Genomic DNA, 52,713 nt, shown 5'->3' with positions numbered 1-52,713 from the left:
GTGATGCAGCAAAACTTCAGCCGTGTGGCCGCCATGGCGGCAGGCAAGGCACCGTTTGATGCCAAAGTGGCCGCCGATAGTGCCGCCGTCGCTGAATTCACCTCCAAATTGCCCTGGGCCGGCTTTGGTGATGGGACCGACAAAGGCCGTGAAAACCGGGCCAAACCCGAAATCTGGACCGACAAGGCCAAGTTCAACGAATACGCCGACAAGATGCAGGCCGAAATGACCAAATTCGCTGCAGCAGCCAAGACGGGCAGCCTGGACAACATCAAAGCCACCGTGGGCGGTGTCGGCGGCACCTGCAAGACCTGCCACGACGCCTTCCGCAAAGACTGATACCGGAGAACCCGCCCGCTATGGACCGCCGACAATTTACCGCCCATTCCGCGTCTTGGATCGCGTTACTCAGCGCCAGCGCCTGGCAGCAGGCCTATGCGCTGAGTCTGGCCGACCTGAGCAACACCGATGCCACCAAGGGCTTGAAAGAGGCATTGGAAAAAGGCGCGCTATCGGCCATTGGCATCCTGGGGGTGGAAAACGGCTTCCTGGGCAATGAGCGCGTGCGCATCAACCTGCCCGGCGCCCTGAACGACGCCGCCAACCTGCTGCGCCGCTTTGGCCAGGGTGGCCGGGTTGACGAGCTGGTCACGGCGATGAACCGTGGCGCAGAGGCCGCTGTGCCCCAGGCCAAGGGTCTGCTCAGCCATGCGGTGCAGACCATGAGCGTTAACGACGCCAAGGGCATCCTGACCGGTGGCGACACGGCCGTCACCGACTTCTTTGCATCCAAGACGCGCCCGGGGCTGACCCAGACCTTTTTGCCGGTGGTGACCAAGGCGACCGAGAAGGTGGGCCTGGCCGACAAATACAACGAGGTGGCCGGCAAGGCGGCAGACTTTGGGCTGGTGAAGAAGGAAGACGCCAACATCCAGCAATACGTCACCCATAAAACCTTGGATGGCCTGTTCCTGATGATCTCCGAAGAGGAAAAGAAAATCCGCCAGAACCCGGTGGGCTATGGCAGCGCCATCCTGACCAAGGTCTTTGGCGCGCTGAAGTGACGGTGCGCAGCAGTGGGCGCCTGCCCACGCTTGGCGTGCTGGCTGCGACCGCGTGGCTGGCCGTCGCCTGCAGCCCCGCTCTGAATTGGCGCGAGGTGCCGGTGGAGGACCTCGTCGCCATGCTCCCCTGCAAGCCCGACCATGCCGAGCGTCCGGTGCAACTGGGCCCGGTCAGAGCGTCCATGCAAATGTCGGGCTGCGAGGCTGATGGCGCGCTGTACGCGGTCAGCCATGTGCGGGTGCAAGAGGCCGCACAGGTGGGGCTGATCCAAGTAGCCTGGCGCCAAGCCACGCTGGCCGCGGTGCAGGCAGGCGCAATACAAAGCAGCCAGTCCCTGCCACTGGCCAAACCGCTACCGGGCCAAGCCCGTGCCGGCACGTCGCCCGCGGATGGCGGCGGCGCTGCGCCGCTGCAGGTCTTCACCGTCGAGGCGCTGGAGGGCAAACGCCCCGATGGCAGTGCGGTGCAGGCCCAACTGGCCTGGCTGACCCGCGGGCCAGACATCTACCATGTAGCCGTCTATGGGGCCCGCCTGGACAAAGAGAAAACCGAACTGTTGTTTTCTGAGCTACGCCTACCCTAGGGGCACTGCGGCGCAAGCGGGGCGTGCGTTGGCAAAGCGGCCATAATCGACTCCAATACCCGTCTATGAACACCGGAATCCTCATCATTGCCCACGCACCGCTGGCCAGTGCCTTGCGCGAATGCGTGTTGCATGTCTACCCGGAAACCGCAGACGGCGTGCTGGCGCTGGATGTACTGCCCAACGCGCCCACCGAGACCACGCTCGCCGCCGCGCAAGACCTGCTGCAGCAACTGGGCGCGCCCAACACCCTGGTGCTGACCGATGTGTTTGGCGCCACCCCGTGCAATGTGGCGCAAAAGGTGGTCGATGGCGTGCACGCCAAACTGGTGGCCGGTGTCAACCTGCCCATGCTATTGCGCACCGTCAACTACCGCCATGAGCCGCTGGACATTCTGGTGGCCCGCGCCCTGTCGGGCGGCGCCCAATGCATCATGCAAGTCGCGGTGACCGCACCCCAAAACCAAACCCGTAAACCGCATGATAAAAGCCACCACGACCATCAGCAATAAACTGGGTTTGCACGCCCGCGCATCGGCCAAATTGACCAAGCTGGCCGGCAGCTTCCCTTGCGAAGTGTGGATCGCCAAAGGCGAACGCCGCGTCAATGCCAAGAGCATCATGGGTGTCATGATGCTGGCCGCGGGCCTGGGCTCTGAAGTGGTCATCGATACCGAAGGCGACCGCGAGCAAGAGGCGATGGATGCCCTACTAGCCATAATTGCCGACAAGTTCGGAGAGGGCGAGTAGGGTTCTCAGATGACATTCGCGATCCACGGCCTCAACGTATCCCGCGGCGTGGCCATTGGCCGCGCGGTGCTGGTGGCGTCCAGCCGCGTGGACGTGGCCCACTATTTTGTCGAGGCCCATGAGGTTGAAGCCGAGATCGACCGGGTGCGCATGGGGCGCAATGCCGTCATTGACGAAATCCACCGCCTGCAGGAAAGCATTGCCCAGATGGGCCCCAAGGAGGCGCCGCACGAGTTGGGCGCGCTGCTCGACGTGCACCTGATGCTGCTGCAGGACGATGACCTGGTGGGCGGCGTCAAGCACTGGATCACCGAGCGGCTGTACAACGCCGAATGGGCGCTGACCACGCAGCTCGAAATCATCGCCCGCCAGTTCGACGAGATGGAGGACGAGTACCTGCGCGAGCGCAAGGCCGACCTGGAGCAGATCGTCGAGCGCGTGCTGCGTGCCATGAAGGGCAACACCTCGCCGGTGGTGGCCCAGCAGCACCAGCGTGCCGGCCGCAAGGCCTCGCAGCAAGACCTGCTGCTGGACGACACGGTCGATGTGCCGCTGATCCTGATCGCGCACGACCTGTCGCCGGCCGACATGCTGCAGTTCAAGCAAAGCGTGTTCGCCGGCTTCATCACCGATGTAGGTGGCAAGACCTCGCACACCGCCATCGTGGCGCGCAGCATGGACATCCCCGCCGTCGTTGGCGCGCGCCTGGCCAGCCAGTTGGTGCGCCAGGACGACTGGGTCATCATCGATGGCGACGCGGGTGTCGTCATCGTCGACCCGTCACCCATCATCCTGGCCGAATACGGCTTCAAGCAGCGCCAGCGCGAGCTGGAGCGCGGCCGCCTGCAGCGCCTGCTGCACACCCCCTCGGTCACGATGGATGGCGAGAAGGTGGAGCTACTGGCCAATATCGAAATGCCGGAGGATGCGCCCGTGGCGCTGAAGGCCGGTGCCGTGGGTGTGGGCCTGTTCCGCAGCGAGTTTTTGTTCATGGGCCGCCAGGGCCGCCTGCCCGGTGAAGAAGAGCAGTACCAGGCCTACAAGCGCGCCGTCGAAGGCATGCAGGGCCTGCCGGTGACGATACGCACCGTGGACGTGGGGGCCGACAAGCCGCTGGACGACTCCGTGCGCGACGACGCCCACCTGAACCCCGCCCTGGGCCTGCGTGCTATCCGCTGGAGCCTGTCCGAGCCGGCCATGTTCCTGACGCAGCTGCGCGCCATCCTGCGCGCCGCGGCGCACGGCAAGGTGCACCTGCTGGTACCCATGCTGGCCCACGCGCGCGAGATCCGCCAGACCCTGGCCCACCTGGACCATGCCCGCGCCATGCTGGACAACCGTGGTGTGGCCTATGGCCCGGTCAAGCTCGGTGCGATGATCGAGATACCGGCCGCTGCGCTGAGCCTGCGCCTGTTCCTGAAGTATTTTGATTTCCTGTCCATCGGCACCAACGATTTGATCCAGTACACGCTGGCCATCGACCGGGCCGATGAGTCTGTGGCCCACCTGTATGACCCGCTGCACCCTGCCGTGCTGCGCCTGGTGGCCGACACCATTGCCGAATGCCGCGCCCAGGGCAAGAGCGTCAGCGTGTGTGGCGAGATGGCGGGCGATGTGGGCCTGACCCGGCTGCTGCTGGGCCTGGGCCTGCGCAGCTTCTCCATGCACCCGGCGCAAATTTTGGCTGTCAAGCAGGAGATCTTGCGCTCCGACACCAGCAAGCTCGCGCCCTGGGCGCTGCGCGTGCGCGATGCCGAAGACCCGGCGCAGGTGCTGGCGGACGGTTAAGCTTGCTGCGCTATTTGTAGCGCTGTCTGTAAATCCGACGAGGGCTACGGGGCTTTTATTCAAAGCCGCTTGGTGTCGTGGCGCCATGCAGTGCGCCCGCGGCCATGGCGGTCGGGTAGCATCCACGCTCCCCAGGCGCAATCGTTGCCTGGCCTTCTTTTGCAACCCAATGCCCTTGCCGTGACCGATACCGATACAGAAGAATCCTCCAAAATCCAAGAGCCCCGCCTGTGGCGCGACGCCGGCTGGACCGCCAGCGTCATCAAGAACGAAGACGACGACGGCTGGGCTGTGGCCATGACCAAGGACGGCGCGGCCGAGCCTGCACTGGTCGGCCCCTGGACCATGGGCCGCGACAAGAAGAACCCCAAGCCGCTGGACGGCCCCGCCTTCAGCACCCTGGTCAAGACCGCCAGCGAATTCGTGCGCCGCAGCGAGCAGCAACTGCACGCGTCGCTGCACCAGAGCATTGCCATCACCGTGGGCGAGGCCCGCATCACCGTGCACCTGGATATCGAACCCGATGAGGAAAACCCCTCCGCGGTCTTGAGCGCCCGGGACGATGGTGACGCGGTCTTGGCTGAGGTGCGCGTGGCACCCAACTTCAAGCTCAACCGCAGTAGCGCCGTGGCCTGGGCCGAGGGCGGCTTCGCCAAGCCTGCAGCCCGCTAGAGTCGCCGAGGGCCCGTGGAGGCTAATTTATACCCATATTGGGTTTTTTGAGGCAGCCAACTGAGCATTGACAATAAAAAGTGCCACTATCCCTCGTCAAATGGACTTGTGTAGCTATCAAAACAGGAGTGGTCGCGGGTTCATGCTTCGCGCCTAGGCGGACGCCACCGGCCCAAAGCGCTCCCGGTACAGCCCCGGCGTGACCCCCACGCGCTTGTGGAAGGCGCGGTGCAACGCGTCCATGCTGCCAAAGCCGGCGCGCGATGCCACCCGCTCCAGTGGCCAGTGCGAAGTTTCCAGCAAGGCCTTGGCGCGGTCCACGCGTGCGGCCTCCACGAAATGCGCCGGTGTCAGACCGGTCTCCTTGCGGAACACGCGCTGGAAGGTGCGTTCGCTCATGCCCACCCGGTCGGCCAGCGCCGGCGCGCGCAGGTCGCCGCGCGGGTCTTCCACGATGGCGGTCACTAGCTTGCGCAGGCTGGGTGTGGCGGCGGCTTGCAACTGCAGGCCCGCGCTGTACTGCGATTGGCCGCCCGGCCGGCGCATGAACAGCACCAGGTTGCGCGCCACGGCCAGGGCCACGGCCGAGCCGCAGTCGGCCTCCACCAGCGACAGGCTCAAGTCAATGCCTGCCGTGACGCCGGCCGACGTGTAGAAGGGCGCGTCAGCCACAAAAATGGCATCGGGCTCCACCTGCACGGTGGGGAACATCTCTTGCATCAGGCCGCAGTATTCCCAGTGCGTGGTGGCGCGCCGGCCGTCGAGCAGACCCGACGCAGCCAGCACGATGGCCCCCACGCAGACGCTGGTCATGCGCCGCGTGTGCGGGGCGCGCGCGGTCAGACTGCCCATCAGTACGGGGTCGGCAATGGCCGCACGCAACGCCACCTCGCTGCCGCCGGCAATGACCAGCGTGTCCAGCTTCTGGGGCAGGTCCACCAACGCAGTAGACCCGGCCAACTGCAGCCCGGCATGGGTGTGGATGGCCCCGCCGGTGGGCGAGGCCAGTACCACGCGGTAGGGCGCCGGGCTGGCTTTGGCATAGCGGTTGGCCAGCGCAAAGACCTCCATGGGGCCCACCACGTCCAGCGTCTGCACGCCGTCAAAACCCAGCACGGCAATGTCGCGGGTGGTGGCGCTGGGGGCATTGGACAGGGGCGGCATGGGAGCAAACTCCGGGTTGGCAAAAAATGCGGTTAGATTGTCCATTCTGCCACTGGGGTGCGGGATATCGTCCATGCCATGCTCCAGCACACCGTAACCGTACGCCATTGCCGCATCCACGTGGTGGAGCAGGGCCGTGGCGTTCCCACGCTGTTTCTGCACGGCAACCCGGATTCGTCCGACGTGTGGCGCGGTGTCATGGAGGGGCTCCGCCACCAGGTGCGCTGCATTGCGCCGGACCTGCCGGGCTTTGGCGCGTCCACGGTGGCGGCGGACTTTGATTTCTCGCTGGATGGGGTGGCTGGTTTTGTCGATGATCTGCTGCAGGTCTTGGGTATTACCGAGCCCATCCACCTGGTGGTGCATGACATTGGCGGCCCCTATGGTCTGGCCTGGGCGGTGAAGCATCCGCACCAACTGCGCTCCATGGTCATTTTGAACACCGTCTTTTCGGCCGACTACCGCTGGCATTGGGTGGCCCGAGCGTGGCGCACGCCGCTCTTGGGCGAGCTGGTGCAGTGGCTGACCAACCGCTGGGCCTTTGCGTGGGAGTTGCGCCGCGGCTCCCGCGCGCTCAGCGACGCGCAGATCGAGGCCACCTACGCCCGTATCACGCCGGCCATGCAGCGCATGGTGCTGCGCCTGTACCGCGCGCTGGACCCGCGCGACTTTGCCGGCTGGGACGACCGCCTGCGTGCGCTGGCCGCGTCCCGCCCCTCGCTGGTGCTGTGGGGCGACCACGATCCCTATGTCGACAAGGCCTTTGCCGAGCGCTTTTGCGCGCAGCAGGTCGTGCACCTACCGGACTGCGGGCACTGGGTGCCGCTGGAGGCGGTGCCGCAGGTGGTAGCCCGGCTGTCGCTGTTCTTTGTGCGGCAGGCTGCCGCAGTTTCTGATGGGCCTGTGCAAGCCGCACCGCAGTGCGTGGCTTTGCCGGCCTAGGCACCGCAACACGGCACAGGGTCTGAACCGTGGAGTACGGCGTGGGGGTGTTGTTGTCGCTGGTCTGCGTGGGCCTGGGCCATGCGGTGGGCCTGGGGCGGCAGCGCGCGTTCTATCCACTGCTGGCGGTGGCGGTTGCCAGCTACTACGTGCTGTTTGCGGCCATGGGCTTATCGGCGGATGTGCCGGCGAGTGGATCGGCGCGCACGCTGTGGCAAGAGTCCTTGGTGGCGGTTGCCTTTGCCGTGTTGGCGGTCATGGGTTTTCGCACCAGCCTGTGGTGGGCGGTGGTGGCGCTGCTGGGGCATGGCGTGCTGGACAGCGTGCACCACCACGCCATCGCCAACCCGGTGGTGCCAATGTGGTGGCCGGGCTTTTGTCTGGCCTTTGACGGTATTGCGGGTGCTTGCCTGGCGCTGTTGCTGCTGGTGCGGCGCCCCATCTTTTTTCTGAGGAGTTGAATACCTATGTTGTTGTACCGAAACCTGGCGCGCGCGGCCGGTCTTGCCACCCTGGTGGTGGGCCTGGCTGCCTGCTCCACGCCCCCTGCGGACCTGGATGTGTCGCTGACCCACGCCAGCGCCGACAAGCGATTCGTGGTGTCGCTGGAACCCCCGGCCACGCCGCCCGCCATCAACCAGATCCACAGCTGGAAGATCAAGCTCACGTCGCCCACAGGCCTGCCAGTGGCCCATGCCCGCATCGGTGTGGACGGTGGCATGCCCGAGCACGGCCACGGCCTGCCCACACAGCCCCAGGTGACACAAGAGCTGGGGGACGGCCTGTATCTGATGGAAGGCATGAAGTTCAGCATGACGGGCTGGTGGGAGATCAAGCTCGCCATCCAGACGCCTGAGGCCTCGGACAAGGTGACCTTCAACACCGTGGTCGCCGCGCCCGCTGCGGCGCGTTGAGCTGCATGCCCTCAGACCGCGCCATGCGATTCGCGCTACAGGGGGTGGGGAGGCTGGGTGTAGCCCTGGCGCTGGTCCTTCCTTTGGTGGCCGGCTCTGCCGCCGGCACGCGCCAAGCCGCGCCGACCCATGCAGACAACTGGAGTGCCGCAGACATCCGCGTGTTGGCGTCCTTGCGGTTGAGCCAGCTGCCGCCACTGCCCCGCGATCCGTCCAACGCGTTCGCCGATCTGCCAGCCGCCGCTGCGCTGGGCAAGCGCCTGTTCAGCGACGTGCGCTTCAGCGGCAACGGCGCCGTGTCCTGCGCCACCTGCCATGACCCGCAGAAGCGGTTCCAGGATGGGCTGCCCATGGCCCGTGGCGTGGGCCAGGGCAGCCGACGGTCCATGCCACTGGCGGGTGCCGCCTACAGCCCCTGGCTGTTTTGGGATGGCCGCAAGGACAGCCTGTGGTCTCAAGCATTAGGCCCGCTGGAGGATGCCGTGGAGCATGGCGGCAACCGCACCCGCTATGCCCACCTGGTGCGCGCGCACTACCGCGCGGAGTACGAGGCCGTGTTCCAGGCCCTGCCCGATCTGTCCCGCGTGCCGCCGGACGCCGGGCCCACGGGCACGCCTGCACAGCAGTTGGCGTGGAAGAACCTGGACGCCACAGCCCAGTCCGGCATCAACCGCGTGTTTGCCAACATCGGCAAGGCCATCGCCGCCTTCGAGACCACGCTGGCGCCCCCCGCATCACGGCTGGACCGGTATGTGGAGGCCTTGCTCCAGGGCGATGGCGCGGCACAGGCGGCGGCACTGACGCCGTCGGAAGTCAACGGCCTGCGCACCTTCATCGGCAAGGGCCAGTGCGTGACCTGCCACAACGGGCCCTTGCTGACGGACCAGCACTTCCACAACACCGGCGTGCCACCCCGCGGTGCGGCGCAACTGGACCGTGGCCGTGCAGCAGCGACGGCCACCGTGCGGGACGATGTTTTCAACTGCCTGGGCCCCTACAGCGACGCCAAGCCCGCGCAGTGCCAGGAGCTGCGCTTCATGGCCACCAGCGACCCGGCGCTGGAGGGCGCGTTCAAGACGCCAGGCCTGCGTGGCGTGACACTGCGCCCGCCGTACATGCATGCCGGGCAGCTCGCGTCGCTGGCCGATGTGGTGCAGCACTATGTGCGGGCGCCGGTCGCCGCCGTGGGCCACACCGAACGCACGGCCCTGCGCTTGACGGAGCAGGAAGCCCGCGACCTGGTGGCGCTGCTGGGGGCGCTGTAGCCGGAGGGGGTTTTAGAAAAACTGGCCGCTAGCCCTTGTCGAATATGCACATATTGCTACCAAATAAGTAGCAAGCCGCTCCGTGGCCTGTGAAGCGGCTGCCGCAAAGGGCCGGAGTGCACGTGGCCTGCTCCCAAGATTGAACCAAACCCGCAGGCGGTTCGACTCAGCACCGGAACCCGCCAGCGGTTTGGCGGAAATACGGAGCACACCCATGACCACCCAGACACCTCTCGCCGCTGCAATAGCTATTGCCATGACCACTGCGCTGATCGCAAGCCCCGCGATCGCAGATCCGCTGCCCCCGGGCTATTCCCCCGGCTTCGTCGCCGCCAAACTGTCCACCCACACCATAGGCGTCAACAAGGATGTGACGCTGACGGTGACCGGCATGGGCGTTTGCAAAAACTTCAAGATCAACTGGGGCGACACCAGTGAAATGGTGGCCGAATTTGACTTCGGCTACGGCGCATCGTCCATGCCCTTGCAAAAGACCCACAAGTACGCCAAGGGCGGCAAATACTTCCCCTCCGTTGCCGAGGTGATGGGCCCGTCGTTGGCCGAACGCTGCGGCTCGCGCACGGACGTGCCCGACAGCTCCCTGACCGTCACGGAGCCCGGCAAGGTGACCGGCATCACGGCCACACCCACCAAGACCCAGGTCGGTCAGACCGTTGCTGTGGTGGTGGAAGGAAGCGGCCAATGCGAACACCCCCGGCGCATCGTGACCGAGTACCGCGAGGTGATGAACGTGTCCCAAAACGCGGTCATCAGCACGGTCAAGACCTTTGCGCCCGCCGATGCCTGGCCACGCACCGCCAGCTTTGTGGCCGCCAAAGAGGGCTACTACGTGGTGTACTGGCTGGGGACGGATTCGCTGTCCAGCCCCTCGGGGGACTGCGTCTCGTACAGCGCGCCCATCTTCGTAGAGGTGAAGAAGCAGACGCTGGCCTTGCCCATCGTTGCCACACCCATCAGGACGACGCCTCAGCCCATAGGTCCTGCGGGCAATCTGCCCAATGGCAAACCCCTGAAATAAGGTGGGTGCCAAACCGGCCTTCACCATGGCAACAGCTACCGCCATCATCATCAGCCTGGACCGCGAGGCGCACTCCTTCGTGCGCTGCCGCAAGCTGTGGGACACCCTCTGCACACGCATGCTGGATGCCGGCTTCACCCGCAAGGGGGACCGGTTTGTCAGCGCCCTGGATGTGGACAGCGCCAGCCGTCTGGCGCGCCAGGTGCTGGACGGCATAGACAGTGAGCTCTGCGCCCGCAACCAGAGTGCCTGGGGCACTATCCGCGACTTCTATGCCGTGCCGGAGCACGCCATCGTCGATCTGGCCGCCCCCAGCGCCCATGCCATCGAGGTGGATGTGATGGCCACGGGCGCCTTCCAGACCTTCTTCCGCTGAGCGGTGGTGTGTTGTCGGCTTTGACGGACAGCGTAAGTGCCCACAGGCAATGGGTTTATGGCCGCGTGCCACCGTGCCTGTCGGTCAAACCCGACAGAGGCGTGCGCCAGAAAATTCGTAACTATTTGATTTTGTTGACTATTTGTATTGGCATGCGTCTTGTGTATCCGAGCCCACTGCCCATGGGGCTTGTGCCGGGCGAGGGCCTTGGAATTCCGCTGAATCCCATTGAACCCCGCCGCCTCACACACCGACTCATGGATGGAATGGGACGCCAGCAAGTGCGAGTGCCCCAGACGATCGATTACCTATTTGGAGAAAAACATGAACACCGCTTTTCGCAACACGCTATTGACTCTGGGCCTGCTGGCCGTGGGCTATGCCCAGGCCGCGTCCAATGGCAACATCACCTCGCTGACCGCCAGCAACCTGAAGCCCAAGGTCGGCGAGCCCATCACCATCACGGTGAACGGCAGTCTGCAACCCGGCAAGAGCTGCCACATTGCCGGTGGCACGGTGTCTCCGTACAAGGATCTGGGTTTGATCAGCTCCCTGCCCGTGACGCTGCCCACTACGTTCTCGTTTGACACCCCCGGCACGCACTACATCCACGTCTACCCCGGCACAACCGACCCAGACAACCTGTGCACGCAAAGCGGTACTGGCTCCGTCAAGGTGGACGTGGGTGCCCCCGGCGGCAATATCAGCGGAATTACCCCCAGCACCATGACACCCAAGGTCGGCGAGCCAGTCACGATCAAGCTGGACGGCACGCTGGACCCCGGCAAGAAATGCCATGTCTACGGCGGCATCAAGTCGCCCTACATGGATCTGGGATTGGTCAGTTCCTTCCCCATGACGCTGCCGACCAGCTTCACGTTTGACACCGTGGGGCCGCACTTCATCCACGTATACGTGGGCACCGAGGACAAGGTCAACGTTTGCACGGTCACAGCGGCCAGCCCCGTCAAGGTCGACGTCGCACCCGCGCCGGTTCGCATGAACCCGGCCACGCCCCCGATGCTGTCTCCGTCCATGCCACGCATGCCCGTGGGCACAATGGGCACCCCCAAAGTCCCCAAGTAAGTCAGCCGACGTCTTGTTTTTTCACCCACCCCAAGGAGATTTTCAAATGTCTGTACTACTACGCAAATGCTTGCCTCTGGTGATGGTGGCTGCCGCTGGCGCGTGCGCCAGCACGGCCTGGGCTTCCGGCCTGCCTATGCCCCACGCCGCCCACAAGAAGTTGGCCTGCCCCACGGCGGTTGAACGAGGCGCCGACAAAAACAAACTGGTGAACGCGGGCCTGGGCGACAACAAGGGCGAAGGCCAGGACATGCGCAAGGCCGGCGGTGACGGCACGGCGGCCAAGAGCGGTGCGGCTGGCAAAGCCCAGGAGGGCATGTTGTTGCCAGCCGTCAAACCGGGTGGCGATGGGAGCGTCGCCCACGGTAGTGGCGGTGGCGGTGGGGCCGGCAAGGGCCTGAACGCCGGTGGAGCCGCGGCAGGCCTGCAGGGCGGAAAGGCCCAGTAGCTGGATGTTGCCTTAATGGCCATTCAGCGATAGCCCTCGTGAAATAAGCACGAGACGCTATAAAAATAGCAGCAAATCAATGACGGCCATTAGCCGGCGGGTGTAGCCAGCGCGTGCCCCGCCTGCTGGTCCGCGTGGTAGCTGGAGCGCACCATGGCACCCACGGCGGCGTGCTTGAAGCCCATTTCATACGCTTTGGCCTCGAACATCTTGAAGGTGTCGGGGTGCACATAGCGTTTCACGGTCAGGTGCGACGTGGAGGGCGCCAGGTACTGGCCTATGGTCAGCATGTCGATGTCGTGGTCGCGCATGTCCTGCATGACCTGCAGTACCTCTTCGTCGGTCTCGCCCAGGCCGACCATGATGCCGCTCTTGGTGGGCACGCCGGGGTGCAGGGCCTTGAATTTCTTCAGCAGGTTCAGGCTGAACTGGTAGTCGGAGCCGGGGCGTGCTTCCTTGTACAGGCGCGGTGCGGTTTCCAAGTTGTGGTTCATGACGTCGGGCGGCGCGGCATTCAAGATGCCCAGCGCGCGGTCGTCGCGGCCGCGGAAGTCAGGCACCAGCACCTCGATCTGGGTGCCGGGCGAGAGTTCGCGGATGCGGGTGATGCAGTCGGCGAAATGCTGGGCGCCGCCGTCGCGCAGGTCGTCGCGGTCCACGCTGGTGATGACCACGTATTTGAGCTTGAGCGCGGCAATGGTCTTGGCCAGGTTCTCGGGCTCGTTCACATCCAGCGGATCGGGGCGGCCGTGGCCCACGTCGCAGAAGGGGCAGCGCCGCGTGCACTTGTCACCCATGATCATGAAGGTGGCCGTGCCCTTGCCAAAGCATTCGCCGATGTTGGGGCAGGAGGCTTCTTCACACACCGTCACCAGCTTGTTCTGGCGCAGGATGTCCTTGATTTCGTAGAAGCGGGTGGTGGGTGAGCCGGCCCGCACGCGGATCCAGTCCGGCTTCTTCAGCACCTCGCCCTGCACCACTTTGACCGGAATACGCGACAGTTTGGCGGCCGCTTTTTGCTTGGCGCTAGGGTCGTAATCCTGTTGCGACTGCGCTTCACGCACGGTGGTGTTGCTGGGGCCGGGTGTGGTGGCAGTGGTGGGCGTGTTCATAGTGCTCTTGGTGTGCTCTGCGCAGTGCGGTGGCGGTCAGGGCGCCAGGTAGGTTGCAAGCTTTTGGCTCAGGACGTCGGCGGCTTCGGCCCAGCCAACGGATACCCCGATTGTAGAAAGGTCCACCGTTTGCAGCCCGGAATACCCACACGGGTTGATGCGGGAGAAGGGTTCCAGGTCCATGTCCACGTTCAACGACACGCCGTGGTAGGTGCAGTTGCGGCTGACCTTGATGCCCAGGGCGCCGATCTTGCCCAAGCCGGTGAAGTTGGGTTGATTCTGTGCCGATGGCAGCGGTCCGGAGGAATGGGGGTCGGATCCGGCAGCGAAGCGGATCGGCTCTGACCCCAATTCCGCAGCGCGCTCTACTTTCTTCGGCCGCTGCTCCAGGGGAGTGTGACCAAAGGGATCATCCAGCCGCACATAAATCCCCGGCGCCCCGGCCACGCGGTGCCCGGTGACGCCAAAGTACAGCAGCGTGCGGATCAGCGCTTCTTCAATCCGGTAGACATATTCCTTGACGAAATAACCCGCGCGCTTGAGGTCGATCAGCGGATAGCCCACCACCTGACCCGGCCCGTGGAAGGTCACCTGGCCGCCGCGGTTGGTCTGCACCACGGGAATATCGCCGGGCATGAAGATGTGCTCCGCCTTGCCCGCCAATCCCTGCGTGAAAACCGGAGGGTGCTCACAAATCCATAGCTGATCGCCTATATCCGACGAGGGATGGATGCTTCTTTTGCTGGTGAAGGCCTGCATGGCGGCGTACGTGGGTTCGTAGTCCACGCGGCCGAGGTGGCGGATGTCTATGGTCACAACACCACTTTGACCATGGGGTGCGTCGACAGCGTGCGGTACAGCTCGTCCAGTTGCTCGCGGCTGGTGGCGGTCACGGTGATGGTCACACCCAGGTAGTTGCCGCCCTTGCTCTCGCGCAGCTCAATGGTGCTGGCGTCAAAGCTGGGGTCAAACTGGTGGGCCACATGGGTGATGGCCTGGACCAGGCCGTCCGTCTTCACGCCCATGACCTTGATGGGGAACAGCGAGGGGTATTCGATCAGCGAATCCTTGCGTGAAGCAGGGGCGTCCTCGGGCGAGGCGGATGGAGGGGTGGCAGAAGATGTCATGGCAATGTTCGGATGAAAGGGAGCGGCCGGTGGTTCAGATGGAGGCTCAGGCAGCGGCTTGCAAGGTGGCCGCGCTGGCCGGGTCGCCGTGGGTGCTTGGCGCTTGCTTGGCGGCCTGGTAGCCGGCATACAGCGCGCCATAGACCGGGCCGGGCATGCCCTTGCCGACGGGGCGGCCGTCCAGGCGGGTCACGGGCAGCACCTCCTTGGTGGCGCTGGACAGCAGCAGCTCGTCGGCGGCCAGCACCTCGTCGCGGTGGATGCGGCGCAGCTCAAAGCGCAGGCCAACGTCGCGGCACAATTTTTCGATCAGGCTGTAGCGGATGCCCTCCAGCACCAGGTTGTCGCGGGGCGGGCCCAGGACCGTGCCGTCCTTGACGACCCAGACATTGCTGGATGAGGCTTCGCTCAGGTAGTCGTCGCGGAACATCACCGTCTCCACAGCACCGGCGTCTAGACTGATCTGACGGGCGAACACTGCGCCCAGCAGGCTGGTGCTCTTGATATGGGCTTTTTCCCAACGGAAGTCGTCGGCGCTCACGCAGTCCACGCCCTGGGCGCGCTGCGCGGACGATGGCAGCACCATGCGGTTGGTCATCGCAAAGACGGTGGGCGTGATGGACTCGGGCATGGCGTGGTCGCGCATCGCCACGCCGCGGGTGATCTGGATGTAGACGAGCTGGTCGCTGCCTTCGACGCCAGTCCCCGTGGAATCTGCGTAGCGCGCTATCAAATTGGATACGACGTCCAGCCACTGCGTCTCGGTCAACGGATTCGGCAGGCGCAATTCGCGCAGGCTGCGCGCCAGCCGGGCCATGTGCTGTGCAAAGCGGAAGGGCCGTCCGGCGTAGACGGGTACGACTTCATAAACACCATCGCCAAAAATGAATCCCCTGTCCATGACGCTGATCTTGGCGTCGGGCAGCAGCGTGAATTCGCCATTCAAATAGCAGGGCAGAGGGGGCAGTTGGTGCATGGGCGAATTATCGTTGTGCGCCAGTCGGTCTGCACCAAAAGGGGCAAGCATGGCCGGCCCGGCAGTACCCAAGATGGGGCCGAACGCCCATCGCCGCTAAAATTTTTGGGGTCCGTTGCGGGTTTCTACGTATAATCAGAGGCTTTGCCGCGGTTGCAAGATGTAACCGGTGTGTAAACTGGCTGTAAACAGAGATGGCGAAAATGGCGCTTGGGCACCGTGGTAACAAGCTTGGTAACACGGGCTTTGACGACGCAGATGGGCCTGAGGATCAGGATTTCAAGTCCCTGACGGCGCAAGAAGCGCAGGCCCTGCGCGAGCGGGCCCCTGCGTTGTCGCCCTGGTGGATTGTCGGTTTGCAGTGCGTGGCGGGTTTGTCGGTGGCTTTGGTGGCCTGGGGTGTCTCAGGTGCTGTGGCTGCTTGGTCGGCGGCCTATGGGGCGTTGGCGGCGATAATCCCGGCGGCATTGTTTGCCCGCGGGTTGATGAGCCGGTTTTCGTCGCTGCACGCAGCCACGGCAAGTTTTGGTTTCTTTTTGTGGGAAGCGGTCAAGTTGGTGGTCAGCATTGCGATGCTCGCCGCTGCGCCGCGACTGATTGAAAATTTGAACTGGTTGGCCTTGTTGGCCGGCCTGGTTGTGACTTTGAAGATGTATTGGTTGGCGCTGCTGAAGCGCCCCAAGCCTAAACAGATTTAAGAGCTTTAAAGAGTTGAGAATATGTCCGAAGTAGCGCACGAAGCACCCACAGCCAGTGAATACATTGTTCACCACCTGACGCATTGGCAAAACAAGCCCCAGACCGAGATCGTTGATTTTTCGGTCTTCAACATTGATTCCCTGTTTTTCTCCATCACCCTGGGTCTGCTGGGCTGCTTCTTCCTGTGGAAGGCTGCCCGCAAGGCAACATCCGGCGTGCCCGGCCGTTTCCAGGCTGCGGTCGAAATCCTGATCGAGATGGTGGATGGCCAAGCCAAGTCCATCGTCCACAACGCCAACAGCCGCAAGTTGGTGTCGCCGCTGGCGCTGACTGTGTTTGTGTGGATTTTCCTGCTCAACGCCATGGACTTGCTGCCCTTGGATTTGCTGCCCTTGGTCTGGCAGACGGCATCCGGCCATGAGCATGCCTTCTTGCGCATAGTGCCCAGCGCTGACTTGTCGATCACCATGGGTATGTCGGTGTCGGTCTTGCTGATCTGCCTGTTCTACAACATGAAGATCAAGGGACTGGGCGGCTGGGCCCATGAGCTGGTTTCTGCGCCGTTCGGCACCAGCAAGAACCCTTTGTTTGCGGTGATTCTGGCGGTGGTGAACGTCGCCGAGCAACTGATTTCCTTTACTGCCAAGACGGTTTCGCACGGTATGCGACTGTTTGGCAATATGTACGCCGGTGAGCTGGTGTTCATGCTGATTGCACTGCTGGGAGGCTCTTGGGCCTTCGCTGAAGACCCCTCCGGGTCGCTGATGTTGATGGCGTTGCACGTGCTCGCCGGATGGGTGTGGGCCGTGTTCCACATCATCATCATTCTGCTGCAGGCATTCGTGTTCATGATGTTGACCTTGGTCTACATCGGGCAGGCGCATGACGCGCATTAATTTTCCGTTTGTTTTTGTTATTTTCTTTAGTTCTTTAGGAGTAAATCATGGAAGTTATTAGTTTTGCAGCTCTGGCCGCTGGTTTGATCATTGGTCTGGGCGCTTTGGGTGCTTGTATCGGTATCGGCATCATGGGTAGCAAGTACCTCGAAGCTGCTGCTCGCCAGCCTGAACTGATGGGCGAACTGCAAACCAAGATGTTCGTGTTGGCTGGTCTGATTGACGCGGCTTTCATTATCGGTACCGGTATTGCTCTGTGGTTTGCTACTGCCAACCCGTTCATCGCTCAAATCGTTCGCGCCCTGGCTGCTGCCGCTGCTAAGTAATTCCTGGTCGACAAACTCGCACTAGGAGACTTATTGTGAACATTAATGGAACGCTGATAGCGCAAGCCATCGTCTTCGCATTGTTGGTGCTGTTCACGATGAAATTCGTGTGGCCGCCCATCGCTGCCGCATTGGACGAACGTGTGGGCAAAATCGCCGACGGCCTGGCGGCCGCCGACCGGGCCAAGAAAGACTTGACCGACGCCAACAAGCGCGTCGAAGACGAGTTGGCCAAGTCGCGTACCGAATCCGCAGCCCGCTTGGCCGACGCCGAGCGCCGCGGCCAGGCTCTGGTGGAAGAGGCGAAAGCCAAAGCCACCGAAGAGGCTAACAAGATCATCGCCGCTGCCAAAGCGGAAGCAGATCAGCAGACGATCAAGGCCCGTGAAGTCCTGCGTGAGCAGGTCGCCGCCTTGGCCGTCAAGGGTGCCGAGCAGATTCTCCGCAAGGAAGTCAATGCTGGCGTGCACGCCGATCTGCTTGGTCGTCTGAAGACTGAGCTGTAAGAGGTCACCATGGCTGAACTTGCCACCATTGCCCGGCCGTATGCGGAAGCGCTGTTCAAGGCGTCCGCATCCGACCTTTCGACCGCAGCCCAATGGGTGGATGAACTCGGTGTGATTGCGCAAAACGCGCAATTGCAGCAGTTTGCCGACAGCCCCAAGGTCACTGTGAACCAGGTTTTTGATCTGGTTGCCTCGGTGGCCAAGACGGCCCTGCCCGACCAGGCGAAGAACTTCCTGCGCACCGTCATTGAAAACGGTCGCCTGGGTGCCTTGCCGGAAATCGCCCACCAGTTTCGCGCGCTGAAAAACGCACAAAGTGGTTCCAGCGATGCGGTGGTCTACAGCGCCTTCCCCATTGAAGGAAGCGCATTGGCTGAGGTAGCCCAGATGCTGGAGAAGCGTTTTGGTCGCAAGCTCAACACCTCTGTTGTGCTGCAACCCGAGCTCATCGGCGGCATTCGCGTGGTGGTCGGCGACGAGGTGCTCGACACTTCCGTCAAAGCCCGTTTGGAACAAATGAAAGTAGCTCTTACTGCTTGAGGCGCAAGCCCTGGCAGTTGGCCTAATTTAACGAAAGAAGGAAAGAGTCATGCAACTCAATCCAGCAGAAATTTCTGAACTGATCAAGAGCCGCATCGAAGGCTTGGCCGCGTCCAGCGACATTCGCAACCAAGGCACCGTGGTGTCCGTGACCGACGGTATCGTCCGTATCCACGGCCTGTCCGACGTGATGCAGGGCGAAATGTTGGAATTCCCGGCCGGTAGCGATGGTCTGCCCACCTACGGTCTGGCCCTGAATCTGGAGCGCGACTCGGTCGGTTCCGTGATCTTGGGTGAGTACGAGCACATCTCCGAAGGCGACACTGTCAAGTGCACCGGCCGTATTCTGGAAGTGCCCGTGGGCCCCGAGCTCAAAGGCCGCGTGGTCAACGCCCTGGGTCAGCCCATCGACGGCAAAGGCCCTATCAACGCCAAGATGACCGACGTGATCGAAAAGGTTGCGCCCGGCGTTATCGCCCGTAAGTCTGTGGACCAACCCATGCAAACGGGTCTGAAGTCCATCGACTCCATGGTGCCCGTGGGCCGTGGCCAGCGCGAGTTGATCATTGGTGACCGCCAGACCGGCAAGACTGCCGTGGCGATCGACACCATCATCAACCAAAAGGGTCAGGACATGACCTGTATCTACGTTGCGATCGGCCAAAAGGCTTCTTCGATCAAGAACGTGGTGCGTGCCCTGGAACAAGCCGGCGCGATGGAATACACCATCGTCGTGGCAGCCTCCGCTTCCGAATCCGCAGCGATGCAATACGTGTCGGCCTACTCCGGCTGCACGATGGGCGAATACTTCCGCGACCGCGGCGAAGACGCGCTGATCGTGTACGACGACCTGTCCAAGCAAGCCGTGGCTTACCGCCAAGTGTCCCTGCTGCTGCGCCGCCCACCAGGCCGCGAAGCCTACCCTGGTGACGTGTTCTACCTCCACAGCCGTCTGCTGGAGCGTGCCGCCCGCGTGAGCGCCGAGTACGTCGAAGCCTTCACCAAGGGTGAAGTCAAGGGCAAGACCGGTTCTTTGACCGCACTGCCTATCATCGAAACGCAAGCTGGCGACGTGTCCGCCTTCGTGCCGACCAACGTGATCTCCATTACCGATGGCCAGATCTTCCTGGAAACCTCGTTGTTCAACGCCGGTATCCGTCCCGCGATCAACGCCGGTATCTCGGTGTCCCGCGTGGGTTCTGCCGCGCAGACCAAGGTTGTCAAGGGTCAGTCCGGCGGTATCCGTAACGACTTGGCCCAGTACCGTGAATTGGCTGCGTTCGCGCAGTTCGCCTCCGACCTGGACGAAGCCACCCGCAAGCAGCTGGACCGCGGTGCCCGCGTGACCGAACTGCTGAAGCAAAAGCAATACAGCCCGCTGTCCATCAGCATGATGAGCGCCTCGCTGTTTGCCGTGAACAAGGGTTTCATGGACGACGTCGAAGTCAAGAAGATTCTGGACTTCGAACACGGTCTGCACGCTTACCTGAAGGACAAGCACGCTGCCCTGTTGGCCAAGGTCGAGACATCCAAGGCGCTGGACAAAGACGCGGAAGCGGAATTGCTGGCTGCCGTCGGTGCCTTCAAGAAGTCGTTTGCTTGATTCGCAACTGTAAGACTCAACTGTCTACTTCACGTTACGAATCCGTCTAAGCAAAAGAGGCAACTATGGCATCAGGCAAGGAACTACGCACCAAGATCAAATCGGTGGAAAACACCAAGAAGATCACCAAGGCCATGGAAATGATTTCCGTGTCCAAGATGCGCAAGGCGCAGGAGCGCATGCGCGCCGCCCGTCCTTACAGCGAAAAGGTCCGCAACATTGCCGCCAACCTGGGCAAGGCGAACCCTGAGTATGTGCACGCCTTCATGAAGACCAACGACGCCAAGTCGGTGGGCTTCATCGTGGTGTCCACGGACAAGGGTTTGTGCGGTGGGTTGAACACCAATCTGTTCCGCGCTGTGACCGGCAAGCTGCGTGATATCCAGTCGGCAAGCAAATCGCCGATGACCGTGGGTATCGGCAGCAAGGGCGTGGGTTTTCTCAGCCGTATTGGCGCCAAGCTCGTGTCGCAAGTAACCCATCTGGGTGACAAGCCGCACCTGGACAAGCTGATCGGACCGGTCAAGACCTTGTTGGATGCCTACGCCAAGGGCGAAGTCAGTGCTGTCTATCTGTGCTACAACAAGTTTGTCAGCACCATGAAGCAAGACCCTGTGGTGGAGCAGCTGTTGCCGCTGTCGGCCGAGAAGATGGCCAGCGAGACCAAGGCCAGTGGCGGCCAGTCCAACTGGGACTACATCTACGAACCCGACGCACAGACGGTTATCGACGAATTGCTGGTGCGCTACGCAGAAGCCATGGTGTTCCAGGCGGTTGCCGAAAACATGGCCTCTGAACATGCTGCACGCATGGTCGCCATGAAGGCGGCTACCGACAATGCGGGCAACGTGATCGCCGAACTCAAACTGGTCTACAACAAAACGCGGCAGGCGGCAATTACGAAAGAACTTTCGGAAATTGTGGCCGGCGCAGCGGCAGTGTGACCTCACGGTCACGTGCAGCGGTTTAACGAATTTATTTTTGGAGCAAACAAAATGGCTCAAGCAAGTGTGAACGCAGGCGTTCAGGGAAAGATTGTTCAGTGTATTGGCGCTGTGGTTGACGTGGAATTCCCACGCGACAAGATGCCCAAGGTGTACGACGCGCTCAAGATGGACGGCTCTGCCCTGACATTGGAAGTGCAACAGCAGCTGGGCGACGGCATTGTCCGTACCATTGCGCTGGGATCCTCCGACGGTCTGCGCCGCGGCATGATCGTCAAGAACACCGCCAACCCCATCATGGTGCCCGTGGGCAAGGCCACGCTGGGCCGCATCATGGACGTGCTGGGCACGCCCATCGACGAGCGCGGTCCCGTTGACCAGACCCTGACCGCTTCCATCCACCGCAAGGCCCCCGCTTATGACGAGCTGAGCCCTTCGCAAGAACTGCTGGAAACCGGTATCAAGGTGATTGACTTGGTCTGCCCGTTCGCCAAGGGCGGTAAGGTCGGTCTGTTCGGTGGTGCCGGCGTGGGCAAGACCGTGAACATGATGGAGTTGATCAATAACATCGCCAAGGCACACAGCGGTCTGTCCGTGTTTGCCGGTGTGGGTGAACGTACCCGTGAAGGTAACGACTTCTACCACGAAATGTCTGACTCCAAGGTTGTGGTTCAAGAGAACCTGTCCGAGTCCAAAGTGGCCATGGTGTACGGTCAGATGAATGAGCCCCCAGGCAACCGTCTGCGTGTGGCCTTGACTGGTCTGACCATCGCCGAATCCTTCCGTGACGAAGGCCGTGACGTTCTGTTCTTCGTGGACAACATCTACCGCTATACACTGGCCGGTACCGAAGTGTCCGCACTCTTGGGCCGTATGCCTTCCGCCGTGGGTTACCAGCCTACACTGGCCGAAGAAATGGGCCGTCTGCAAGAGCGTATTACCTCCACCAAGGTGGGCTCCATCACTTCCATCCAGGCCGTTTATGTGCCAGCGGATGACTTGACCGACCCGTCTCCTGCTACGACGTTCGCTCACTTGGACTCCACCGTCGTGTTGTCCCGTGACATCGCTTCGCTGGGTATCTACCCTGCTGTGGATCCGCTGGACTCCACCAGCCGTCAGCTGGACCCCCATGTGGTGGGTGAAGACCACTACAACACGGCCCGTGCCGTGCAGGGTACGCTGCAGCGCTACCGCGAACTGCGCGACATCATCGCCATCATGGGTATGGACGACTTGGCTCCCGAAGACAAGCTGGCTGTGGCCCGTGCCCGCAAGATCCAGCGTTTCCTGAGCCAGCCTTTCCACGTGGCTGAAGTGTTTACCGGCTCTCCCGGCAAGTACGTTCCTCTGTCCGAAACCATCCGTGGTTTCAAGATGATCGTGAACGGCGAGTGCGATCACCTGCCCGAGCAGGCGTTCTACATGGTCGGCACCATCGACGAAGCGTTCGAGAAAGCCAAGAAGATCTAAAGACCTGGTGGGGCAGACGCCGGCCATACGGCAGGCGCTGCCCTCAACTGATTAGGAACACCATGAACACCATCCATGTTGACGTGGTCTGTGCTGAAGAGTCCATCTACTCCGGTGATGCCAAATTTGTGGCACTGCCCGGTGAAGCCGGCGAACTCGGCATCTATCCCCGCCACACGCCCCTGATCACCCGCATCAAGGCTGGTTCGGTGCGCATCGAGAAGGCTGACGGCAGCGAAGAATTTGTCTTCGTCGCTGGTGGTATTCTGGAAGTGCAGCCGAACTGCGTAACGGTTCTGTCTGACACGGCTATCCGTGGCAAGGACCTGGACGAAGAAAAGGCCAACGAGGCCAAGGCAGCGGCCGAAGAAGCCCTGAAGAATGCGAAGAGCGAGATTGACCAAGCCAAGATTGCATCCGAGCTGTACGTGATTGCAGCTGAGATCGCGGCCTTGCGTAAATACCGCCTCAAAAAGTAAACGCTTTGCACTAGCGCGCAAAACCACCTTCGGGTGGTTTTGTTTTTTTGTAGGGTCAGCAGAAAAGTCGGCACAAGGTCTGCGCCGCCGGGGCCTATACCAAGGCAGGCGAATCGGGCAACTCATTGGGCCTGGATTGCCCGGGCGACAATGGAAAATGCGCAACCAGCACGGCTGACACATCGGCCAGGGCCAGCGACAGGCCTTCTTCAAAACCACCCTTGCGCAAGGCCTCTGCCAAGCGTCGCAGCATGTCTTGCCAAACCTCGGGGCTGACGTAGGAATTCAGCCCACGGTCCGCAACGAATTCGATATGGCGTTCGGCCAGCAGCAAATAGATCAGCACACCATTGTTGTGCTCGGTATCCCAGACGCGCAGCTTGCCGAATTGGGCCAGCGCGCGCTGGCGGGTGATGGCTGGCAGCGTGTCTGGCCGCAACAGGTAGCTATTGGGCAAACCGGCCTCTATGCAAATGCGGATCTCGCCCGTATGTTGGCGCTCGCTACCGGTGACCTGCTGCGCCAGGCGTTGCAACATGGCTGGGGGCAAGACGCGGTGGGCCTCGTCCATCCAGCGGTGGCGTACCAGCCGGGTGATGCGTTGCCAGAGTGAAGTACCCGCCATCACCAGTCTCCCGAGGCGCCGCCGCCACCAAAGTCGCCACCACCGCCGGAGCTAAATCCCCCGCCGCCGCCACTGCTGCCAGACCCTGAACTCCACCCACCACCACCTGTGGAATGGGAGCCCGTCCAACCCGTGCTGCTGCCACCGCCGCCACTACGGCGGCCGCCCAAACCGGACAGCAGGGTCATCAGCATCGCAAACAGGCCCGCCAGACCGGCAATGAGCAGGCTGGCGGTGATGCCATGGACGATGAAACCCACGGCTCCCGCTGTGACCAGGGCGCCCAGCTTGGTGCCGAGCAGGCGGCGCGCCACGGCCCCTCCAAAGATCACGCCAATGAACAGAAAGACCGACAGGTCCTGCCACTGGAAGCCCGGTTCGGGGCCGCTACCAGTGGCGCTGTGGGCGTTGCCGGCGGAAGCGGGGGCTGGCAATGCCTCGCCCTTGACCAGGGCCATGATGCGGTCCACGCCGGCATCCAGACCGCCGGCATAGTCATTCTGTTTGAAGCGGGGCGCGATGGCGCCGTCGATGATTTGCTTGGCCGCCAGGTCGGGTATGGCACCTTCCAGCGATTTGGCTACCTCGATACGCAGCTTGTGGTCATCCTTGGCGACGACCACCAACAGGCCGTCGCCTATGCCCTTGCGTCCGATCTTCCAGGCATTGCCCACGCGGTTGGCATAGCTGGCTATGTCTTCCGGCTGGGTTGTTGGGACCAGCAGCACGGTGATTTGCGCACCATTGCTGGCCTCGAACGCGGCCAGCTTGCTATCCAGCGCTTGCCGTTGTGCAGCATCCAATGCGCCCGCTGTGTCCACCACATGGCTGCTCAGCGCCGGCACAGGCTGCAGGTCCTGGGCCTGCAAACCCCAGGAGCACAAGACCAGCAGCAGCGCGGATAGCCAGCGGGTCAGCATGGTGGATGCAGCTTACTTCTTGCCGAAGTCCACGACCGGTGGCGCCGTGATGGCGGCTTCGTTCTGCACGGCAAAGGCGGGTTTGGGCTGGTAGCTGAAGGCCATGGCCGTCAGGTTGCTAGGGAAGCTGCGCGCCAGCACGTTGTAGTCTTGCACGGCCTGGATGTACCGGTTGCGGGCCACGGTGATGCGGTTCTCCGTGCCTTCCAACTGCACGCGCAGGTCGCTGAAACCCTTGTTGGCCTTCAAATCGGGGTAGCGTTCGCTGACAGCCATCAGGCGGCTCAGGGCGCCACTGAGTTCGCCTTGTACGGCTTGGAATTTTTTGAAGGCTTCGGGGTTGTTCAGGGTTTCGGGGGACACCTGGATGGCGGTGGCCTTGGCGCGGGCCTCCACGACTTTGGTCAACGTCTCCTGCTCGAAATTAGCCTCACCTTTGACGGTGGCCACGATATTGGGTACCAAGTCAGCGCGGCGCTGGTATTGGTTCAGCACTTCGCTCCAGGCCGACTTGGTTTGTTCGTCCAGGCGCTGAAAGTCGTTGTAGCCGCAGCCGGTCAGGGACATTGCGGCCAGCAGGGCCAAAATCCAAATCTTCATCGGGACATCTCCAAGGGATTGAGGGGCAGAGCATACATGGGGATACGGCGGAAGGGAATCAAGTGCGCCAAAGAAGCCCCATAAATGAAGCCCCAATAAACGGGGCAAAATGGAACACCGGCCCTTACACCCCCAACGCCCATGCCCAAAGCCCGCCAACGCGCCGCCGCCCTCAGCGGCTCCCCCGAAGAGGTGGAGGCCAGCTTCTACGAAGCCCTGCAGTCGGCGGACATTGAAAAGCTGATGGCCTGCTGGGCCGATGACGAAGACATCCTGTGCATACACCCCGGCGGGCCCCGCGTGGTGGGCGCGTTGGCCATACGGGCGGCGTTTGAGGCCATCTTCGGCCATGAAGGTTCCATCCAGGTCCAAGCCGAATCCGTGCGCCGCGTGGGCTCCATGGGCAGCGCGGTGCACAATGTGCTGGAGCGCATCGAGGTGATGACTAGCGAGGGCCCGGCCCATGCCTTTGTGCTGGCCACCAACGTCTACCACCAAACGCCGCGCGGCTGGCGGCTGGTCTTGCACCACGCCAGCCCCGGCACCCAGGACGAAGTGCAAGAGATCAACCAGGCTCCGCAGATACTGCATTGAAGGAAACAGGGCGCTAACCCTCGAATCAACTGCACATACAGCTATGAATTATGTAGCACCCGCCTGGCTGCCGGGTGGCAACTTACAAACCATCTGGCCGGCCCTGTACGCACGCCGGGTGGTGCAGGGTGGCTTGCCGCAGTACCGGCGTGAGCGCTGGAGCACGCCGGATGGGGATTTCATCGATGTGGATCACCTTGAGGTCGCAGACACGTTCGCACCCGTCGGCAGCCCTGTAGCACCCGCAGCACAACCCCTGTTGGTGCTGTTCCACGGCCTGGAGGGTTCATCGGCCAGCCACTATGCCCATGCTTTTGCCGACTTTGCCCGCATGCACGGCATGGCCTATGCCGTGCCGCACTTCCGCGGCTGCAGCGGCGAGCTGAACCTGGGGCCGCGGGCCTACCACTCGGGCGACCATGCCGAGATCGGCTGGGTGCTGCAGCGCTTTCGCCAGCGGCACAGCGGCCCTATCGTCGCCGTGGGCGTCTCGCTGGGGGGTAATGCCTTGCTGCGCTGGGCGCAGGAGATGGGTGCCTCAGCCAGTGCCGTGGCCTCGGCCGTGGCGGCCGTCAGCTCGCCGATTGACTTGGCGGCCGGTGGCCATGCCATTGGCAAGGGATTCAACCGCCTGGTCTACACCCGCATGTTTCTGAAGACAATGAAGCCCAAGGCCCTGCGCAAGCTGGCCCAGCACCCGGGCCTGTTCGACCGCGACGCCATGCTGCAGGCGCAAGACCTCTACGCCTTCGACAACGTGTTCACCGCGCCGGTGCACGGCTTCAAGAACACCGAAGACTACTGGCTGCGGGCTTCGGCCAAGCCCCACCTGCGACAGATCAAGATTCCGGCCCTGGTGGTCAATGCCTTGAACGACCCGTTTGTGCCGGCGTCCAGCCTGCCGGCGCAAAAAGAGGTGGGCTCCCATGTCACGCTGTGGCAGCCCGCGCACGGCGGCCATGTGGGCTTCCCGCAGGGGCGCCCGCCCGCCCATGTGCGGGCCATGCCCGAGGCCGTGGGCGGTTGGCTGCTGCGCCACGCGGCCAGATAGCCGAGAATCACGCCTTATGGATGACATCGTCAAACAGGCCATGGCCAAGTGGCCCAATGTGCCGGACTGCTATGGCTGGTTGGGCCTGGATGCCCGTGGCAACTGGTATATGCGCGACGACCGGACCCAGTCGCTGGGCCCCTTTGCCGATGGCCCGCCCGCCGCCAAGGGCTCACTGCTACTGCACGACAAGCTGATCGCCTTCATCAACCGCAACTACATGGCCGACGAACAAGGCCGCTGGTTTTTCCAGAATGGCCCCCAGCGCGTCTATGTGGAGTTGGCCGCCACCCCGTGGATTTGGCGGGTGCAGGCCGACCACTCCGTGCAAACCCATACCGGCGAACCCACGGTCTGCACGGCCTGCCTGACGGACGAGCAGGGTTGGCTGTACCTGGAAACCCCGCTGGGCTTTGGTCTGGTCCACACCCAGGATGTGGCGCTGGCCGCCCAAGCGGTGGAAACCGGGCTGTGGAAGGTGCAGAGTGTGGAGCGCCATGCGCTGGCCGCGCGCTACGGCTATGTGGTCAGCCCAGCGCTGGCGCATAAGCCACTACAAAAAAAGTAGCGTTACATCCAAATCTGACGAGGGCTAGAGCCCAGTTGACCAAAAACGCCTTGGCCTAAATGGCACCCCCAATAAAAAAGCCGGCCACAAGGGCCGGCTAATTGGACTTGGCCAAAGGAAATCAGGGTTTTGCGGCGGAGGCAGCGGGTGCAGCAGCCTTCACGGGCTCGGCGAACTTGGCGCCGCCAGCATTGGCCATGTAAACCACGGCGCGGGCAATTTCAAAATCGTCAAAGTCGCCACCGGCTTGGGCGCCCATGGCACCCTTGCCCTTCATGGCGGAATGCAGCAGGGCTTCCATGCCCGTCTTGATGCGTGGAGCCCAGGCGCCAGCATCGCCAAACTTGGGTGCGCCGGCCACGCCAGCGGTATGGCAGGTCGTGCACTGGGCCTTGAATACGTCTTCGCCGGACTTCATGGGGCGGTTGGCATCGCGAACTTCAGCGCGGCCGACCTTCATGATGCGTTCCCCAACAGACTTTTCCATATTTGCGGAGCCTGCCATCGGCTTGTTGGCCGATGTCACATAGTGCACCAGGCCGATGATCAGGAAAATTGGCACCACAAAGGAATACAGCACGGCCAGCAAGAGTTGCTTGGGGGTTTTGATCGGGCCAGTGTGGGCTTCGTCGTCGTGGCCGGGTGCGTTGCTGTTATTGCTCATGGGGTCCTCAAATGTCGGATGCGCTCGCGGAAAGAACGGGCGATTATAACGGGCCGGTTCAGCCAGACTGGCGCCGCAAGCCGTCCAAAGCCGCTCTTTTGCGGGCCAAAGCCGCCCGCAAAGCCCGCATTTGCCGGCCGGTGCTGCAGGGTGGCTTGATTACAATGGGGGCCGTTGCCCTTCCCCTGCCGAGGGGCGCGCCACAAGGCCCTGGCAAGGCTTTTTCCAACTTGTGATTTCCAAATTCGTTTCATGCTGAGTGCACATGGTCTGAGCTGTGTGCGCGGCGAACGCCGACTGTTTGCCCAACTGGATCTCGCGCTGGAGGCGGGCCAGTGGCTGCACGTGCGGGGCGGCAACGGCGCGGGCAAGACCAGCCTGCTGCGGCTGTTGGCCGGTTTGTCGCATCCCGCTACCGGCGAAATCCGTTGGGACGGGCACTCCATCCACAGCGCAGAGTCTGACTACCGCCGCCACCGCATCTTTTTTGGCCACCAAGGCGCGCTGAAGGAAGATCTGAGTGCGCTGGAGAATCTGTCCTTTTCCGCAGCCATGGACGCCGCCGCCCTGTCCGAGACCCAGGCCCTGGCCGCTTTGGCGCGTTTTGGGCTCAAGGGCCGCGAAGACCTGCCGGTGCGCGTGCTGTCCGCAGGGCAAAAGCGCCGTGTCATGCTGGCCCGTCTGGCCACCCGCCAAGCCAAGCTGTGGGTGCTGGATGAGCCGTTCACGGCACTGGATGTCAAGGCCGTCGACCTGTTGGCCCAACTGGTGGGTGAGCACTTGGCCGGCGGCGGCATGGCCGTCATCACCAGCCACCAGGCTGTGCCGCTGGACGGCGGACAGGTGGTGCAGCTGTGAACGCCATGTGGGCCACGCTGCGCCGCGACCTGTTGCTGGTGATGCGGCGCAAGAGCGAGGTGCTGACCGCGCTGTTTTTCTTTGTCATTGTCAGCAGCCTGTTTCCGCTGGGCATTGGCCCGGAGCCAGCGCTCTTACGCAAGATCGCACCCGGCGTGCTGTGGGTGGGCGCTTTGTTGGCCACCATGCTGGGTCTGCAGCGCATGTTTGCGGCCGACTATGCCGATGGCACGCTGGAGCAAATGGCCCTGTCGCCAACGCCTCTGGTATGGTTGGTATTGGGCAAGATCGCTGCGCATTGGCTGGTCAGCGGTCTGCCGTTGGTGCTGATCGCGCCGGTGTTGGGCCTGCAGTTTGACCTGGATGCCAGCGCCTTGGGCGTGCTGATGTTGGCCCTGTTGCTGGGCACGCCGCTGCTGTCGCTGATCGGCGCCATCGGTGCCGCGTTGACGCTGGGTGTGCGCGGCGGTGGCGTGTTGTTGAGCCTCTTGGTGCTACCGCTGTATGTGCCGGCGCTGATCTTCGGGGCCGGCGCGGTGGAGTCCCACCTGGCGGGCCTGGGCGCGCAGGGGCATTTGTCGCTATTGGTCGCGCTGTTGGTGTTGGCCGCATTTTTTGCGCCGTGGGCTGCCACGGCTGCCGTGAGGATTGCATTGGAATGACTAGTAAGCCATTGATCAACTGGTTCCGGTTCGCCAGCCCCCAGGCCTTCTACCCGCTGGCGGGCAAGCTGATACCGCTGTTCTGGGTGCTGACCGCGGTGTTTGGCATCGCCGGGCTGTACCTGGGTTTCTTTGTGGCGCCCACCGACGCCACGCAGGGCGAGGGCTACCGCATCATCTTCATCCACGTGCCCACGTCGTGGATGTCCATGTTCATCTACATGGTCATGGCTGCCTGGGCGGCGATGGGCCTGTCGCTGAATGCGCGCCTGTCCAGCATGATGGCCCAGGCGCTGGCGCCCACCGGGGCGCTGATGGCCTTCCTGTCGCTGTGGACCGGTGCCTTCTGGGGCAAGCCCATGTGGGGCACCTGGTGGGTGTGGGACGCGCGCCTCACCTCCGAGTTGATCCTGTTCTTTCTGTACCTGGGCTTCATCGCGCTGCAGGCGTCCATTGATGACCCACGCCGGGCCGACAAGGCGGGCGCCATCCTGGCGCTGGTGGGCGTGGTCAACGTGCCCATCATCTATTTCTCGGTCAAGTGGTGGAATACGCTGCACCAAGGCTCGTCGGTGTCGCTGACCAAGTCGCCATCCATGGCGATGACCATGCTGTGGGGCATGCTGCTGATGGCGCTGTGCCTGTGGATGTATTCCATCGCCGTCGCATTGACCCGCGCGCGCGCCATCGTGCTCGAGCGTGAAGCGCATACCGACTGGGTCCGCCAATTGCAGGAGGTCAAGCCATGATCTGGAACTCTGCGTCCGATTTTCTCGCCATGGGCGGCTATGCCCTGTATGTATGGGGCAGCTTTGGCGCTTGTGCGCTGGCCTTTGTTGTGGAACCTTTGTTGATCGCCAAGCGTCACACCCTGATTGTGCGGACCTTGCGCAGGCAGGCCGCGGCCGAACACATGGAAATGGACAACAACCCGTGAAACGTTGGAAAAAACGCGCCGCCATCATCGGTGGCGGACTGGCAGCCATCGGCATCGCTGCCGCGCTGGTGCTGAACGCGCTCAACAGCAATATTGCGCTGTATGTCACGCCCAGCGAAGTGCTGGCCGGCAAGGCACCCAAGCTGCGGGAATTTCGGATTGGTGGCATGGTCAAGGAGGGGTCGCTCAAGCGCGACAACCTGACCGTGCACTTTGTGATGACCGATATGGTGCAAGACATTCCGGTGGCCTACACCGGCATCCTGCCCGACCTGTTCAAAGAGGGCAAAGGCGCCGTGGTGCAGGTCAAGCAGAACACCGGCGGTGAATACATCGCCACCGAAGTGCTGGCCAAGCACGACGAAAACTACATGCCACCCGCGGCGAAAGACGCGCTGGACAAAGCGCAAAAAAGCAAAGGCAGCAGCACACCATGACCCCTGAACTCGGCCACTTCGCCCTGATACTGGCACTGTGCGTGTCGTTGGTGCAGGGCATTTTTCCCATTGCCGGCGCGCAAACCGGACGACGTGAATGGATGCTGCTGGCGCGGCCCGCAGCCCAGGCGCTGTTCCTGTTGATGGCCAGCGCCTTCGCCGCCCTGGCCTGGAGCTTTTACACCAACGATTTCTCGGTGCAGTACGTGGCGGAGCACTCCAATGCGCAACTGCCCACCATGTACCGCTTTGGCGCGGTGTGGGGCGGTCATGAGGGCTCGCTGTTGCTCTGGGTGCTGATGCTGTCCGGCTGGACCGTGGCCGTGGCGCAAAACTCCCGCACGCTGGACGATGCCATGGTGGCCCGTGTCATCGGCGTGCTGGGCCTGGTGACCGCAGGCTTGCTGCTGTTTGTGCTGTTCACATCCAACCCCTTCAGTCGCCTGCTGCCTGCAGCCGACAACGGGCGCGACCTGAATCCTTTGCTGCAAGACCCCGGCCTGGTGTTCCACCCGCCCATGCTCTATATGGGCTATGTGGGCTTCTCGGTGGCCTTTGCCTTTGCCATTGCGGCGCTGCTGTCGGGCCGTCTGGATGCGGCCTGGGCGCGCTGGTCGCGCCCGTGGACTACCGCGGCCTGGGTCTTCCTGACACTGGGCATCGCGCTGGGTTCGTGGTGGGCGTATTACGAACTGGGCTGGGGCGGTTGGTGGTTTTGGGACCCGGTGGAAAACGCGTCCTTCCTGCCCTGGCTGCTAGGCACGGCTCTGTTGCATTCGCTGGCCGTGACCGAGAAGCGCGGCAGCTTCAAGAGCTGGACCGTGCTGCTGGCGATTGGTGCGTTTTCGCTGTCGCTGTTGGGCACCTTCCTTGTGCGTTCCGGCGTGCTGACATCGGTGCATGCCTTTGCCACCGATCCGCGGCGCGGCATCTTCATTCTGGTGCTCTTGGTATTGGTCGTGGGCTCATCGCTGGCGCTGTTTGCGTGGCGCGCACCCAAGGTGGCCCTGGGCGGCACCTTTGCGCTGGTGTCGCGCGAGTCCTTGATGCTGGTCGGCAATGTGCTGCTGGTCGTGGCATGCGCATCGGTCCTGCTGGGCACGCTGTACCCGCTGATCATTGACGCCCTGCACCTGGGCAAGATCTCGGTGGGGCCACCCTATTTCAATGCCGTGTTCGTGCCCATCATGACGCCGGTGTTGTTCCTGATGGCAGCTGTGCCGCTGGCGCGCTGGAAGACAGTCGACATCAAAGACATTGCGTTGCGCATGTGGATTCCCGGCGTGCTGGCCGTGGTGGCCGGCCTGGCCCTGCCCAGCCTGATGGGCGGCTGGACGGTACTGACCGGCCTGGGCTTTGCGCTGGCGGTGTGGATTGCGGCCTCGGGCGTCATCCAAGTGGCGCGACGGCTCAAGGCCGGCATGCCGCCAGCCTCCTTCTGGGGCATGCACCTGGGTCACTTCGGCATCGCCGTCTTTGTGTTTGGCGTCACCATGGTGGGCGGCTTCCAGGAAGAGCAGGACGTGCGCATGGAGCCCGGCGACACCGTGCTGGTGGGCGGCTACCAGTTCAAGATGCTGGGCGTGCACGATGTGCCTGGCCCCAACTACAGCGCGGCGCGGGGCAGCTTTGAGGTCAGCCGCAATGGCGGTGCCGTGCATATGCTGTACCCCGAAAAGCGCAACTACTTTTCATCGACGATGCCGATGACCGAAGCCGCCATCGATGCTGGCTTCACGCGCGATGTGTACGTATCCCTGGGTGAGCCGCTGGAAGGCCAGGCCTGGGCGGTGCGCGTCTACTTCAAGCCCTTTGTCGATTGGATCTGGGGCGGTTGTGTGTTCATGGCCCTGGGCGGTGTGCTGGCCATGGCCGACCGCCGCTACCGGCTCAAAGTGAAGGCCCGCGTGGCCGACACCGGTCTGGCAAAAGGGGCTGCGGCATGAACGCCAAGACGCTGATACCCCTGGGGCTGTTCGCCGTGCTGGTCGGCTTCCTGGCCGTGGGCCTGCGCCTGGACCCGCGCGAGGTGCCGTCGCCCCTGGTCAACAAGCCCGCGCCGGCTTTCAAGATCGCGCAGCTGGAGCAGGCCGATGCGCAGTTTTCGCCCGATGACCTCAAGGGCAAGGTCTGGGTGCTCAATGTGTGGGCCTCCTGGTGCGTGGCCTGCCGGCAAGAGCATCCGGTGCTGATGGCCTTTGCCCGCGCCAAGGTCGCGCCGCTGATCGGCCTGGACTACAAGGACCAGCGTAAGGAGGCCATGGGTGTACTCAAGCGCTCGGGCAATCCCTATGACCTGACCGCCTTCGACATGGATGGGCGCGTGGGCATTGACTACGGTGTGTATGGCGTGCCCGAGAGCTATGTCATCGACAAGGCTGGGGTCATCCGCTACAAGCACATCGGCCCTATCACCGAAGACGCGCTGCAGCAGACCATCATTCCCCTGATCAACGAATTGAAGAAATCGTGACCATGATGATGAAGTACATCTACGCTCTGCTGCTGGCGCTGGTCGCCTGCACCAGCACCGTGGCCAAGGAAGCCACTCCGCTGGCCGAAGACCCTGCCGTCGAGCAGCGCCTGATCGCCATCTCGGAAGAGTTGCGTTGCCTGGTGTGCCAGAACGAATCACTTGCTGGTTCGCGCGCCGATCTGGCCATGGACCTGCGCCGCGAATTGCGCAGCCTGATCAAGCAGGGCAAGACCGATGCCGAAATCCGTGAGTTCATGGTCAGCCGCTATGGCGACTTTGTGCTTTACCGCCCCCCCGTCAAACCCACAACCTGGCTGCTGTGGGCCGGCCCCTTTGGCTTGATGCTGGTGGGCGTGGTGGCCTTGTTCCTCTACCTGCGCCGCCGCAACGTGGAGGCGCCCCCCGCGGGCTTGAGCGACGAAGAACGCAAGCGCGCCGAAGCGCTGCTGCAGGAAGGTGATGCATGACGGGCTTTTGGATGTTGGGCGCACTGGCCATGGTGCTGGTGCTGGCCCTGTTGTTTCGCCCGTTCTGGTGGAAAACCTCGGCCACAGGTGTTGTCTCGCGGCGCGAATTGAACGCAGCTATTTACCGCGAGCAAATGGAGCGCCTGGAGCGGGACCTTACCGAGGCCATGATCTCGGAAACGGACTACGCGCAAGCCCGCGCAGAGCTGCAGCGCCGGGTCATCGACGACACGCAGGCGACCGACGACAGGTCCAGTGCCCGTGCGCCCAAGAAGACCATGTGGGTGGTGGGCCTGAGCCTGCCGGTCGTGGCCATCGCGCTGTATGCGCTGCTGGGCGCCCCGGCTACGCTGGACCCGAACGGCCCCCAGCGTCCTGTGACCGCACAGGACATGAATCGCCTGGTCGAAGGCTTGGCCAAGAAGCTGGAAGCAGACCCCTCCAATCTGCAAGGCTGGGCCATGCTGGCGCGCTCCTACAAGATGCTGGGGCGCAACCAGGAAGCCGAGCAAGCCTTTGCCCGCGCGGGCTCCTTTGTGGACAACGACGCCCAGTTGCTGGCCATCTACGCGGAGCTGGCTGCCAGCAATGCCAACGGCAACTTCAGCGGCAAACCGGCGCAGTTGATCGCCAAGGCGCTGCAGGTAGACCCGCAAAACGCCATGGCCCAGTGGCTGGCCGGTGCGGCTGCATTCCGCGCCAACCAGTTCGAGGCCGCCATCCGCATCTGGGAGCGCCTGACGCCCCAGGTCGAGCCGGATACGGACGATGCGCGCATGTTGCAAGAGTCGCTCGCGGCCGCTTATGCGGCGCTGGGAAAAACGGCGCCTGCTGCGGCCAGTGGCGGCAACAACAAGGCTCCGGTAATGGCCGCTACCGAAGGGGTTGCAACCAAGCCAGCTGCGGCAGGTGCGGCAGCTAGCGTCAGTGGCGTTGTTGAGTTGGACGCGGCCCTGAAAGCCAAAACCACCGCTAACGACACCTTGCTGGTGATTGCCCGTGTGCCCGGCACCCGCATGCCGGTAGCGGTGCTGCGCACCTCGGCATCGACGCTGCCCTTGAAGTTCACGCTGGACGATTCGCTGTCCATGAGCCCGCAGGCCCGCATCTCTGCGGCCAGCGAGGTGGAGATCGAGGCGCGAGTCTCCAAATCCGGCATGGCCCAGCCTGAGGCAGGTGACCTGATCTCGGCCGTGCAAACGGTCAAAGTGGGCAGCAAGGGCATCACGCTGCAGGTCAACAAAGTGAGGCCCTAGGGCTTGGTGAGAGCCCGGGTCATGTCCCGCATGGGGCGCGGCCGGGGCGGCTATTCAAAGTGCCTCTCAGGGTTGTGCGAAAATACCCGTTGTTGATTTGCTCAACAGATCAGCCGTGCGGCTGTAGCTCAGTGGATAGAGTATTGGCCTCCGAAGCCAAGGGTCGTGGGTTCGATCCCCGCCAGCCGCACCACCGCTTGTTGCCTGCAAGCAATGCATCGCTATCAAATTCGTAGCAATATGTGCATATATGGCGAGGGCTAGAGGCAGATTTCCCTGTAATTGCCGGTGAAACCAGGTCAATTAACCCGATTTGGGTATGTTGAGAACATCTCTGGCACATGGCAGCAGATCCAACTGTCGTAGATACCCACCTCCATGCAAGGTATCCCAGCCCGATGACCGCCCCCACGTCCGCCCACACCCTCAGCTCCACCGTCCGCCACCGCGTGCGTACCTGCATGGTGCGCGACGACATGATTGGTTATGTCGCCTCCGGCAGCAAGCAGCTCTTGCGCCCCGGGGAGCGTTTGCAATACCAGACCGGCGACTTCTTTCTGATCGCCCGTGGCACCCAGTGGGACATGGTGAATGGCACGGCGCCGCAGGGGCGTTATGTGGCACGGGTGCTGTTGTTGGCGCCTGCTTTGACGGAGCGCTTTCACGAGCGCTTTGCGCAGTTTGCCGGGCACATGCCCTTGCAATCCTGCGCCAGGATGGTGTCCGATCCGGCGCTGGAAGAGGTCTTTGTGCGGACCTTTGCGTCCTTGGACAACACCACCTCACAACCCTCGGCCGCGCTGAGTGAGCACCGCTTGCTGGAGTTGCTGCTGATGCTGGCCGAGCGCGGCGTGGTCTTTGCGCAGGCATCGGCCCTGACCTGGTCCGAGCGTGTGCGGCGCATGGTGGCGCAGCGGCCGGATGCGGCATGGACCGTTGCCGAGCTGTCGGCCAACTTCCACCTCAGCGCCAGCACCTTGCGGCGGCGGCTGGAGCTGGAGGATTGCAGCCTGAGCGACTGCATCCGCGAGGTCCGCATGGAAACGGCTCTGCTATTGCTCCAGACCACGGCGCAGCCGGTGTCCGACATTGCCTACCGCTGCGGCTATGCCTCGCACAGCCGCTTCTCCGCGGCGTTTCGCGAGCGCTTCGGGTTTGCACCTTCCCACCTGCGGCCGCCCTTGCGCGCTGGCGCACAGCATTTGGTGCAATTGGGCTAGCGGCCATTGGAAATGGGTGCAATCATTCGGCCTCCTTCGTCATCCACCATTTCTTCAGAGAGGCCCTATGAAAATCCCATTCCTCAAGACCGTTGTATGCACTGCCGCACTGCTCGGCACGGCCGGCCTGGCCCAGGCCGCTGGCTTCCAACTCAGCAGCCCTGAGATCAAGGCCGGCGCCATGATCGACAAAAAGTTTGAATTCAACGGCTTTGGCTGCACGGGCGAGAACAAGTCGCCAGCCCTGCGCTGGACCGGCGCGCCCAAGGATGCCAAAAGCTTTGCCGTCACCGTCTACGACCCCGACGCACCCACCGGCTCGGGCTGGTGGCACTGGTCGGTGATCAACATCCCCGCCGGCGTGAGCGAGTTGAAGGCCGACGCGGGCGCAGCCGGCGGTGCCAACCTGCCGGCGGGTGCGGCCCATGTGCGCATCGACTATGGCGTTGCAGCCTGGGGCGGCACCTGCCCACCGCAGGGGGACAAGCCCCACCGCTACATCTTCACGGTGCATGCGCTGAAGACCGACAAGCTGGATATCCCGGCCGATGCCACGGCCGCGTTGGCGGGCTTCATGATCAACGCCAACACCCTGCAGAAGGCGAGCTTCACGGCCAAGTACGGCCGTAGCAAATAGCCCGGACCACTGCGCCCCATCCGCGCGCTGCCGCGCATGCATGGGGCGGCCTGCGGGGTGCCGAATGGCGGGGCGGTGTAAGAAGGCTGTCGTGTGTGTTTGCGAGAATGCCGGCACCATGCGCCTACCGTCTATTGCTCTCCTGCTGCTATCGCTGTCGCTCCCGTCGTGCACCTTCGTCAAGAACACGGTCATTCAGGCCGAGTACGCGCGCATCCAGGCGACCCAACCGTCCATGCTGAATTTGAAGCACATGGTCGAGCGCGAGACCTATTTTGTTTACGGAAAAATAACCGCGGATGCGGTCGTCCCGACCGGCCAGACCCTGAGCATCGCCGCTTTCTCTGATCGCTTCCACCAGCACGAGCTGGTCGATGCCATGCACCAATTGACGCCCGGTGCGCACTATGGCCTGAACCTGCCGCCGGGTCGCTACGACCTGGTGGTCTTTGCCGATCGCGACGGCAACGGTGTGTTCGAGGCCAACGAGGTGGCGGCGCGGGAAAGCCTGAATCTGTCCGCGGACGCAGACGCATCCAGGATCAAGGGCAATGTCGATCTGGAGATCACGGGTACGGGGGCGCAGCCGGCCCTGGGCTGGCCGGTACGGTTGCCGGTCGAAAAGGCGGCGCCGCTGCAGCAATCCTTGTTCTTCCCGCCGAACACCATCCGTTCGTTGGACGACCATTTGTTCGACCGCGACATGTCTGCTTTGGGCATGTACCATCCGGCCGCCTTTCTGGAGAAAGCGGGGACCATGTTCTACGCGCTGGAGGAGGACATTGGCTACAAGATCCCCGTCATCTTTGTGCACGGCATTGACGGCAGCGCGCGCGAGTTCAGTGCCATCGTGGACCGCATGGACCGCACGCGTTTCAAGCCCTGGTTTTTTCATTACCCCTCGGGCGGGGACCTGAACCAGATGGCGGACTTCTTCCACACCATCTTCCTGTCGGGCAAAGTCATACCGCTGGATGAGAACGTACCCGTGGTCATCGTGGCGCACAGCATGGGCGGCTTGGTCGTTCGCGAGGCGTTGAACCGCCTTGGTGACTCGGGGCACGGCGACATCACTTTCATCAGCCTGGCTTCGCCGTTTGGCGGCATGGCCTCTGCAGAGTCGGGCGCGCGCAATGGTTTGCTGGTGCTGCCGTCGTGGCGGGACCTGCGTCCGTCCAGCGGCTTCATCAGCCAGCTCTACCGCAAGCCCTTGCCAACCGGCGTGTCGCACACCTTGGTCTATGCCTTCGGCAACCCCAATGTCTTCAAAGGCGCGGAGGCGAGCGACGGCGTGGTGCCGGTGTCCAGCCAGATGGTGGCAGGCGTCAAGCAACAGGCGCAGGCGGTGGTGGGGTTTGAGGCTTCGCACGCCGGTGTTCTCAAAGACCCGCAGGCCGTGAGCTATGTGCTGGCCCAATTGGATGGTCGCAAAACGCAGTACTCCGAACGCCACATGCAGTTCTTCTACCAGGGCGGCTTTGCGCAAACCTTGGGTAGCCACTACACGCCGATGGAAGCCTACCTCTTGCACCACTACGGCAAGTATGTGCGAGCCTTGGTGCAGCACCAGATCGAACCGCTGAACAGCACCCAGCAAGACATTGTCGATGTCGCAGAAGGCAAGCGCACTGCGCGGGCCGACGTGGAACGGGCGTGGTTGAAGTTTGTGGCCGACTATGCGGAGGAAGCCGAGGCCGCCGCCGCATTGCGATAGCGGAGCGCTGTCAGGTCGCCGTTATTGCGGTGGCGTGGGCGAGACCAGTTGCCAGCCTTCGGCGCACTGCTGGACGTATGGGTAATACTGGCCGACCGAGCGGCAGAAATACCAGGCATTGGCCGGTTGCGCTGGCGCTGCCGGCATGCTGACTGGCGGGGGCACATACACGGGCGCGGGCTGCACGTAGACGGGTGCTGGTGCAGGCGACACATAGACGGGTTGGGGAGGCGGAGCGCTTTGCTGGCTGGCGGCCGCTGCGCCGATCACTGCACCGGCCAAGCCCAGGAACAATAGGGGAGCGACCCAGCCGGAGTCGTGGCTACGGCCCTGGTAGCCCCGGTGCGGGCCTTGTGGGTAATAGCCTCGGTGGCCGTCCGCCAAAGCACTGCAAGTGATGGAGGCGGTGATCAGGGCGACGGTAAGGGATTTGGCGATGGTTTTCATAGGGATAGCTCTCCGCTACCCCAGCCTAACGCCTGAAACCGGTGATGCGTTGACAGCCAACTTGGCCGCCTGCCAACCCCGCTTCGTCAAGGGCGTCGAAACGCCACCTGCTGGGCTGCCCAGTATTTGGAGTTCAGATAGTCCAGCCGCACCTCGCCGCCGGTGGACGGCGCGTGCACGAAGCGGCCTTGGCCTACATAGATACCGGCATGGGTGACCTGGTCGCGCTGGGCAAAAATCACCAGGTCACCGGAGCGAATGCGATCGGCTGCTACCGGGTTGCCCCAGCCATTGAGCTTGGCCACGGTGCGCGGCGGCGTTACCTGGGCGCGGGTCTGGTAGACATGGCCAATCAGGCCGCTGCAGTCAAAGCCCGATTGCGGCGTGTTGCCGCCATAGCGGTAGGGCGTGCCCACCAGGCCAATGGCGTAGATGGTGACGTCACCCGCCTGTTCGGGCGTCAGGCGCGACGGGGCTTCCACACCATCGGCGTAGCCACCTGGGCCGCGCGCCATCGGCGCCGTGCCACAGCCTACCAGCGCCGCCACGGTGCAACTGGCGCACAGCCAGCACGCTAGTCGACGGAAAGACCATGCAGTCGTGCAAAGTGATGGTGAGGGCGCAGTGTTGCAAGGGGATGGCATACCCCCGCACTGTACAAGAACAAGTCTTGGTCGCGACGGTGCTGTGCGGACACGGTGCGTGGCTAGAATGATTTTCTTGATTGCAAGACCCGCCGCCCACCGCATGAAACCCTACCGCGTTCTCTTTGTCTGCATGGGCAATATCTGCCGCAGCCCCACGGCGCACGGCGTGTTCCAGCACCAGGTCAACCAATTGGCGTGGAGCGCCCAAATAGAGATCGACTCAGCCGGCACCCACAATTTCCACCCTGGCAGCCCGCCCGATGACCGCTCGCAAGAACATGCCTTGCGCCGCGGCTACGACCTGTCTGCATTGCGCGCGCGGCAGGTCCGCAGCGCAGACTTTGAAACATTCGACCTGATACTGGCCATGGATAGTGACAACCTGGCCCTGCTGCAAGAGCGCTGCCCCAGCACCCACCACCACAAACTGCGCCGCCTGACCGAGTTTTGCCGCACGCACACAGCCGCAGAAGTACCTGACCCCTACTATGGCGGTGGCCAGGGTTTTGAGCATGTGCTGGATCTGGTGGAGGATGTCTGCGATGGCCTGGTGCAACACGTGCAGACCCGCGGGCGCCTGCCTTCGCAGTAGTTTTTCTGTTGTCTTTTTTCTCTAGGGGAGTTGCTGATGAACAAGCGTGATTTCTTGACACGTTCCGCGGTGCTGGGTGCCTTGCCGGTAGCCGGCGCGCAGGCTGCCGCCGCGCCCAGCAAGGGGCCAACGCTGCTGACCATCAGCGGCGCGGCGTTGACGCGGGGCAACCGCGGCCCGCTGGACCCCGCGCTGGACCAGATGATGGCCAAGCACGGCATCCAGTTTGACAAGGCGCTGGCCTTGGACGCAGCGGCCCTGCAGCGCCTGCCAGCCGTACAGATCAAACCCACGCTGGAATACGATGCCAAGGTCCACACGCTGTCAGGCCCCTTGATCAGTACGGTGCTGGAATCGGCCGGTGTCGCGCCCAGCAGTTCCGTGCTGGTGGGCCTGCGCGCGGTTGACGGTTACAACGTGGCGGTCAGCCTAGCCGACATCCGGCGTTACCGCATGGTGCTGGCCACGCACATCGATGGCCAACCCCTGGCCTTGGGCGGCCTGGGCCCGCAGTGGGCGGTCTACGATGCCGACAACATTGCCGAATTCAAAGACCTGCCGCTGAAGCAGCGCTTTGGCTTGTGCCCCTGGGGCCTGTACCACATGGATGTCAAGCCCGCTTGATTCGCGAACACTGCAAACCCTTGCGCACCCTGCGGGCCGCTGCCGCTGCCGCAGCGGCAGCGGTGGTGTTGGCGAGTCTCCTGGCGGCGATGGCCTTGCCTGTGCAGGCCGCACCGGCCATGCCGGTCGAGATCCACGACCGCCTGGCCCCGCGTGCCAATGCTGCCAACAACCGCGTGGCGTTGACGCTGGACGCCTGCTCCGGCGCCTATGACGACGACCTGATCCAGTTCCTGGTACGCAACCGCATACCGGCCACCATCTTTGCCACCAAGACGTGGTTGGACCGCAATGCCTACGGCGTCTCGGTCATCAAAGCGAACCTGGACCTCTTCGATGTCGAGGACCACGGTGAGAAACACATACCGGCCGTCATTGGTGCCGGGCGCAAGGTCTATGGCATACCCGGCGAGCCCGACCTGGTGCACCTGCGTCGCGAGGTGCTGGAGGGCGCGCGGGCCATTGAGGCCCGTATCGGCGTGGCACCCCACTGGTACCGCGGCGCCACCGCGGTGTACGACGCCGAGGCTGCAGCCGAGATCCAGCGCATGGGCTATGGCATCGCCGGCTTCTCGGTCAATGCGGACGCGGGCGCCACGCTGCGCAAGGCCGCTATCGCCAAGCGGCTGGAGCGGGTGCAGGGCGGTGACGTCATCATCGCCCACATGAACAAGCCCGCATCCGACTCGGCCGAAGGCCTGTCCGCCGGGCTGTTGCAACTGCTGCGCAAGGGGCTGGTCTTTGTGCGCCTGGACCAGGTGGAGCTGACAGCCGTTCCCGGCAAGTAGCCGCTGTCGGCCAAAGCCGAGAGCTGTGGTTAAAGTCCTAAATTGATAGCGACATGTGCAGATTTGACGAGGGCTACCGGCCTATTTGGCCAAAGCCACTTCCACCAGACAGTCGTAAAAGGTGGGTCCCTTGCCCATGTCCGTGAGCTTCTGGTTGGTCAGCTGGTTGACATTGGTGCCCGTCAGCCCCAGCTTGCGCCACCACACGCCCAGCCCGTTGACCACGCCGGGGCGTGCGCGGGCCGAAACCTTGGCCTTGCAGTGGTACTCGCCGCGCTGGTTGAAGACGCGCACCACATCGCCACTCTGGATGGCGCGGGCCTGGGCGTCGTCGGCGTGGATTTCCAGGATGGGCTCGCCCTCGATGTCGCGCAGGCTTTTGACATTGACGAAGGTGGAGTTCAAAAAATTGCGCGCCGGTGGCGAGATCATGGCCAGCGGGTAGTGGGCCGAGCTGCCGGGCGCCTCGTGGTTGGGGATATAGGCCGGCAACGGGTCCAGGCCCTGGGCCTGCAGCCGTGCACTGAAAAATTCGCAGCGGCCCGAAGGGGTGGGGAAGCCGCCCTGGGCAAACGGGGCCTCGGCCACGGGCAGCGTGGCAAAGCCCTGGCGCAGCAGCAGTTCAAAGTCGATGGTCGGCCCATAGGCGGCGCGGCACAGCTCTTCATCGCTGTCGGCAAAGCAGGGCTCGGTAAAGCCCATGCGTGCCGCCAGTTCGCGGAAGATTTGCGTGTTGGGTTTGGCCTCACCCACGGGCGCCACGGCGGGGCGGTTCAGCAGCGCGTCGGTGTGGCCGTAGCTCAGGTGCACGTCCCAGTGCTCCAGTTGGGTGGTGGCCGGCAGGATGTAGTCGGCATAGTCGGCGGTGTCGGTTTGGAAATGCTCCAGCACCACGGTGAACACGTCTTCACGGGCAAAGCCCTGGACCACCTTGGACGACTCCGGCGCCACGGCCACTGGGTTGCTGTTGTAGACGATGACGGCCGCGATTGCCGGGCCAAACTCGGGCGATGCGGGGCGCAGCAGGTCGTCGCCGATGGTGGACATATTGATGGTGCGGGGCGTGCGGCCGGCCAGCAGGTCGGGCCTTTGCAGCGCGGCCTTGTCCACCGGGAACATGCCCGAACTGGACAGCAACACACCGCCGGCCCGGTGCCGCCAGGCGCCAATCAGCGCCGGCAGGCAGGCAATGGCGCGCACCGCGTTGCCACCGCCATGCACACGCTGCAGGCCGTAGTTCATGCGGATGGCGGCTGGCTCGCCGCGCTGGAAGCAGCCACCGTAGTCGCGTGCCAGCTCGCGGATCTGCTCAGCATCCACGCCGCAGATGGCGGCCGCGCGCTCGGGTGTCCATTCCAGGGCGCGGGCGCGCAGGGCATCCCAGCCCAGCGTGTACTGGGCGATGTAGTCATGGTCCAGCCAGTCGTGGGCGATCAGCTCGTGCATGACGGCCAGGGCCAGCGCCGCGTCGGTGCCCGGGCGTAGCGCGATGTGGGTGTGGCATTTGTCCGCGGTCTCGCTCTTGCGTGGGTCTATGCAGACCAGCTTGGCGCCATTGCGCTTGGCCACCTGGGCATAGCGCCAGAAATGCAGGTTGCTGGCGATGGAGTTGCTACCCCAGATGATGATGAGCTTGGATTCGGCAAAGAACTCCACCCGCATGCCCACCTTGCCACCCAGCGTCTGGGTGACGCCCTCGCCGCCGGCCGTGGCGCAAATCGTACGGTCCAGAAAGGCCGCGCCCAGCTTGTTGAAAAAGCGGGCCGCCATGCTCTCGGCCTGCACCAGACCCATGGTGCCGGCATAGCTATAGGGTTGTATGGCCTGGGCGCCATCGGGGCCTTGGGCGGCAATTACCGACAAGCGGCTGGCGATGTCGCTCAGCGCCGCATCCCACGTCACCCGTTCGAACTGGCCTGAGCCCTTGGGGCCGGTGCGCTTGAGCGGGTGCAAGATACGCTCGGGGTGGTAGGTGCGCTCGGTGTAGCGCGAGACCTTGGTGCACAGCGCGCCATCGGTATGGGGGTGGGCCGGGTTGCCATGTACTTTGGTGGCCACGCCGTCTTGCACCGTCGTGACCAGGGAACAGGTGTCGGGGCAGTCGTGGGGGCAGGCGCCCAACACATCGTGGGCCGGATGGATAGCGATGGAAGTGGTTGAATCGTGCATGGCCGCCATCGTAAAGCCTGCGGCGTAATAATGTGCTTTTCGCCCCAACAATACGACTGATATGAAGCTTATTCCCGAACTGGTTGCCGCCGCGCCCGCCATCGGCGCCATCCGCCGCGATATCCACGCACATCCCGAGCTGTGCTTTGAGGAAAAGCGCACGGCCGATGTAGTGGCCGCCCAGTTGACGGCCTGGGGCATTCCTATTCACCGCGGCATGGGAACGACCGGCGTGGTGGGTATCGTCAAGGCCGGTACGTCGAGTCGGGCCATCGGTCTGCGGGCCGACATGGACGCCCTGCCCATGCAGGAGTTCAACACCTTTGCCCACGCCAGCCAGCATGCAGGCAAGATGCACGCCTGTGGCCACGACGGCCACACGGCCATGCTGTTGGCGGCGGCCCAGCAGTTTGCCAAACAGGCCAATTTCGACGGTACGGTGTACCTGATCTTCCAACCGGCCGAGGAGGGCGGTGGCGGCGCCCGCGAAATGATCAAGGACGGCCTGTTCGAACAGTTCCCGATGGAGGCCGTGTTCGGTATGCACAACTGGCCGGGCTCCGAGGTCGGTAAATTCGGCGTCAGCGCCGGGCCGGTCATGGCCTCCAGCAACGAATTCAAGATCACGATACGCGGCAAGGGCGGCCACGCAGCCATGCCGCACAACGGCCTGGACCCGGTGCCCGTGGCCTGCCAGATGGTGCAGGCCTTCCAGACCATCATCAGCCGCAACAAGAAACCCATCGACGCGGGTGTGATCTCGGTGACGATGATCCACGCCGGCGAGGCAACGAACGTGATCCCGGACAGCTGCGAACTGCAGGGCACGGTGCGCACTTTCAGCATCGAGGTGCTGGACATGATCGAGCAGCGCATGGGCGAGATCGCCCAACACACGGCCGCGGCCTTCGGCATGGAGTGCACGTTCGAGTTCGTGCGCAACTACCCGCCCACCATCAATTCGGCCAAGGAGGCAGAGTTTGCCCGCAAGGTCATGGCCAGCATCGTCGGCGAAGACAATGTGGGCGCGCAGGAACCCACAATGGGTGCCGAAGACTTTGCCTATATGCTGATGGCCAAACCCGGCTGCTACGCCTTCATCGCCAATGGCGATGGCGCCCATCGCGAGATGGGCCATGGCGGCGGTCCTTGCATGCTGCACAACCCCAGCTATGATTTCAATGACAGCCTGATTCCGCTGGGTGCCACCTACTGGGTCAAGCTGGCCGAGGCCTGGTTGGCCTAGCGATTGACATCGCGACAAACTCAGTATGATTCGGACTTATCCAGTGCAAAGGGACCCATGCCGTGACGAGTTGGAGTGAACTGACTTCCCGCGAAAGACCAGGGGATCTGCCTGAAGCCATCCAGCGGCAAATTTCTCCTGGTGTGGTGCGTTACGTCTTTATCCACGACGATCTGGAGGTCGATGACCCCGCCGTGGACTCCACCGGTCGGTTTTTTGTATCCCCCCGCGAATACGGATTCACGATCCGTGGCTTCAAGGGTGGCAAGACCGCCTGGGCGCGGGACTTTGCCAACGGCACCATGCTGGTTGTCAATACCGAGGGCCTGTCCCACGTGCTATCGCCCAAGGTGCCGGCGCGCATCCTGTTTGTGGGTGAAGGCGGTGTGGTTCTGCAGGACACCGGCGCCGTGCAGCGCGTGGCCGAACGGATACCCGACCTCACCACGGTACGCCTGACCATCAATGCCACGTTTGACCTGCATGGCGAAAGCCCCGAAGTAGCCCGCACGCTGCTGATGCGCATGGTGGACCGGGCCTTGCTGGCCGGTCCGCGCGAGGGCGAGTCCGAGGCCACCATCGTGGACCACATGTTCGAATCCAGTTCTGTGGTCGGTGTGGAACGTCGCCGCGCCACCGATACCGACTTCTCCCAGCTTCTGGATATCTAGGTTTCGCCGCTGGGCCGCCCCGAGGCGAAACGCGGCCCTCTTGGGGGGCAGGGAGCTACACGCAGTGAGCGACCGTGGGGGGCATCTTCAGCTCGGAAACCGCACGGCCGCCAGCTGCAGCAGCCCGTCAAAAATCAGGTTGTCCACCAGCTCAAAAGGTACGGACATATGGGGCGCCATCTTCCAACCTGCGCCGCCCGTCATCACGCACATCGGCTCGGCCCCGCAATGGGCGCGCACATGCTGCACCATGCGCTCCACGGCGCCCGCAATGGCATAGGTACCGCCACTGGTTAGTGCGTCGCTGGTATTGGTGGGAAACAGGCTGACCTCGCCAGTGGGTACGTGCAAGCCAGCCGTGCCGGACTCCAATGCGCGCAGCATGATGCCGTGGCCGGGCAAGATCAAACCGCCCAAAAATTTGCCGCTGGCGTCCACGGCCTCCACCGTGACCGCCGTGCCCACCATGACCACCACCATGGGTCGGGGCGCGCCCTGGGCCAGCATGCGGTGGTAGGCGCCTATCATCGCAATCCAGCGGTCCGAGCCCAGGCGCGTGGGGTGGTCATAGCCATTGCGCAGGCCAGCCTCACTGTCGCTGGCTACGACCCACTGCGGACTTACGTCCCACAGTTCCATCTGCTCCTGCAGGCGGCGTTTGACGGCGTCGGCCGCCACCACGCAGCCCAGGATGTGGTGGGGCGCGGTGAGGCCACGCCAGGCACCTTCGGACAGCTTGTCAATGTTCTCCAGAAACTCCGCACCCTGGGCCAGCAAGGCGGCGTCGGGGCGGGGGGATGCGTACTGTGCCCATTTGAGCCGCGTATTGCCAATATCCAGCGCGAGAAAGGTCATGGTGCAGGATTATCCTTGGCGCCACGGCAGGCCACGCAGGCGCCAGCCACCCTTCTTGCCCCGCTGGGCGTGGGTGTCGGGATCGCCCTCAAAACCTTCCAGGATGTTGTAGGCCTCCAGGCCCAACTCGGTTGCACGTTTGGCGGCCGCCACGGAGCGCACACCACTGCGGCACAGCAGCACGACTTTCTTGCCCGCGGGAACCGCCGCGCGCAGGCCCTCGTCAAAACCCGGGTTCATGGCCATGCCCGGCCATTGCTTCCAGGCCAGGGCGACCGCGCCAGGCACAAAGCCCACCCATTCGCGCTCTGCGTCGGTGCGGACGTCGACCAGCACCGCTTCGCCGGATTGCCACCAGTTGTAGGCCTGGGTAGGGGGCACGTCCCCGGCATAACCGGCGGCAGTGCGGGGTGCGGTGGCGCCACCGCCGTCCGCGTCGTGACGTACGCCCGAGCTCAGGTTGGCGGGCACCGCTTCTTCCATGCGTTTGGGCTTGGGCAGGTTCAAGCCTGCCATGACGGCGGTGAATTCTTCCAGCGTGCGGCCGGCCACGCGTACATTGCAGTTGCGCTCGGTGGAGATGGTGGAGTGGGTACGGCCCTGGTAGTCGTGCCCCGGCCACACGGTGGTCTCGTCGGGCAGCTTGAACAGCACCTCGGTCAGCGAGTGGTACAGCGCTTCGGCGCTGCCCGACTGGAAATCGGTGCGGCCGCAGCCGTTGATCAGTAGTGTGTCGCCGGTGAACACATGGTCGCGCCACACAAAGCTCATGCTGCCCGCGGTGTGGCCGGGGGTGTGCAGGGCCAACAGCGTTTCGCGGCCAAAGCGCAGCAGGTCGCCGTCAACCATTTGCAGGGCCGCGGTACTGATGCCACAGGCCTGGGGGGCCGCCGTCTGGGCGCCAGTGTGCTCAGCCAGCAGGTGGGCGCTGGTGATGTGGTCGGCGTGGGTGTGGGTCTCGACCGTCCAGCGCAGCTTCAACCCATATTGGCGCAAGAGCGCCAGGTCGCGCTCCACCTGGGTGTCTACGGGGTCGATGATGACGGCGTCACGGCTGATCTCATCGAAGACGACGTAGGTATAGGTGCTGGACACGGTGTCGAAAAGTTGTAGCGGTTGCATGGCAGGGTTCCAAATGGGCGGCGAACCTCTTGTTCGCCCATGGGACTGCCACTGTAATGCAATTCAAAACACCGCTGTCTACGGACGATGGGGCGCCCTGCTACGCTCCGTGCCCCCCGCCCGCTGCGCGGGCTCCTCCTTAACCTGCGCGTAGCAGAGCACCCCATCGTCCAGTCTGTCACAAGCTTTGGCTCTAGATCGACTGACCCAAGAGCGCGCTCTTGAGGCCGGGGTCGGCTGGATGCTCGCCCAGCCAGATGCCCATCATGACCTTGAACATGCGGGGGTTGGCAAAGGTCTGCGAGATCGGCGTGGGGTGTGCGCTGCTGCGTATCGTCAGCGTGGTGCCGGTCACAGGGTGGGCGTCGATTTGGAAGCTGTCGCCGGGGGCCAGCTTGCCTTGCTCACTGAGCAGCACGCCGATATCGAAGATCTCCGACACCAGGGTCACCAAGTCGTCGTCGCTGGCATTGGCCACCAGGCCCTGGCTCAGCAGATCGGCCATTTGCGCGGTGCTGACCTCATGCAACATGGTCATGCGGAACTGGGTGGCGCCGCTGCCTTGCAGCACCTCACTGGCATTGGCGGTTTTGTGTTCCAGGAACAGGTCGGCCTTGTACAGGCCGGACGCAGCATCGCTGCGCACACCGGCGCCATTGAGTTGCAGTGGGGCGCTTGCAGCCTGCGCCGCGGAGGAGGCCGGCGCATCGACTGCGCGGGCCGGCAGCTGGGCGGCGCCCAGTGCGGCGGCGAAGCAATAGGTGGCTGCAGCAACGCGGTTTTTCCAAGAAGTCGTTTTCATAAGTGCCTTTCATGCATGCAACAAGCAAGATCGCTTATCAAAACTCTAGCAAGCAAGATGCCTGAAATTTAGAGTGGCCTATTAGCTGCGCGGTGCCGGTTGGGCTCTCTTGCACCAGGGCTGAACGGGGACCGCTGGCAACCTGTCGTCCAAATGTGAAAAAAGTCACATCCGTGCACCAAGGCTTGCGCAAAATGACGCAGGCAAGGCTGTGAACTGCTTTTTTCGCACCACCGTGGGTGGAGAGCTACACCTAGGGGCTGGTCCAGGGAATGTCGCGGCCAAGCGACAGGCAAAATCGTTTACAGTTGACGTTTACGTAAACGTCAACTGCGCCACGCCACTTCCTCGATAGGCCCAGTGATTCAGGAGCAAGCCCCATGTCCGATCTGTCCGCCGAAGCCAAAGCCCTGGCCAACTACCGCCCCACGCACAAGGTGCGGTTTGTGACCGCCGCCAGCCTGTTCGACGGGCACGACGCCGCCATCAACATCATGCGCCGCATCCTGCAGGGCATGGGTGCCGAGGTCATCCACCTGGGGCACAACCGCAGCGTGGACGAGGTCGTCACCGCCGCACTGCAAGAGGATGCACAGGGCATTGCCATCAGCTCCTACCAGGGTGGCCATGTCGAATATTTCAAGTACATGGTGGATCTGCTCAAACAGCGCGGCGGCGCCCACATCCAGGTGTTTGGCGGCGGCGGCGGCGTTATCGTGCCCAGCGAGATTGCCGAGCTGCAAGGCTATGGCGTGACCCGCATCTACAGCCCCGAAGACGGCCAGCGCATGGGGCTGGCCGGCATGATCGGCGAGATGGTCATGCGCTGTGACAAGGACCTGACAGGCTTTGCTCCAGTCGACTTGGAAGCCGTGCAGGGTCATACCACCGCGTCGTGGCGCGCGCTGGCGCAACTGATCACCGGGCTGGAAGCACTTGGAGAAAAGCACCCGCTAAGCCCCGTCATTCGGACACAGGCTGCTACAAAAAAAATACCAGTACTGGGTATCACCGGCACCGGCGGCGCCGGCAAGTCCTCGCTGACCGACGAGCTGATCCGCCGCCTGCGCCTGGATTTGGGCGACGCCTTGCGCATCGCCGTCATCTCCATCGACCCATCGCGCCGCAAGAGTGGCGGCGCGCTGTTAGGCGACCGCATCCGCATGAACGCCATCAGCCCGTGGCAGAACGGCGAGCGTATCTTCATGCGCTCCCTGGCCACACGCGACTTCGGCTCCGAAATCAGCCAGGCATTGCCCGATGTGATTGCCGCCTGCAAGGTGGCGGGTTTTGACGCCATCGTTGTCGAAACCTCGGGCATCGGCCAGGGTGACGCGGCCATCGTGCCGCTGGTGGACGTGCCCATGTACGTGATGACGCCAGAGTTTGGCGCGGCCAGCCAGTTGGAAAAGATCGACATGCTGGACTTTGCCGAGTTTGTGGCCATCAACAAGTTCGACCGCAAGGGCGCCAGCGACGCGCTGCGCGATGTCTCCAAGCAGGTGCAGCGCAACAAGGAGGCCTGGACGACCGCGCCGGACCAGATGCCGGTGTTCGGCACCATGGCCGCACGCTTCAACGACGACGGCGTCACTGCGCTGTACCAGGCGCTGCTGCCGCGCATGCAGGAACTGGGTTTGTCGGTGGCCGCCACGGGTGTGCTGCCCAAGGTGGGTGTGCGCCACAGCAGCAACCAGACCCCCATCGTGCCCGCGGCGCGTACGCGCTACCTGGCCGAGATCACCGACACCGTGCGCGGCTACAAGCTGCGGGCACGGGACCAGGCCCGCCTGGCGCGCGAGGTCCAGCAACTGCGCGAGAGCGGCCGCATGCTGCAAGAGGCCAACCCGGACAAGCGCGGCGCCGTGGCTGCGGTGGGTGATCTGGCCACGCAGCGCGAGGAGCGCATGGGTGTTGCCGAACGCAAGCTGGTCGCCCAGTGGCCCGAAATGCAAAAGGCCTATGCCGGCGACGAATACGTCGTCAAGATCCGTGACAAGGAAATCCGCACGGCACTGACCACCAAGTCTTTGAGCGGCACGACGATACGCAAGGTGGCCTTGCCCACCTACGAGGACCACGGAGAAATTTTGAAGTGGCTGATGTTGGACAACGTGCCCGGCAGCTACCCCTACACGGCCGGCACCTTCGCCTTCAAGCGCGAGGGTGAAGACCCGACCCGCATGTTCGCCGGTGAGGGCGATGCCTTCCGCACCAACACCCGTTTCAAGCTGCTCTCCAGCGGCATGGCAGCCAAGCGCCTGTCCACTGCGTTCGACTCGGTCACGCTGTACGGCAACGACCCCGACCCGCGCCCCGACATCTACGGCAAGGTCGGCAACAGCGGCGTGTCCATCGCCACGCTGGACGACATGAAGGTGCTGTATGGCGGCTTCGACCTCTGCAACCCCAGCACCTCGGTCTCGATGACCATCAATGGCCCGGCGCCATCGATCCTGGCCATGTTCATGAACACGGCCATCGACCAGAACATCGACAAATTCAAGACCGACAACGGCCGCGAGCCGACCGACACCGAGGCCGCCAAGATCAAGGAATGGGTACTGGCGAATGTGCGCGGCACCGTGCAGGCCGACATCCTGAAGGAAGACCAGGGCCAGAACACCTGCATCTTCTCCACCGAGTTCTCGCTGAAGGTCATGGGCGACATAGCCGAGTATTTTGTGCACCACAACGTGCGCAATTTCTACAGCGTGTCCATCAGCGGATACCACATCGCAGAGGCCGGTGCCAACCCCATCAGCCAGCTGGCGTTCACGCTGTCCAACGGTTTCACGCTGGTCGAAGCGTATCTCGCGCGTGGCATGCACATCGACGACTTCGCGCCCAATTTGTCCTTCTTTTTCAGCAACGGCATGGACCCCGAGTACACGGTCATGGGCCGCGTGGCGCGCCGCATCTGGGCCGTGGCGATGAAAGAGAAATACGGCGCCAACGAACGCAGCCAGAAGCTGAAGTACCACATCCAAACCAGCGGCCGCAGCCTGCACGCACAAGAGATCCAGTTCAACGACATCCGCACCACGCTGCAGGCGCTGATTGCGATTTACGACAACTGCAACAGCCTGCACACCAACGCGTTTGACGAGGCCATCACCACGCCGACGGAAGACTCCGTGCGCCGCGCCATGGCCATCCAGCTCATCATCAACCGCGAGTGGGGCCTGGCCAAGAACGAAAACCCCAACCAGGGTGCCTTCATCATCGAAGAACTGACCGAACTGGTCGAAGAGGCCGTGCTGTCCGAGTTCAACGCGATTGCTGACCGTGGCGGCGTGCTGGGCGCGATGGAGACCGGATACCAGCGCGGCAAGATCCAGGACGAATCCATGCACTACGAGATGCTGAAGCACACCGGCGAGCTGCCCATCATCGGCGTCAACACCTTCCGCAACCCGCATGGCGACCAGGTCATGGACAAGCTGGAACTGGCCCGCTCGACCGACGAGGAAAAGCAGAGCCAGCTCAAGCGCCTGGCCGACTTCCACGCCACACACGCTGCGGAGTCGCCCGCGGTGCTGAAGCGTTTGCAGCAGGCCGTCATCGACAATAAGAACGTGTTCGAGGTGCTGATGGATGCGGTGCGCGTCTGCTCGCTGGGGCAGATCACGAATGCGCTGTTTGAGGTGGGAGGGCAGTACCGGCGCAGCATGTAGGTTCGACTGCACTCCCTAATTCGGGTGCTAGCCCTCGCCAAATGGTGATATCTAGCTATTAATTTCGAAGTATTTAAGGCTCGCCTAGGGGATTTCCCGGGGCGACGCCTCTATATACTAGATTGGCCTGAACAGCACCTTGCCTTGTGTAAGAGTTTGTTTCGGGCGATACGCCATATGCACGTCCAGTGCACTCCAGAAATTACAGGGATATGAAAAATATGAACATCCGCTTCGGATTGGTCCTCGCTGCCTTTGCAGTCCTCGTCAGTGGCTGTGCCACCGTTAGACAAACACCGGTTGCTTTGACCAAAAATGCGGTGGACGCAGAAGCGGGTCGTATCGGCGTAGCCATGACGGCACTCCCCAAAATCGATACCTATCTGCCGGGTGCTGGTTGCTTGCTGTGCCTGGCGGTGGCCAGTGGCATGAACTCCAAGTTGACAGCCCACGCGGCGACGTTGGCCCATGAAGATCTGCCAAATCTGAAGAATGATGTGGCCAACCTGCTGCGCAAGAGTGGGGCCTCGGTCAAGGTAATCGAAGAGACGCTCGACATTTCGGCCCTGCCGGATGCCGCCGTCAAAGGCATCAACCTCGCCGGCAAGGACTTC

61 protein-coding genes, 1 tRNA gene and 1 pseudogene (2 of these 63 running past the window's edge) are annotated in these 52,713 nt (G+C 63.1%); 47 read left to right on the top strand and 16 right to left on the bottom strand.

Translation table 11 applies throughout. From position 1 onward, the window contains the following. The 7 genes from AC07OO_RS15070 to AC07OO_RS15040 form a co-directional block, all read left to right on the top strand. Positions 1-339, top strand: the 3' portion of a protein-coding gene (locus tag AC07OO_RS15070; protein WP_495082906.1) for a c-type cytochrome. 117 nt of this gene lie to the left of the window's left edge; the window shows 339 of its 456 coding nt (coding positions 118-456); the start codon falls outside the window, past its left edge; it ends in the stop codon at positions 337-339. Positions 340-359: 20 nt separating this feature from the next. Next, on the top strand, positions 360-1,064 hold the full coding sequence (locus AC07OO_RS15065; RefSeq protein ID WP_495082905.1) for a DUF4197 domain-containing protein: 705 nt from the start codon (positions 360-362) through the stop codon (positions 1,062-1,064). Next, positions 1,061-1,648: a hypothetical protein gene (locus tag AC07OO_RS15060; protein ID WP_495082904.1), complete on the top strand. Its 588-nt coding sequence runs from the start codon at positions 1,061-1,063 to the stop codon at positions 1,646-1,648. Before AC07OO_RS15065 ends, AC07OO_RS15060 begins: the two co-directional genes overlap by 4 nt. Before the next feature lie 65 nt (positions 1,649-1,713). Beyond that, positions 1,714-2,160, top strand: coding sequence for a PTS sugar transporter subunit IIA (locus AC07OO_RS15055; RefSeq protein ID WP_495082903.1), 447 nt, complete (start codon positions 1,714-1,716; stop codon positions 2,158-2,160). After that, positions 2,129-2,398, top strand: coding sequence for an HPr family phosphocarrier protein (locus AC07OO_RS15050; RefSeq protein ID WP_495082902.1), 270 nt, complete (start codon positions 2,129-2,131; stop codon positions 2,396-2,398). Before AC07OO_RS15055 ends, AC07OO_RS15050 begins: the two co-directional genes overlap by 32 nt. A 9-nt stretch (positions 2,399-2,407) precedes the next feature. Further along, positions 2,408-4,186 carry a phosphoenolpyruvate--protein phosphotransferase gene (ptsP, locus tag AC07OO_RS15045; protein WP_495082901.1) on the top strand — a complete coding sequence of 593 codons (1,779 nt, stop codon included), beginning with the start codon at positions 2,408-2,410 and terminating at the stop codon, positions 4,184-4,186. A 180-nt stretch (positions 4,187-4,366) separates the two neighbouring features. Beyond that, entirely contained in the window at positions 4,367-4,858 is a 492-nt protein-coding gene (locus tag AC07OO_RS15040) for a hypothetical protein (protein WP_495082900.1), read from the top strand. A gap of 153 nt (positions 4,859-5,011) precedes the next feature. On the opposite strand, the gene AC07OO_RS15035 is transcribed toward AC07OO_RS15040, so the two are convergent. After that, positions 5,012-6,022, bottom strand: a complete 1,011-nt coding sequence (locus AC07OO_RS15035; RefSeq protein WP_495083361.1) for a GlxA family transcriptional regulator — start codon at positions 6,020-6,022, stop codon at positions 5,012-5,014. A 78-nt stretch (positions 6,023-6,100) separates the two neighbouring features. On the opposite strand from AC07OO_RS15035, the gene AC07OO_RS15030 reads away from it, so the two are divergent. From AC07OO_RS15030 to AC07OO_RS14995, 8 genes are all read left to right on the top strand, one after another. Further along, a complete protein-coding gene (locus AC07OO_RS15030; protein ID WP_495082899.1) occupies positions 6,101-6,964 on the top strand; it encodes an alpha/beta fold hydrolase in 864 nt (287 codons plus the stop codon). A gap of 29 nt (positions 6,965-6,993) precedes the next feature. Further along, the gene (locus AC07OO_RS15025) at positions 6,994-7,425 is read left to right on the top strand and encodes a hypothetical protein (RefSeq protein ID WP_495082898.1); all 432 of its coding nucleotides are present in this window, start codon (positions 6,994-6,996) and stop codon (positions 7,423-7,425) included. A gap of 6 nt (positions 7,426-7,431) precedes the next feature. Then, complete coding sequence (locus AC07OO_RS15020) at positions 7,432-7,878, top strand: FixH family protein (RefSeq protein WP_495082897.1); 447 nt, start codon at positions 7,432-7,434, stop codon at positions 7,876-7,878. 5 nt (positions 7,879-7,883) lie between these two features. Beyond that, complete coding sequence (locus AC07OO_RS15015) at positions 7,884-9,143, top strand: cytochrome-c peroxidase (RefSeq protein ID WP_495082896.1); 1,260 nt, start codon at positions 7,884-7,886, stop codon at positions 9,141-9,143. A gap of 214 nt (positions 9,144-9,357) precedes the next feature. Next, positions 9,358-10,182, top strand: a complete 825-nt coding sequence (locus tag AC07OO_RS15010; RefSeq protein WP_495082895.1) for a hypothetical protein — start codon at positions 9,358-9,360, stop codon at positions 10,180-10,182. A 25-nt stretch (positions 10,183-10,207) separates the two neighbouring features. After that, positions 10,208-10,558 carry a hypothetical protein gene (locus AC07OO_RS15005; RefSeq protein WP_495082894.1) on the top strand — a complete coding sequence of 117 codons (351 nt, stop codon included), beginning with the start codon at positions 10,208-10,210 and terminating at the stop codon, positions 10,556-10,558. Positions 10,559-10,882: 324 nt separating this feature from the next. Continuing rightward, a complete protein-coding gene (locus AC07OO_RS15000) occupies positions 10,883-11,644 on the top strand; it encodes a hypothetical protein (RefSeq protein WP_495082893.1) in 762 nt (253 codons plus the stop codon). Positions 11,645-11,690: 46 nt separating this feature from the next. Continuing rightward, positions 11,691-12,092, top strand: a complete 402-nt coding sequence (locus tag AC07OO_RS14995) for a hypothetical protein (protein WP_495082892.1) — start codon at positions 11,691-11,693, stop codon at positions 12,090-12,092. Positions 12,093-12,181: 89 nt separating this feature from the next. Here the strand turns inward: AC07OO_RS14995 and lipA are convergent, their stop codons facing one another. The 4 genes from lipA to AC07OO_RS14975 are packed head-to-tail and all read right to left on the bottom strand — an operon-like array spanning position 12,182 to position 15,307. After that, entirely contained in the window at positions 12,182-13,204 is a 1,023-nt protein-coding gene (gene lipA, locus AC07OO_RS14990; RefSeq protein ID WP_495082891.1) for a lipoyl synthase, read from the bottom strand. Between the two features lie 36 nt (positions 13,205-13,240). Then, positions 13,241-14,020, bottom strand: a complete 780-nt coding sequence (gene lipB, locus AC07OO_RS14985) for a lipoyl(octanoyl) transferase LipB (protein WP_495082890.1) — start codon at positions 14,018-14,020, stop codon at positions 13,241-13,243. Then, positions 14,017-14,331, bottom strand: coding sequence for a YbeD family protein (locus tag AC07OO_RS14980; RefSeq protein ID WP_495082889.1), 315 nt, complete (start codon positions 14,329-14,331; stop codon positions 14,017-14,019). Before AC07OO_RS14980 ends, lipB begins: the two co-directional genes overlap by 4 nt. A 46-nt stretch (positions 14,332-14,377) precedes the next feature. Beyond that, a complete protein-coding gene (locus AC07OO_RS14975) occupies positions 14,378-15,307 on the bottom strand; it encodes a D-amino acid aminotransferase (protein WP_495082888.1) in 930 nt (309 codons plus the stop codon). A 203-nt stretch (positions 15,308-15,510) separates the two neighbouring features. Here AC07OO_RS14975 and AC07OO_RS14970 point away from each other — a divergent pair, with 203 nt between their 5' ends. The 9 genes from AC07OO_RS14970 (at position 15,511) to AC07OO_RS14930 (ending at position 22,773) form a co-directional block, all read left to right on the top strand. Then, a complete protein-coding gene (locus tag AC07OO_RS14970) occupies positions 15,511-16,005 on the top strand; it encodes an ATP synthase subunit I (protein ID WP_495082887.1) in 495 nt (164 codons plus the stop codon). Positions 16,006-16,026: 21 nt separating this feature from the next. Continuing rightward, on the top strand, positions 16,027-16,902 hold the full coding sequence (gene atpB / locus AC07OO_RS14965; RefSeq protein WP_495082886.1) for a F0F1 ATP synthase subunit A: 876 nt from the start codon (positions 16,027-16,029) through the stop codon (positions 16,900-16,902). 47 nt (positions 16,903-16,949) lie between these two features. After that, on the top strand, positions 16,950-17,228 hold the full coding sequence (gene atpE / locus AC07OO_RS14960) for a F0F1 ATP synthase subunit C (RefSeq protein ID WP_495082885.1): 279 nt from the start codon (positions 16,950-16,952) through the stop codon (positions 17,226-17,228). 35 nt (positions 17,229-17,263) lie between these two features. Beyond that, positions 17,264-17,734, top strand: a complete 471-nt coding sequence (locus tag AC07OO_RS14955; protein WP_495082884.1) for a F0F1 ATP synthase subunit B — start codon at positions 17,264-17,266, stop codon at positions 17,732-17,734. Between the two features lie 9 nt (positions 17,735-17,743). Further along, a complete protein-coding gene (locus AC07OO_RS14950; protein ID WP_495082883.1) occupies positions 17,744-18,274 on the top strand; it encodes a F0F1 ATP synthase subunit delta in 531 nt (176 codons plus the stop codon). A gap of 49 nt (positions 18,275-18,323) precedes the next feature. Then, positions 18,324-19,877 (top strand): F0F1 ATP synthase subunit alpha, encoded by a 1,554-nt coding sequence (gene atpA, locus AC07OO_RS14945; RefSeq protein WP_495082882.1) that lies wholly within the window; start codon positions 18,324-18,326, stop codon positions 19,875-19,877. 65 nt (positions 19,878-19,942) lie between these two features. After that, complete coding sequence (gene atpG, locus AC07OO_RS14940; RefSeq protein WP_495082881.1) at positions 19,943-20,821, top strand: F0F1 ATP synthase subunit gamma; 879 nt, start codon at positions 19,943-19,945, stop codon at positions 20,819-20,821. Positions 20,822-20,872: 51 nt separating this feature from the next. Beyond that, the gene (gene atpD, locus AC07OO_RS14935; RefSeq protein ID WP_495082880.1) at positions 20,873-22,294 is read left to right on the top strand and encodes a F0F1 ATP synthase subunit beta; all 1,422 of its coding nucleotides are present in this window, start codon (positions 20,873-20,875) and stop codon (positions 22,292-22,294) included. A 62-nt stretch (positions 22,295-22,356) separates the two neighbouring features. Beyond that, positions 22,357-22,773, top strand: coding sequence for a F0F1 ATP synthase subunit epsilon (locus tag AC07OO_RS14930; RefSeq protein ID WP_495082879.1), 417 nt, complete (start codon positions 22,357-22,359; stop codon positions 22,771-22,773). A 94-nt stretch (positions 22,774-22,867) separates the two neighbouring features. Here the strand turns inward: AC07OO_RS14930 and AC07OO_RS14925 are convergent, their stop codons facing one another. The 3 genes from AC07OO_RS14925 to AC07OO_RS14915 are packed head-to-tail and all read right to left on the bottom strand — an operon-like array spanning position 22,868 to position 24,918. Further along, positions 22,868-23,398, bottom strand: coding sequence for a TPM domain-containing protein (locus tag AC07OO_RS14925; protein WP_495082878.1), 531 nt, complete (start codon positions 23,396-23,398; stop codon positions 22,868-22,870). Next, positions 23,398-24,318 carry a TPM domain-containing protein gene (locus tag AC07OO_RS14920; protein ID WP_495082877.1) on the bottom strand — a complete coding sequence of 307 codons (921 nt, stop codon included), beginning with the start codon at positions 24,316-24,318 and terminating at the stop codon, positions 23,398-23,400. The genes AC07OO_RS14925 and AC07OO_RS14920 overlap by 1 nt, the downstream gene beginning before the upstream one ends. 12 nt (positions 24,319-24,330) lie before the next feature. Beyond that, positions 24,331-24,918 (bottom strand): LemA family protein, encoded by a 588-nt coding sequence (locus AC07OO_RS14915; protein WP_495082876.1) that lies wholly within the window; start codon positions 24,916-24,918, stop codon positions 24,331-24,333. A 141-nt stretch (positions 24,919-25,059) separates the two neighbouring features. Between AC07OO_RS14915 and AC07OO_RS14910 the strand changes: the two genes are divergently transcribed. From AC07OO_RS14910 to AC07OO_RS14900, 3 genes are read left to right on the top strand one after another with little or no spacing between them, the layout of a single operon-like run. Beyond that, on the top strand, positions 25,060-25,512 hold the full coding sequence (locus tag AC07OO_RS14910; protein ID WP_495082875.1) for a YybH family protein: 453 nt from the start codon (positions 25,060-25,062) through the stop codon (positions 25,510-25,512). Between the two features lie 43 nt (positions 25,513-25,555). Further along, complete coding sequence (locus tag AC07OO_RS14905; RefSeq protein WP_495082874.1) at positions 25,556-26,563, top strand: YheT family hydrolase; 1,008 nt, start codon at positions 25,556-25,558, stop codon at positions 26,561-26,563. A 16-nt stretch (positions 26,564-26,579) separates the two neighbouring features. After that, positions 26,580-27,131 carry a DUF2946 family protein gene (locus AC07OO_RS14900; RefSeq protein ID WP_495082873.1) on the top strand — a complete coding sequence of 184 codons (552 nt, stop codon included), beginning with the start codon at positions 26,580-26,582 and terminating at the stop codon, positions 27,129-27,131. 121 nt (positions 27,132-27,252) lie between these two features. Here the strand turns inward: AC07OO_RS14900 and AC07OO_RS14895 are convergent, their stop codons facing one another. Then, on the bottom strand, positions 27,253-27,795 hold the full coding sequence (locus tag AC07OO_RS14895) for a c-type cytochrome (RefSeq protein ID WP_495082872.1): 543 nt from the start codon (positions 27,793-27,795) through the stop codon (positions 27,253-27,255). A 252-nt stretch (positions 27,796-28,047) separates the two neighbouring features. Between AC07OO_RS14895 and ccmA the strand changes: the two genes are divergently transcribed. From ccmA to maoP, 13 genes are all read left to right on the top strand, one after another. Beyond that, complete coding sequence (ccmA, locus tag AC07OO_RS14890; RefSeq protein WP_495082871.1) at positions 28,048-28,653, top strand: cytochrome c biogenesis heme-transporting ATPase CcmA; 606 nt, start codon at positions 28,048-28,050, stop codon at positions 28,651-28,653. A 5-nt stretch (positions 28,654-28,658) separates the two neighbouring features. Continuing rightward, a complete protein-coding gene (gene ccmB, locus AC07OO_RS14885; RefSeq protein WP_495083360.1) occupies positions 28,659-29,315 on the top strand; it encodes a heme exporter protein CcmB in 657 nt (218 codons plus the stop codon). Then, positions 29,312-30,064 (top strand): heme ABC transporter permease CcmC, encoded by a 753-nt coding sequence (ccmC, locus tag AC07OO_RS14880; RefSeq protein WP_495082870.1) that lies wholly within the window; start codon positions 29,312-29,314, stop codon positions 30,062-30,064. Before ccmB ends, ccmC begins: the two co-directional genes overlap by 4 nt. Then, positions 30,061-30,252, top strand: coding sequence for a heme exporter protein CcmD (gene ccmD / locus AC07OO_RS14875; RefSeq protein ID WP_495082869.1), 192 nt, complete (start codon positions 30,061-30,063; stop codon positions 30,250-30,252). Before ccmC ends, ccmD begins: the two co-directional genes overlap by 4 nt. Then, positions 30,249-30,689 carry a cytochrome c maturation protein CcmE gene (gene ccmE, locus AC07OO_RS14870; protein ID WP_495082868.1) on the top strand — a complete coding sequence of 147 codons (441 nt, stop codon included), beginning with the start codon at positions 30,249-30,251 and terminating at the stop codon, positions 30,687-30,689. The genes ccmD and ccmE overlap by 4 nt, the downstream gene beginning before the upstream one ends. Further along, on the top strand, positions 30,686-32,635 hold the full coding sequence (locus AC07OO_RS14865; RefSeq protein WP_495082867.1) for a heme lyase CcmF/NrfE family subunit: 1,950 nt from the start codon (positions 30,686-30,688) through the stop codon (positions 32,633-32,635). The genes ccmE and AC07OO_RS14865 overlap by 4 nt, the downstream gene beginning before the upstream one ends. After that, positions 32,632-33,162: a DsbE family thiol:disulfide interchange protein gene (locus AC07OO_RS14860; RefSeq protein ID WP_495082866.1), complete on the top strand. Its 531-nt coding sequence runs from the start codon at positions 32,632-32,634 to the stop codon at positions 33,160-33,162. The genes AC07OO_RS14865 and AC07OO_RS14860 overlap by 4 nt, the downstream gene beginning before the upstream one ends. An 8-nt stretch (positions 33,163-33,170) precedes the next feature. Then, positions 33,171-33,632 (top strand): cytochrome c-type biogenesis protein, encoded by a 462-nt coding sequence (locus AC07OO_RS14855; protein ID WP_495083359.1) that lies wholly within the window; start codon positions 33,171-33,173, stop codon positions 33,630-33,632. After that, positions 33,629-34,888: a c-type cytochrome biogenesis protein CcmI gene (gene ccmI / locus AC07OO_RS14850; protein ID WP_495082865.1), complete on the top strand. Its 1,260-nt coding sequence runs from the start codon at positions 33,629-33,631 to the stop codon at positions 34,886-34,888. Before AC07OO_RS14855 ends, ccmI begins: the two co-directional genes overlap by 4 nt. Before the next feature lie 117 nt (positions 34,889-35,005). Further along, positions 35,006-35,081 (top strand) — tRNA-Arg (locus AC07OO_RS14845). 205 nt (positions 35,082-35,286) lie between these two features. Continuing rightward, complete coding sequence (locus AC07OO_RS14840; RefSeq protein WP_495082864.1) at positions 35,287-36,108, top strand: helix-turn-helix transcriptional regulator; 822 nt, start codon at positions 35,287-35,289, stop codon at positions 36,106-36,108. 73 nt (positions 36,109-36,181) lie between these two features. Continuing rightward, positions 36,182-36,745: a YbhB/YbcL family Raf kinase inhibitor-like protein gene (locus AC07OO_RS14835; RefSeq protein WP_495083358.1), complete on the top strand. Its 564-nt coding sequence runs from the start codon at positions 36,182-36,184 to the stop codon at positions 36,743-36,745. Between the two features lie 118 nt (positions 36,746-36,863). Next, entirely contained in the window at positions 36,864-38,459 is a 1,596-nt protein-coding gene (maoP, locus tag AC07OO_RS14830; protein ID WP_495082863.1) for a DUF413 domain-containing protein, read from the top strand. Between the two features lie 21 nt (positions 38,460-38,480). Here maoP and AC07OO_RS14825 read toward each other — a convergent pair whose 3' ends face one another. Both AC07OO_RS14825 and AC07OO_RS14820 read right to left on the bottom strand, forming a co-directional pair. Then, positions 38,481-38,906, bottom strand: coding sequence for a hypothetical protein (locus AC07OO_RS14825; protein ID WP_495082862.1), 426 nt, complete (start codon positions 38,904-38,906; stop codon positions 38,481-38,483). Positions 38,907-38,992: 86 nt separating this feature from the next. Continuing rightward, on the bottom strand, positions 38,993-39,421 hold the full coding sequence (locus tag AC07OO_RS14820) for a C40 family peptidase (protein WP_495083357.1): 429 nt from the start codon (positions 39,419-39,421) through the stop codon (positions 38,993-38,995). Between the two features lie 232 nt (positions 39,422-39,653). Between AC07OO_RS14820 and AC07OO_RS14815 the strand changes: the two genes are divergently transcribed. The 3 genes from AC07OO_RS14815 to AC07OO_RS14805 are packed head-to-tail and all read left to right on the top strand — an operon-like array spanning position 39,654 to position 41,557. Continuing rightward, positions 39,654-40,145 (top strand): low molecular weight protein-tyrosine-phosphatase, encoded by a 492-nt coding sequence (locus AC07OO_RS14815; RefSeq protein ID WP_495083356.1) that lies wholly within the window; start codon positions 39,654-39,656, stop codon positions 40,143-40,145. A 36-nt stretch (positions 40,146-40,181) separates the two neighbouring features. Then, positions 40,182-40,769 carry a putative pterin-binding protein gene (locus AC07OO_RS14810; protein WP_495082861.1) on the top strand — a complete coding sequence of 196 codons (588 nt, stop codon included), beginning with the start codon at positions 40,182-40,184 and terminating at the stop codon, positions 40,767-40,769. Then, on the top strand, positions 40,766-41,557 hold the full coding sequence (locus AC07OO_RS14805) for a polysaccharide deacetylase family protein (RefSeq protein WP_495082860.1): 792 nt from the start codon (positions 40,766-40,768) through the stop codon (positions 41,555-41,557). Before AC07OO_RS14810 ends, AC07OO_RS14805 begins: the two co-directional genes overlap by 4 nt. Before the next feature lie 81 nt (positions 41,558-41,638). Here the strand turns inward: AC07OO_RS14805 and AC07OO_RS14800 are convergent, their stop codons facing one another. Beyond that, positions 41,639-43,726 (bottom strand): molybdopterin-containing oxidoreductase family protein, encoded by a 2,088-nt coding sequence (locus AC07OO_RS14800; protein WP_495082859.1) that lies wholly within the window; start codon positions 43,724-43,726, stop codon positions 41,639-41,641. A gap of 61 nt (positions 43,727-43,787) precedes the next feature. Between AC07OO_RS14800 and AC07OO_RS14795 the strand changes: the two genes are divergently transcribed. Together AC07OO_RS14795 and AC07OO_RS14790 are read left to right on the top strand one after the other, a co-directional pair. Next, positions 43,788-44,972 (top strand): M20 aminoacylase family protein, encoded by a 1,185-nt coding sequence (locus tag AC07OO_RS14795; RefSeq protein ID WP_495082858.1) that lies wholly within the window; start codon positions 43,788-43,790, stop codon positions 44,970-44,972. Between the two features lie 62 nt (positions 44,973-45,034). Continuing rightward, a complete protein-coding gene (locus AC07OO_RS14790) occupies positions 45,035-45,643 on the top strand; it encodes a hypothetical protein (protein ID WP_495082857.1) in 609 nt (202 codons plus the stop codon). Between the two features lie 87 nt (positions 45,644-45,730). Here AC07OO_RS14790 and AC07OO_RS14785 read toward each other — a convergent pair whose 3' ends face one another. The 4 genes and pseudogenes from AC07OO_RS14785 to AC07OO_RS14770 all read right to left on the bottom strand — a co-directional run bounded on the left by AC07OO_RS14785 (position 45,731) and on the right by AC07OO_RS14770 (position 48,422). Then, the gene (locus tag AC07OO_RS14785; RefSeq protein ID WP_495082856.1) at positions 45,731-46,498 is read right to left on the bottom strand and encodes a type III pantothenate kinase; all 768 of its coding nucleotides are present in this window, start codon (positions 46,496-46,498) and stop codon (positions 45,731-45,733) included. Positions 46,499-46,507: 9 nt separating this feature from the next. Continuing rightward, positions 46,508-46,957: a rhodanese-like domain-containing protein gene (locus AC07OO_RS14780; RefSeq protein WP_495083355.1), complete on the bottom strand. Its 450-nt coding sequence runs from the start codon at positions 46,955-46,957 to the stop codon at positions 46,508-46,510. A gap of 210 nt (positions 46,958-47,167) precedes the next feature. Beyond that, positions 47,168-47,620 (bottom strand): annotated as a pseudogene (locus AC07OO_RS14775) (MBL fold metallo-hydrolase); the annotation flags it as partial. A 193-nt stretch (positions 47,621-47,813) separates the two neighbouring features. Beyond that, complete coding sequence (locus AC07OO_RS14770; protein WP_495082855.1) at positions 47,814-48,422, bottom strand: chalcone isomerase family protein; 609 nt, start codon at positions 48,420-48,422, stop codon at positions 47,814-47,816. A 380-nt stretch (positions 48,423-48,802) separates the two neighbouring features. Here AC07OO_RS14770 and icmF point away from each other — a divergent pair, with 380 nt between their 5' ends. Both icmF and AC07OO_RS14760 read left to right on the top strand, forming a co-directional pair. Beyond that, positions 48,803-52,099, top strand: coding sequence for a fused isobutyryl-CoA mutase/GTPase IcmF (gene icmF, locus AC07OO_RS14765; RefSeq protein ID WP_495082854.1), 3,297 nt, complete (start codon positions 48,803-48,805; stop codon positions 52,097-52,099). 353 nt (positions 52,100-52,452) lie between these two features. Continuing rightward, positions 52,453-52,713, top strand: the beginning of a protein-coding gene (locus AC07OO_RS14760) for a hypothetical protein (protein ID WP_495082853.1). It continues 384 nt past the right edge of the window; 261 of the gene's 645 nt are visible here — the first part of the coding sequence; the start codon lies at positions 52,453-52,455; its stop codon lies beyond the right edge, outside the window.

The sequence above is a fragment of the Rhodoferax sp. GW821-FHT07G04 genome (assembly GCF_059418585.1).
The sequence above is the reverse complement of the archived record's forward strand: the minus strand, read 5'-3'. Positions and strand labels throughout refer to the sequence as shown.

What these genes read in the sequence shown, in the direction of transcription:
- AC07OO_RS14920 (WP_495082877.1), bottom strand. Translation starts at nt 24,318, where the DNA reads ATGCTGACCCGCTGGCTATCCGCGCTGCTGCTGGTCTTGTGCTCCTGG.
- AC07OO_RS14785 (WP_495082856.1), bottom strand. Translation starts at nt 46,498, where the DNA reads ATGACCTTTCTCGCGCTGGATATTGGCAATACGCGGCTCAAATGGGCA.
- ccmD (WP_495082869.1), top strand. Translation starts at nt 30,061, where the DNA reads ATGATCTGGAACTCTGCGTCCGATTTTCTCGCCATGGGCGGCTATGCC.
- AC07OO_RS14970 (WP_495082887.1), top strand. Translation starts at nt 15,511, where the DNA reads ATGGCGCTTGGGCACCGTGGTAACAAGCTTGGTAACACGGGCTTTGAC.
- icmF (WP_495082854.1), top strand. Translation starts at nt 48,803, where the DNA reads ATGTCCGATCTGTCCGCCGAAGCCAAAGCCCTGGCCAACTACCGCCCC.
- AC07OO_RS15010 (WP_495082895.1), top strand. Translation starts at nt 9,358, where the DNA reads ATGACCACCCAGACACCTCTCGCCGCTGCAATAGCTATTGCCATGACC.
- AC07OO_RS14950 (WP_495082883.1), top strand. Translation starts at nt 17,744, where the DNA reads ATGGCTGAACTTGCCACCATTGCCCGGCCGTATGCGGAAGCGCTGTTC.
- AC07OO_RS14840 (WP_495082864.1), top strand. Translation starts at nt 35,287, where the DNA reads ATGACCGCCCCCACGTCCGCCCACACCCTCAGCTCCACCGTCCGCCAC.
- AC07OO_RS14895 (WP_495082872.1), bottom strand. Translation starts at nt 27,795, where the DNA reads ATGAGCAATAACAGCAACGCACCCGGCCACGACGACGAAGCCCACACT.
- lipA (WP_495082891.1), bottom strand. Translation starts at nt 13,204, where the DNA reads ATGAACACGCCCACCACTGCCACCACACCCGGCCCCAGCAACACCACC.
- AC07OO_RS15020 (WP_495082897.1), top strand. Translation starts at nt 7,432, where the DNA reads ATGTTGTTGTACCGAAACCTGGCGCGCGCGGCCGGTCTTGCCACCCTG.
- AC07OO_RS14770 (WP_495082855.1), bottom strand. Translation starts at nt 48,422, where the DNA reads ATGAAAACGACTTCTTGGAAAAACCGCGTTGCTGCAGCCACCTATTGC.
- AC07OO_RS14860 (WP_495082866.1), top strand. Translation starts at nt 32,632, where the DNA reads ATGAACGCCAAGACGCTGATACCCCTGGGGCTGTTCGCCGTGCTGGTC.
- AC07OO_RS15050 (WP_495082902.1), top strand. Translation starts at nt 2,129, where the DNA reads ATGATAAAAGCCACCACGACCATCAGCAATAAACTGGGTTTGCACGCC.
- AC07OO_RS15065 (WP_495082905.1), top strand. Translation starts at nt 360, where the DNA reads ATGGACCGCCGACAATTTACCGCCCATTCCGCGTCTTGGATCGCGTTA.
- AC07OO_RS14915 (WP_495082876.1), bottom strand. Translation starts at nt 24,918, where the DNA reads ATGAAGATTTGGATTTTGGCCCTGCTGGCCGCAATGTCCCTGACCGGC.
- atpE (WP_495082885.1), top strand. Translation starts at nt 16,950, where the DNA reads ATGGAAGTTATTAGTTTTGCAGCTCTGGCCGCTGGTTTGATCATTGGT.
- ccmC (WP_495082870.1), top strand. Translation starts at nt 29,312, where the DNA reads ATGACTAGTAAGCCATTGATCAACTGGTTCCGGTTCGCCAGCCCCCAG.
- AC07OO_RS15015 (WP_495082896.1), top strand. Translation starts at nt 7,884, where the DNA reads ATGCCCTCAGACCGCGCCATGCGATTCGCGCTACAGGGGGTGGGGAGG.
- AC07OO_RS15000 (WP_495082893.1), top strand. Translation starts at nt 10,883, where the DNA reads ATGAACACCGCTTTTCGCAACACGCTATTGACTCTGGGCCTGCTGGCC.
- AC07OO_RS14795 (WP_495082858.1), top strand. Translation starts at nt 43,788, where the DNA reads ATGAAGCTTATTCCCGAACTGGTTGCCGCCGCGCCCGCCATCGGCGCC.
- AC07OO_RS14980 (WP_495082889.1), bottom strand. Translation starts at nt 14,331, where the DNA reads ATGACATCTTCTGCCACCCCTCCATCCGCCTCGCCCGAGGACGCCCCT.
- AC07OO_RS15030 (WP_495082899.1), top strand. Translation starts at nt 6,101, where the DNA reads ATGCTCCAGCACACCGTAACCGTACGCCATTGCCGCATCCACGTGGTG.
- AC07OO_RS14800 (WP_495082859.1), bottom strand. Translation starts at nt 43,726, where the DNA reads ATGCACGATTCAACCACTTCCATCGCTATCCATCCGGCCCACGATGTG.
- AC07OO_RS14925 (WP_495082878.1), bottom strand. Translation starts at nt 23,398, where the DNA reads ATGGCGGGTACTTCACTCTGGCAACGCATCACCCGGCTGGTACGCCAC.
- AC07OO_RS14910 (WP_495082875.1), top strand. Translation starts at nt 25,060, where the DNA reads ATGCCCAAAGCCCGCCAACGCGCCGCCGCCCTCAGCGGCTCCCCCGAA.
- ccmI (WP_495082865.1), top strand. Translation starts at nt 33,629, where the DNA reads ATGACGGGCTTTTGGATGTTGGGCGCACTGGCCATGGTGCTGGTGCTG.
- AC07OO_RS14995 (WP_495082892.1), top strand. Translation starts at nt 11,691, where the DNA reads ATGTCTGTACTACTACGCAAATGCTTGCCTCTGGTGATGGTGGCTGCC.
- AC07OO_RS14865 (WP_495082867.1), top strand. Translation starts at nt 30,686, where the DNA reads ATGACCCCTGAACTCGGCCACTTCGCCCTGATACTGGCACTGTGCGTG.
- AC07OO_RS14855 (WP_495083359.1), top strand. Translation starts at nt 33,171, where the DNA reads ATGAAGTACATCTACGCTCTGCTGCTGGCGCTGGTCGCCTGCACCAGC.
- AC07OO_RS14820 (WP_495083357.1), bottom strand. Translation starts at nt 39,421, where the DNA reads ATGGCGCGCGGCCCAGGTGGCTACGCCGATGGTGTGGAAGCCCCGTCG.
- AC07OO_RS14810 (WP_495082861.1), top strand. Translation starts at nt 40,182, where the DNA reads ATGAACAAGCGTGATTTCTTGACACGTTCCGCGGTGCTGGGTGCCTTG.
- ccmA (WP_495082871.1), top strand. Translation starts at nt 28,048, where the DNA reads ATGCTGAGTGCACATGGTCTGAGCTGTGTGCGCGGCGAACGCCGACTG.
- ptsP (WP_495082901.1), top strand. Translation starts at nt 2,408, where the DNA reads ATGACATTCGCGATCCACGGCCTCAACGTATCCCGCGGCGTGGCCATT.
- AC07OO_RS15005 (WP_495082894.1), top strand. Translation starts at nt 10,208, where the DNA reads ATGGCAACAGCTACCGCCATCATCATCAGCCTGGACCGCGAGGCGCAC.
- atpA (WP_495082882.1), top strand. Translation starts at nt 18,324, where the DNA reads ATGCAACTCAATCCAGCAGAAATTTCTGAACTGATCAAGAGCCGCATC.
- AC07OO_RS14975 (WP_495082888.1), bottom strand. Translation starts at nt 15,307, where the DNA reads ATGCACCAACTGCCCCCTCTGCCCTGCTATTTGAATGGCGAATTCACG.
- AC07OO_RS15055 (WP_495082903.1), top strand. Translation starts at nt 1,714, where the DNA reads ATGAACACCGGAATCCTCATCATTGCCCACGCACCGCTGGCCAGTGCC.
- AC07OO_RS14900 (WP_495082873.1), top strand. Translation starts at nt 26,580, where the DNA reads ATGGATGACATCGTCAAACAGGCCATGGCCAAGTGGCCCAATGTGCCG.
- atpG (WP_495082881.1), top strand. Translation starts at nt 19,943, where the DNA reads ATGGCATCAGGCAAGGAACTACGCACCAAGATCAAATCGGTGGAAAAC.
- AC07OO_RS15035 (WP_495083361.1), bottom strand. Translation starts at nt 6,022, where the DNA reads ATGCCGCCCCTGTCCAATGCCCCCAGCGCCACCACCCGCGACATTGCC.
- atpD (WP_495082880.1), top strand. Translation starts at nt 20,873, where the DNA reads ATGGCTCAAGCAAGTGTGAACGCAGGCGTTCAGGGAAAGATTGTTCAG.
- AC07OO_RS14825 (WP_495082862.1), bottom strand. Translation starts at nt 38,906, where the DNA reads ATGAAAACCATCGCCAAATCCCTTACCGTCGCCCTGATCACCGCCTCC.
- AC07OO_RS14905 (WP_495082874.1), top strand. Translation starts at nt 25,556, where the DNA reads ATGAATTATGTAGCACCCGCCTGGCTGCCGGGTGGCAACTTACAAACC.
- ccmB (WP_495083360.1), top strand. Translation starts at nt 28,659, where the DNA reads ATGTGGGCCACGCTGCGCCGCGACCTGTTGCTGGTGATGCGGCGCAAG.
- maoP (WP_495082863.1), top strand. Translation starts at nt 36,864, where the DNA reads ATGCGCCTACCGTCTATTGCTCTCCTGCTGCTATCGCTGTCGCTCCCG.
- AC07OO_RS14930 (WP_495082879.1), top strand. Translation starts at nt 22,357, where the DNA reads ATGAACACCATCCATGTTGACGTGGTCTGTGCTGAAGAGTCCATCTAC.
- atpB (WP_495082886.1), top strand. Translation starts at nt 16,027, where the DNA reads ATGTCCGAAGTAGCGCACGAAGCACCCACAGCCAGTGAATACATTGTT.
- AC07OO_RS14815 (WP_495083356.1), top strand. Translation starts at nt 39,654, where the DNA reads ATGAAACCCTACCGCGTTCTCTTTGTCTGCATGGGCAATATCTGCCGC.